Below are 56615 nucleotides of genomic sequence, written 5' to 3' on the forward strand. Positions count from 1 at the left end.
GCTCTCGTAGGAGCGGCTTTAGCCGCGAGAGGCATTCTCCCGGCTGAAGCCGGTCCTACGGTCGATTAGCGGGCAAGCCGCCCGCTCGCTCCAACGCTCAAGGCGTAGGCGTGGTTTCCGGCGTGGCTGGCGCGGTCTCAACAGGCGCTGGTTCGGCCTGGAAGGATTCAGAGGCTGCGGGTGCAGGCATCGGCTGACTGGTTTCCACAGCGGGCGCTGCGACTGGCTCAGCCTTTGGTGCTTCTTCAGCAGCCTTGGTTTCAGCAGGCTTGACGTCGGCAGGCTTGGGCTCGGTAAGCGCAGCAGGTTTGGCGACTGGCTCAGGCACGCCAAGGTCGGTCTTTGGCTTTTCCTTGATATGCGCGGCTTTCTTCGCTTCTGGCGGCAGGAAGTTTTCCACCAGGATAAAGAAGCGGTCGTAAAACTTGTCCGACGCCACGGTCTCGCTGGCGACCTTGACCATCGAGTCGTCCGTCGAGCCGATCGGCATCGACACCGAACCCAGCACGCCGACACCCACGCTCGCGGAGTTGTTGGTCTTTTTCAGCGCGTAGCGGTCCTGCAAGGCATTGGCAAACATGGTCGAGCTGTTTTCGGTGCCATCAGCGGCGCAGACCACATTGAAGCTGATCTCCATATGGGTTTCGCCGGTTTGCTGGAAGCTTTTGTGCCCGCTGATCATCTTCGGGTCACTGCTGGTGATGATATAGCCCTGACTGAGCAAGGCACGGCGCGCCGCTTCACAGGAGGCGGAGTCAGTCACGGGGTAGGCTCTGGAAAAAGTCCCCGCATCATCAAAGTTTTCATGCTCATACACGGCGGTCTTCTTTGCCGAACAGCCTGCGGCGGCCAGCAGGGCAAATGCCCAGCACGCGGTACGAAAGCTAAATAATTTTGGCATCAAGAATCCTGGAGGAGATAACGGTCAGCAGTACTGCAGACTTGGAAAACATCGGCAAGTCTGCAACAAGGCAGGCGCGGGATCAACGCACAGATTGAAAGGATCTTGTTACAACCGGCAAAGCGGCAAAATGATCACTGTCCCACGCAGGTGCGGGGGCAAACCGTTGAGCCAGAAAGTCGAGCATGGCGCGCAACGCTGACGACATGTGTTTACGCGAGGCATACACCGCGAAAATGCTCAACTCCATCGGTTGGTAATCCGTCAGCAGCGCGACCAGCTGACCTTGCCTGATGAGCGGCGCTGCCAGATAAGTCGGCAACAACGCCACTCCCGCGTCGCACAGCGCAGCCTGCATTGTGGTGATCGAATCATTGCTGCTGAGATTGCCCTTCACCGCGACGCTCTGTGGCACGCCCTTGCGGGTAAAGTGCCACAGACTGCTGCTGTGATAGGAATGGGTCAGGCAGTTATGCAGTGTCAGGTCTTCGATCACCCTGGGTGCTGAATGCATCCTCAGGTAATCCGGTGAGGCACAAACCACCGAACGGCAGGTGGTCAAGCGCCGTGCAATCAGATTGGGGTCCAACTCGTTAGTGATACGAATCGCCAGATCGATGCGCTCATCGACCAGATTGACCGTGCGGTCGAGCAGCACCATGTCGACGCGGACCTGTGAGTAGCGGCCGACAAACTCAGTTATCGCGTGCATAAGCTGAGCCTGCCCAAACGAGGTACTGGCAGTAATGCGCAGCAGTCCTTTGGGCTCAACCTCCGGCGTCGCGACTACGGCGCGCATATCCTCAGCCAGATCAAGCATGCGCCTGCACAGGGGCAATACCTCGGTTCCTGCCGCCGTCAGGTTCAAACGGCGGGTCGTACGATGCATCAGGCGCGCGCCCGTCCAGTCCTCAAGCTCGGCGAGGAATCTGGAAATCACTGGCCTGGACAAACCAAGCTTGTCTGCGGCGGCCGTCTGGCTGCCACAGTCGACGACGGTCACAAAAGCCTGCATCGCCAACAATTTGTCCATGATTCGACCGTTTTTAGAAACAAATCTGCCGCCAATCTAGCGTTTTTCGATCGATAAATCTCAACTAATGTGCCGACTCCCAACCAGACAATATGGAACTCGACATGCTACCGCTCCCCGCACGACGGCTTTTGGCCACTTTCGCCCTGCTCGGGCTCGCAGGCTCCGCTCTGGCGGCACAGCCGTTGAAACTGGACATTTACAACCCGGGTGATGAGGCCATCTTTCCGGTCTCCTCGGTGCTGGTGACTGGCGAGAAGGACGCCATTCTGATCGATGCTCAATTTGCCAAACCCCAGGCTGAGCAGATCGTCGAAACAATCCGCAAGAGCGGCAAGAATCTGACCACCATTTACATCAGTCATGGCGACCCGGACTTCTATTTTGGCTTGCAAACCTTCACCGAGGCCTTCCCCAACGCCAGGGTCGTGGCCAGCGCCCAGACCGTAGCCCATATCAAGGAAACCAAGGATGCCAAGCTCGCCTACTGGGGACCAAAACTTGGTGCTGGCGCGCCCGACAAGGTCATTGTTCCTGAAGTGCTTCAGGGCAACGAACTGAAGCTTGAAGGCCAGAAACTGCAAATCATCGGCCTGGACGGTCCACAGCCGGATCGCACGTTCGTGTGGATCCCCTCAATCAAGGCCGTGATGGGTGGCGTGGTGCTGTCCAACAATATTCACGTATGGATGGCGGACACCCAAAGCGCAAAATCCCATCAGGATTGGCTGGCGACGCTGGCGGCGATCGAAAAACTGCAGCCTGCGACCATTGTGCCCGGTCATTTCCTGCCGGGTGAGCTGAAGCCGAATCAATCGCCCGACTTTACCGCGCGCTATATCAAAACCTTCGACGCCGAAACGACCAAGGCCAAAGACTCCGTCGCACTGATTGAAGCGATGAAAGCGCACTACCCAAAGCTGGCGGATGAATCGTCACTGGTACTGAGCGCGAAAGTGGCCAAGGGTGAGATGAAGTGGTAGAGCGTTTTGACATGCCTGAGATGGACTAGTAGGCGCGAGGCTTGCCCGCGAATCAGACGCTACGGTGACCCAACTCTACCGAAATCAGGCAAAAAAAAGCGACCCGTTAAGGTCGCTTTCTTTTTTCGCTTCAAGGAGTTCAAGGGCCTCGAAGCTATGTATGGCGCAGCGGACGGGACTCGAACCCGCGACCCCCGGCGTGACAGGCCGGTATTCTAACCGACTGAACTACCGCTGCGTATCGCTCGGACTTGCATCCGTTTGAACCTGTTGAAACAGATTTTCGAGAATCTGTTTCGTTGTAACCCTGATTGATCAGCCTTGAGGCTTTTCAATCGCAGACCGGGCTGACCCGATCCGTAAAATATGGCGCAGCGGACGGGACTCGAACCCGCGACCCCCGGCGTGACAGGCCGGTATTCTAACCGACTGAACTACCGCTGCTTGTCGGTGGACTTGCGTCCGGTGCTGCTATCAAACCTTGTAGCTTGAAACTCACGAAGTGGTGGGTGATGACGGGATCGAACCGCCGACCCGCTGCTTGTAAGGCAGCTGCTCTCCCAGCTGAGCTAATCACCCTTTGCTTCGTTGAGGCCGCGAAATTTACGCACCTAACGAACCTAAGTCAATAGCCTGCTTGAAGTTTTTTTCAGAGACGGCTTTTAGCGACAACTTCCCAGCTACGAGCCAGACGAAGAAAAGGCGCAATTTCTCGCGCCTTTGCCAACTCTGCACAGATCACAACGCCATCAGCGCCTGACCGGTAGCCTCGCGAATAAATTCGCTCCTACAGCTTCACTCCACATAAACCATTTTGCGGGTCATGCCGCCGTCGACCACGAACTCCTGCCCGGTAATGAAACCGGCATTGCGCGACAGCAGCCAGGCCACCATTGCAGCCACGTCCTCTACATTGCCTACCCTGCCCGCCGGATGCTGCGCATGATCGGCCTCAGAGAGCGGCTCAGCGCGGCGCACGGAGGGGTCGCGAACGTCGATCCAGCCGGGGCTTACCGCATTGACCCTGATTTCCGGGCCCAGACTGATCGCCAGGGCGTGAGTCAACGCCAGCAAACCGCCCTTGCTGGCCGCGTAAGCTTCCGTATCGGGTTCTGATTGACGAGCGCGCGTCGAGGTCAGGTTGACGATGCTGCCGCAGTGAGCACGCAGGTACGGCGCGCAGTGCTTGGCCAGCAGCATCGGACCATTGAGGTTGACGGCCAGCACACGATTCCAGTGGGCAAGGCTCAGGCTTTCGAGAGTGGTGTTGCGTGGATCGGCCACCGCAGCGTTGCAGACCAGTGCGTCCAGACGCCCGAAGCGTCCGATTACCTCGGCGACGCCCGCCGCAACCTGTTCTTCGCTGGCCACATCCATGCCAACGAACAATGCGTTCTCGCCGAGCGCTTCGGTCACCCGTAACCCACGGGCGCGATCAACGTCGGCGAGCACGACCTGCCAGCCCTCGGTAATCAGCCAGGCAGCGATGCCCAGACCGATCCCGCGTGCCGCACCGGTAACCAAGGCCACCCGACCATTGCTGGCGCTGGCGGCCTCCATCACCCAATCGCTCACAATGCCGCCAGACCACGCGCCAGATCGGCTTTGAGGTCGGCAACATCTTCCAGCCCGACCGCAACGCGAATCAGGCTGTCACGAATACCCGCCGCTTCCCGCTCCTGCGGCGCCAGACGTCCGTGAGACGTGGTGCTCGGGTGGGTGATGGTGGTTTTGCTGTCACCCAGGTTGGCCGTGATGGAGATCAGGCGAGTGGCATCGATGAAACGCCACGCGCCATCTTTGCCACCTTTGACTTCAAAACTGACCACGGCACCAAAGCCTTTCTGCTGGCGTTGAGCCAGAGCATGCTGCGGATGGCTCTTGAGACCGGCGTAGTGCACCTTCTCGATGCCGTCCTGCTGCTCCAGCCACTCGGCCAGTTCAAGGGCACTGGCGCAATGAGCGCGCATGCGCAGGTTCAAGGTTTCAAGGCCCTTGAGGAAAATCCAGGCATTGAAGGGGCTCAGGGTCGGCCCGGCGGTGCGCAGGAAACCTACGACTTCCTTCATCTGCTCGCTGCGTCCGGCAACCACGCCGCCCATGCAACGACCCTGGCCGTCGATGAACTTGGTGGCCGAATGCACCACCACGTCGGCACCCAGCAGCAACGGTTGTTGCAGCGCCGGGGTACAGAAGCAGTTATCCACCACCAGCATCGCGCCCTTGGCGTGGGCGATTTCGGCCAGGGCCGCGATATCCACCAATTCAGCCAGTGGATTGGACGGCGACTCGACGAACAGCAATTTGGTGTTGGACTTGATGGCCGCATCCCAGCCCGCCAGCTCGGCCAGCGGCACGTAGTCGACTTCGACGCCAAAGCGTTTGAAGTACTTCTCGAACAGGCTGATGGTCGAACCGAACACACTGCGCGATACCAGTACATGGTCGCCCGCGCTGCACAGACTCATGACAGTGGCCAGAATGGCCGCCATGCCCGTCGCCGTCGCTACCGCCTGCTCTGCGCCTTCCAGCGCGGCGATGCGCTCTTCGAAGGAGCGCACGGTCGGGTTGGTGTAGCGCGAGTAAACGTTGCCCGGCACCTCACCGGCGAAACGCGCGGCCGCGTCGGCGGCCGTGCGGAACACGTAACTGGAGGTGAAGAACATCGGATCGCCGTGCTCGCCTTCCGGCGTGCGGTGTTGGCCTGCCCGTACGGCGAGGGTATCGAAACCCACGCCTTCAAGATCGCTGTCCAGCCGACCGGCATCCCATTCCTGAGTCATGCCGCGCCCTCCCTGATGATTAGTTGTTGTACAGATCGATAATCGCGCTCACGGCCTGGGTCTTGACCTTGGAGGCGTCATTGCGCGCCTGCTCGATCTTGTTCAGGTAATGCTCGTCGATGTCACCGGTCACGTACTTGCCGTCGAATACCGAGCAATCGAAGTTGTCGATCTTGATCTTTTTGCTGCCACTGACCGCTTCGATCAGGTCACTCAAGTCCTGATAGATCAACCAGTCGGCACCGATCAGATCAGCGACGTCCTGAGTGGTGCGATTGTGGGCGATCAGCTCGTGAGCGCTCGGCATGTCGATGCCATAGACGTTCGGATAGCGAACCGCCGGAGCCGCCGAGCAGAAGTAAACGTTCTTGGCGCCCGCTTCGCGTGCCATCTGGATGATCTGCTTGCAGGTGGTGCCACGCACGATGGAGTCATCCACCAGCATCACGTTCTTGCCGCGAAATTCCAGCTCGATGGCGTTGAGCTTCTGGCGTACGGATTTTTTCCGCGCGGCCTGGCCGGGCATGATAAACGTGCGGCCGATATAACGGTTCTTGACGAAGCCTTCGCGGAACTTGACGCCCAGGTGATTGGCCAGCTCAAGAGCGGCGGTACGGCTGGTGTCAGGAATCGGGATAACCACGTCGATGTCGTGATCCGGACGCTCGCGCAGGATCTTGTCGGCCAGCTTCTCGCCCATGCGCAGACGCGCCTTGTAGACCGAGATGCCGTCGATGATCGAGTCCGGACGCGCCAGATAGACGTGTTCGAAGATGCACGGCGCATATTTCGGGTTGGCAGCACATTGACGAGTATGCAGCTTGCCGTCTTCGGTGATGTAAACCGCTTCGCCCGGCGCCAGGTCACGAATCAGCGTGAAGCCCAGAACGTCCAGGGAAACGCTTTCCGAGGCGATCATGTACTCGACGCCTTCGTCGGTATGACGCTGGCCGAACACGATCGGGCGAATGGCGTCCGGGTCACGGAAACCAACGATGCCGTAACCGGTGATCATCGCGACGACGGCATAGCCGCCACGGCAACGATTGTGCACGTCGGCCACGGCCGCGAAGACGTCTTCTTCGGTGGGCTGCAACTTGCCGCGCCGGGCCAGCTCATGGGCGAAGACGTTGAGCAGCACTTCAGAATCGGAATTGGTGTTGACGTGGCGCAGGTCGGATTCGTAAATCTCCTTGGCCAGTTGCTCGACGTTGGTCAGGTTGCCGTTGTGGGCCAACGTGATGCCATACGGCGAGTTGACATAGAACGGCTGGGCCTCGGCTGAGGTCGAGCTGCCTGCTGTCGGGTAACGCACATGGCCAATGCCCATATGTCCGACCAGGCGCTGCATATGCCGCTGGTGGAATACGTCACGAACCAAACCATTGTCCTTGCGCAGGAATAACCGGCCATCGTGACTGGTTACGATACCGGCAGCGTCCTGGCCGCGGTGCTGGAGGACGGTTAGCGCGTCATACAGCGCCTGATTGACATTCGACTTACCAACGATACCGACGATGCCACACATGCGACACAACCCCTACTTAGTGGAACTGGATTTACCGAGCACTTCCTGCGGCATTGTAGGCGGCAGAAGGTGATCCTTGAACGGCAGATCAGCAGGTACGCTGATGCCGCTGGCGAGCCACTTGCTGGACATCCCGAGAATCAGGTTTTTCGACCAGTCAGCGACCATGAGAAATTGTGGCAACAATCTGGACTGCTGCCACCATTGATCCTGTTGCACCGGCCCCAGGCTCAACAGCCCGACCGCCACTACGACAAGCAAGCCCCCGCGCGCCGCGCCGAAGACCATGCCGAGAAAACGATCGGTCCCGGAAAGCCCGGTGACACGAATCAGTTCTCCGATGAGAAAGTTGATCATTGCGCCGACCAGCAAGGTGGCGACGAACAGAATAGTACAGGCTGCGATCACCCTGAACGAGGGTGTCTCGATATAACTGACCAGATACTGCGAAAGCCCCGCACCGAACATCCAGGCAACGACGCCTGCAATGATCCAGGTCACCAGCGACAGAGCCTCCTTGACGAAGCCGCGCTTGAGACTGATCAGAGCAGAAATGACGACAATCCCGAGGATCGCCCAGTCGACCGGGGTAAATGGCACGTTTGAGCCTGCGAACAGATAAGGCGGCGCATTTTAGCAGAGCGCCAGCCTGCCGGTAAGCGGGGATTACCGGCAGGCCTCACATTCGCTGAAAAAGCCTCAGCCGCGTTCGGGCTGGAAGCGTACGACAATGCCCTTCAGCTTCTGCTGCTTGTCGAGCTGATCGCGCAGACGATCGGCCTCGGCGCGCTCGATCAGCGGACCGACAAACACCCGATTCACGCCGTCGCCGCTGCGGATATACGCGTTATAGCCTTGGGTACGCAGGGTTTTCTGCAGGTTGTCGGCATTGGCCCGATTGGACAGGCTCGCCAGTTGCACCGACCAGCTGACCGACAGGCCATTGGCGTCGACGCCACTCGGCGTGGCCGGTTTGGTCGCGGCTTGGGCCGGGGCAGTCGCCGGAGCGGCTGGAGCCGGTGCAGCAGGCTTGGACGCTGGCTTGGCCACAGGTGCAGCAGGTGCAGGAGTGGGTTTTGCAGCGGGCGGCGCAGGCGCGATTGGCGTCGAGGGTGCCACGGCAATCTGGCCGATTTCGTCGTCGGCCGGTATCGGCTCCTGAGGCAATGCCTGAGGTTCAGGAACCGGAACCGGCTCGATCCGCACCTGAGGCGTAGGCGGTGTCTGCGGCGCAGCCGGCGCGTCGACCAGTACCCGATGCGACTCGTCCTGTTTGGTGAACAGCATTGGCAGGAAAATCACCGCCACGGCAATAAGCACCAGTGCGCCGACCATTCGCTGTTTGAATACGTTATCCAGCAGTGCCATTTGCAGCTTCCTCTTTGGCGTGCCGGGTCAACCATTCCAGGGCCTCGGCAACACAGTAAAAAGACCCGAACAGCAAAATTTCGTCATCGGCCGTGGCGTGCGTGCACTGAGCCTCCAGCGCCAACGCAACACTCTGATAGGACGTCACTTTTGCGCCAAGGTTCTGTAGTGCCGTCTGAAGATCCGACGCCGGGCGACTGCGCGAGGTTGGCAATGGCGCCACAGCCCACTCGGCGATACTTCCAACAAGCTCGGCCACAACGCCTTCGAGTTCCTTGTCGGCCAGCAAACCAAACACCGCAAGACGCTTGCCGACGACTGGACGCTGCGCCATGCGCCGGGCGAGAAACTGCGCAGCGTGGGGGTTATGGCCCACATCCAGTAGCAAGTGCAGGTGCTTGCCATGCCAGTTGAACGAACGCCGATCCAGGCGACCGATAATCCGCGTGCCAAGCAATGCCGAGCGAATCACCTCGGGTTGCCAGGCAATATCCAGCAACAAATAGGCCTGCAAGGCGAGCGCCGCGTTCTCCATGGGCAAATCGAGCAGCGGCAGGTCGCGCAATTCAACCAACTGCCCTGCCCCGTCACGACCCAGCCAGCTCCAGTTGTGGTCGGTGATCGACAGATCGAACTCCCGACCGCGCAACCACAGCGGGCAATTGAGTGCCGCAGCCTGCGCCAGCAAAGGCGCCGGAGGATCCAGATCGCCACAAAGCGCGGGACGACCTTCGCGGAAGATGCCCGCTTTTTCGAAAGCGACAGATTCACGGGTATCGCCCAGCCAGTCGGCGTGATCGATGCCGATGCTGGTCACCAGCGCCAGATCCGCATCGATCAGATTGACCGCATCCAGCCGGCCGCCAAGGCCGACTTCAAGCACCGCGACATCCAGCCCGGCCCGCTCGAACAGCCAGAAGGCGGCCAGGGTGCCCATCTCGAAATAAGTCAGCGTGACATCGCCACGCGCCGCTTCGACAGCGGCAAAGGCATCGCACAGTTCCACATCAGTGGCTTCAACGCCCTGCACCTGCACCCGCTCGTTGTAACGCAACAGGTGAGGTGAGCTGTAGACGCCGACTTTCAAACCCTGCGCCTGCAGCAATGCCGCGAGGAATGCGCAAGTCGAACCCTTGCCGTTGGTCCCGGTGACGGTAATCACCTTGGGCGCAGGACGGGTCAGACCCAATTGCCGGGCAACCTGTTGCGAACGCTCCAGCCCCATATCAATGGCCGAAGGGTGCAACTGCTCCAGATAGGCGAGCCAGTCGCCCAGCGATCCTGGGGTCATACGTTCGCCGGAATCGGTGGAACAACGATAGGTTCCAGAACCGGCGGTACGAATTTAGGGGTCGGCAGGTTCATGAATTGCGCGAGCAGATTGCCCAGGCGCGGACGCAGTTCCTGTCGGTGGATGATCAAGTCGATAGCGCCGTGATCAAGCAGGAACTCGCTGCGCTGGAAGCCTTCAGGCAGCTTCTCACGCACGGTCTGTTCGATGACGCGAGGACCGGCGAAACCGATCAGCGCCTTGGGTTCTGCAACGATCACATCACCCAGCATCGCCAGACTCGCGGAAACACCGCCGTAGACCGGATCAGTGAGTACCGAGATAAACGGCAGACCTTCTTCACGAAGACGGGCCAGCACGGCCGAAGTCTTGGCCATCTGCATCAGGGAAATCAGTGCTTCCTGCATGCGTGCGCCGCCGGAGGCCGCGAAGCAGATCATCGGGCAACGTTTTTCCAGCGCGTAGTTGGCGGCCTGTACGAAACGCTCGCCAACGATAGCCCCCATCGAACCACCCATGAAGGAGAATTCGAATGCGCAAGCGACCACGGGCATGCCCAGCAAGGAGCCGCTCATGGAAATCAGCGCATCCTTTTCACCAGTCTGCTTCTGCGCGCCGGTGAGACGATCCTTGTATTTCTTGCTGTCGCGAAACTTCAGGCGATCGACTGGCTCCAGATCAGCGCCGATTTCGGCACGGCCATCGGAATCCAGAAAGATGTTCAGACGTGCCCGGGCGCCAATACGCATGTGATGGTTGCACTTGGGGCAGACGTCCAGGGTCTTTTCCAGTTCCGGACGATAAAGCACCGCTTCGCAAGAAGGGCACTTATGCCAAAGACCTTCGGGAACCGAGCTCTTCTTGACCTCGGAACGCATGATCGAAGGGATCAGCTTGTCTACCAACCAGTTGCTCATGCTTTATTTCTCCAGTACCGGTGGCTCGAACGCAGACGAATCGACGTCTGCGCATGCCCTTAAATTCTTGGATGATCTGACAACCCGTCGCCAGCGGTCGGCAATTGGCCTGACCTGCATGACAACAACGTCGTCAATCGTGGAACTGCAACAGCTTCTGCGCGGCGTACCGACACCTGCGCAGTCTTGAATTCGACCAGTGCGCCAATCAGGCAGCCAGGTTCATGGACGGCGGACAACCCAAAGCCGTCACATCTATAGCCGCTGACTATCAAGCGCCATGCACCGCACTCATGAATGCGCGGATCTTGTCATGGTCCTTGATGCCTCCACTTTTTTCGACCCCGCCGCTGACATCCACTGCATACGGTCGGACCTGAGCGATGGCCTGCGCCACATTGGCGGAAGTCAGACCGCCGGCCAGAATGATCGGTTTACTCAGGCCGCTCGGGATCAACGCCCAGTCAAAGGTTTCACCGGTCCCGCCAGGAACGCCGGCTACATAGGTGTCCAGCAGAATACCGCTGGCGCCGGAATACGCACGGCAACTGGCGGCAATATCGTCGCCGGCCTGGACCCGCAAGGCCTTGATCCAGGGGCGATGATAGCCTTCACATTGCTCTGGCGTTTCGTCGCCATGAAACTGCAACAGATCCAGCGGCACGGCATCCAGCGTCTCGTTGAGTTCACAAGCGCTGGCATTGACGAAAAGCCCGACAGTACTGACAAACGGCGGCAGCGCGGCAATGATCGCTCGCGCCTGCTGCACGGTTACCGCGCGCGGGCTCCTGGCATAGAACACCAGCCCGATAGCATCAGCCCCGGCCTCAACAGCAGCCAAAGCGTCTTCTATGCGGGTAATGCCGCAGATCTTGCTGCGAACGGCTGACATGTAGAGAACCCCAAGCCTTTCTGTAAAGTTCGGGATGGTAGCAAATGCTTTTCCGGACGTCAGCCGTCAAGTTCCGAGAAGCCTGTCAGAAAGTGCGGTCCGACATAGCGTTCCGGCAATGGGAACTCGTCGCGATACTCAACCTGCACCAGATACAACCCGTAAGGGTGTGCCGTCACGCCGCCGGTCCTGCGCACCTTGCTCTCCAGGACATCCCGCGCCCACTCGACAGGACGTTCGCCGGTGCCGATCGTCATCAACACGCCTGCGATGTTGCGCACCATGTGATGCAGAAACGCATTGGCGCGCACATCGATGACAATCATCTTGCCGTGCCGCGAAACGCGCAGATGGTGCAGCTGTTTGATCGGAGACTTGGCCTGGCACTGCCCGGCACGAAATGCGCTGAAATCATGGGTACCCACCAGATACTGCGCGGCTTGCGCCATGCGCTCGGCATCCAGCGGGCGATGATTCCAGGTGATTTCCTGATTCAGATGGGCCGGACGAATCTGATCGTTATAAATGACGTAACGATAGCGCCGGGCGATTGCCTTGAAGCGCGCATGGAATTCAGCCGGCATCACCTTGGCCCACGTCACGCTGACGTCATGGGGCAGATTGATATTGGCACCCATGACCCAGGCCTTCATGGAACGCTCAGCCTGAGTATCGAAATGCACCACCTGGCCGCAGGCATGCACGCCCGCGTCAGTGCGCCCGGCGCACAACAGCGACACAGGGGAATCCGCGACTTTGGACAGCGCATTTTCCAGGGTTTCCTGAACCGTCAGCACACCGGACGCCTGACGCTGCCAGCCACAATAGCGAGAGCCTTTGTACTCGACACCCAGTGCGATTCGGGAAAAACCAGCGGCGGCCATTTCGAGAAGTGACAGCCTGTTGAATTACGAAATGGCGGCCATTATAAGGCCGCTGAAAAAAGACGCCATGCACCCTGCCCTGGAAATGCAAACGGCCGCATTAGCGGCCGTTGCAGTCAATCACAGAACCCTCAGACCAGACGACTCAGCATGTCCCTGGCTTCGGTTTTCTGACCGTCATCACCTTCAGTGACAACTTCATCGAGTATGTCCCGAGCGCCATCGCTGTCGCCCATCTCGATGTAGGCGCGAGCCAGATCGAGCTTGGTAGCCGCTTCATCGGTGCCTGACAGGAAGTCGAATTCCGGCTCGTCATCATCGAGTGCAGCGGCGTCTTCGGCTGTAAAGCTTGGCGCTTCGAACGGCGTGGCCATCGGCGGCTGCTCAAGTTTCTGCGACAGGCGCTCCAGCTCGGCATTCACATCCTCGATCTCGGAGGCAAACGCTTGAGTGGCCTGATCAGTCTCGATTTCGTCAGCCAGCGACAGATCGAAATCATCCGGCAGGTCCAGATCGTCGGCAGGCTGAGCGGGCGCTGATTCACCCAGATTCAACGGTGGCTCGTCGAGACTGAGCAGGAAATCATCCTCGGCACTCAGCGCAGGCTCGTCTTCGGCGCTATCCAGATCAAAATCAGCCAGATCGAAGTCAGCCAGATCGTCCGGTGCGCTCGCCGCCTTGGCTTCGCTTTGCTGTTTCAATACCGACTCGAAACTCAGCTCGTCATCGTCATTGATTGCTGGCAAAACAGGTGCATCCAGCTCCAGATCGTAATGATCGGTTGGATTGGTCACTTGTGCAGGCGAGGCCTCTTCAAGGTCGTCCAGACTCAAATCGAAATCGTGGTCGAACTCATCCGGCTCATCCGCTTGAGCAACCGGTTCCGGCGTTGGCGGCACAGGGGTTTCGGCGACAACGGCCGGTTCAGGCTCGGGCTCGGGCTCCGGTGTTTCGGGCTCGTCGAGCAACAATTCCTCGACGTACTTCGCATCCATTTCTGCAGCCACCGCAGCTGCAGTGGCTGTTGCCGCTGCCGCGACGACGGCAGCGGTGATCATGGCCGGGTAACGACTCTTGAGCTGCTCGACCTCAGCGTGATGCTTTCCCCCAGCCACCAATTTCCGCTCATGGATCGCAAACGCCTTGCTGTTACCTTGCTCGGCGTAGATTTCCATGAGTTTGAGACGAATATCGTCCCGGGCCGGGTCTTCCTTCAACGACTCTTCCAGCAGCTCGACAGCCTGATTCATACGCCCGTAAGCGATATGGATCTCGGCCTGAACCAGTGGATCGGCTGGACGCTCACGAGCAGGATCGACACTCGCACTGCCCATCGGCGCCATTTTCACGTTAGGCGCGGCAACCACCAGCCCGTCGAAACTGGCCTGCGGCACGTCCATATCCATGTCGGACACAAATTCAGATTCTTCAGCCAGCGCACGCGCCATGCGCCGGTGTTTCTCGGCCTCGGCCTTGGCATTGCGGCGGCGCGCCAGAAACAGCATCAACAGCAGCAGAAGCAGCACGACCGCGCCGCCGATCAAGCCGAGGACGATCGGGTTACCGAGCAGCTGTTTGAACGCCTGGTCGGAATCGGCGTCCTGCGCCGCGACCGGTTCAACGGCCAGCGGCTGCTCCGCAGGCGGTGCACTGACTTGAGCCGCGCCTGCTGGCAGGGCGTCTTCGGGAGCGATTTCGCCCGGCGGCTTGGCGGCGGCGCCAGGTGCTGCAACCAATGCGGCCGGCAAAGCCGGGTCGGCAGGCACCGGTGGAACCGTTGCACCTGCGGCCTGCATCTTGGCCAGTTGATCGCTCTTGAGCTGAATCAGGCGCTGCATCTTGTCCAGCTGACTCTGCAAGTCGCTCATGCGACTTTTCAGTTCAGCGTTGTCACGACGCGCGGTGTCCAGATTTTCCTCGGCCACCGCCAGCTTGTTACTCAAATCCTTGTCGCCTGCCGCCCCCTTGGCCGAAGAGCTGGAGCCTGCGGCGACCAGACTCAGGCTGTCACTTGGAGCCACTCTGGACGGCGCAGCACCGGCGCGATCACGGCGGGTCGCATCAACCTGACGGGTACCGGACGGCAAACGACGCCCCTGACGCCAGGCCTGATTCTGTTCGGCAACCTGGGCCACGGCTTGAGGCTGCGGCACGGTAGTGGTTTGCTGCGGATCAGGCAGGCGCAATACCTGGCCTTTTTTCAGGCGGTTGATATTGCCGCCGATGAACGCATCAGGGTTCAGCGCCTGAATGGCCAGCATGGTTTGCTGGACAGTGCCGCCATTGCGCACTTTCTCGGCAATTTCCCAGAGCGTGTCGTTATTGGTGGTCGTGTATTGCGCAGGCTTGGCCCCGGCAGCGGGCGTCGCCTGCGGAACCGGAGTCGGTGCAGGCGGCGCTACCTGAGGAGTCGCCGGTGCCTGGGCCGGCTGTGGCGCGGTCGTCGGCAATTGCGGCGCTGCTGCGGCAGCGGCTGCCGCTTCAGGGGAAAACTTTGGTGGGTCCAGCAACAGGCTGTATTCGCGCAACAGCCGACCATTGGGCCAGAGCACCTGCACGAGGAATTTCACAAAGGGCTCACGCACCGGCTTGCTGGAGGTAATGCGCAATACGCTTTTACCGTTGGCATTCAGTACCGGAGTGAACGTCAGATCGTTGAGAAACGCCTGTCGAGCGACGCCCGCCTGTGCGAAATCAGCAGTGGTTGCAAGACTCGGCACCACTTGGGCGGCGCTCAGGCCTTCGGCCTGTGACAATTCGATCTCGGCTACAAGGGGTTGATTCAGGGTCGACTTGACCGACAATTCCCCGAGTCCCAGCGCGTGCGCCATGCCTGATGACAACGCCGAAGCGGCAGCAATTGCCAAAACCAGTTTGCGAACCTGAACCATAGCCCATCCCTTGTTTAAAAACTCCCCGGCACCCGGGAAGGTAAAGCATGCATTGGGTGTCTAAGCAGACATCTCAGGAAATCAATGACACACACGCTAGAAAGATTCTTTAAATTGAGGCCAAGTATCTTTTACACATAGTCTTTTATCAACAATTGCGCGACCTGCACAGCGTTGAGCGCAGCGCCTTTGCGCACATTGTCAGACGTTATCCACAGATTCAGCTCACAAGGATCGTCAATTCCGCTGCGCACGCGTCCTACATAAACAACATCCTGGCCTACGGCATCTCCTACAGCCGTCGGATAATCCCCGGCTTCGACCAGTTCAATCCCCGACGCAGCTTCCAGTGCGGCATTGACCGCTTGCAGATCAACCGGCCGCGAGGTTTGCAGCGATACGGTAAAGCTGTCGCCAAAAAACACCGGCGCCTGCACGCATGTCGCCGAAACCTTGAGTAAAGGCAATGCCAGCAACTCGCGCAACTCCGCCACCAGGCGCACTTCAAGTGGCGCATGACCCTGGGCGTCCGGCGCGCCGACCTGGGCGAGCAGGTTGAAGGCCATCTGCCGGTCAAAAAAACGCGGCTCGATAGGACGAATATTCAGCAATTCGGTGGTTTGCCGCGCCAGTTCGGCAACGCCTTCGCGGCCCTGGCTGGAGACTGCCAGGCAGGCGGTGACGTTGACGCGCAGGATTTCCAGCACGTTGAGTAATGGCGCGAGGGTCAGCGCGATGGCCGTGCCGGAAGCACTCGGACTGGCAATCTGATAAGGCTTGCCCTGGGACTCAATCGACTGGGCGTTGATTTCCGGCACTACGCCGGGGGCGTCTGCAGCGGGCAAGCCGCCGGACAAATCGATCACCGAACAACCTGCGGCCAAGGCACGCGCGGCGTAACTGCGGGTAATCGCCGGGCCAGCGGCAAAGAACGCGACCTGCGCCTTGTTGAAATCGAACTCGTCGACCTCTTTGACCCGCACATTCTTGCCCCTGAACGGAACCGAATGCCCCGCCGACTCGATACTGGCCAGCAAGTGCAGCTGACCGACCGGGAAGTCGAGTTCTTCAAGAATCTGGACGATGGTTTCGCCGACAGTACCGGTGGCGCCGATCACGGCGATGTCAAAGGACTGGCTCATGCAAAAACCTCAGGAAAAACGCGGAGCGGCACTTTAACCGTCGCGCCGGGAGCAGGCAATTGATCGGACGTCATCCGAGGGATTCGTTATTCAGGGCTCAAGGCCGAGTGGAAAGAACAACCCGCCGCTCCAGACGCCCAGCCAGCGTCGCCCGTCGATATCCCGAGGCACGGCCAGCTCGACCAATTGATAGAAGACGTTGCGATGAATCAGGGCTTCGAGATTGACCCGCACATGAATGTAAGGCGCGGGCTCGTCGGTCGCGGGATCGATCAGCACCCGCAATGCATGCTCGGCACCGGCTTCGGTCACGTCGTCGACATTGGTGGTAAAGCGCAGCAGCTGATGCTCGCCCTCGCCTTCCACCTCCAGACTGACCGCCACGAATGGCGCGTCATCGACCTTGATGCGGACTTTTTCCACGGGCGTGATCAGGAAATAGTCGTCGCCGTCGCGGCGCATGATGGTGGAAAACAAGCGCACCATGGGTTTGCGACCGATTGGCGTGCCCAGGTAATACCAGGTGCCATCGCGGGCGATGCGCATGTCGATATCGCCGCAGAAATCCGGGTTCCATAAATGAACAGGCGGCAACCCTTTGGATTTGGGGATCTGCGCGAACAGATCATTGGCCTTGCCTGAATCACTCATGACTTTCTCCTTAGCGGCTTACGCCCAGCAGACTGCGAGCGTAATCCTCCAGAGGCGGGCCAAGCAAATCTTGTGGTTTGGTGTCGTGCAGTGTCAGCAATCCGCCACGGCTGCGAATTCGCGCACTGTCGATCAGATAGCGGGTACTGGTTTCGATCACCATCAACTGGATGACCCCGCTGTCGATGCCGAGCCGATCCAGCGCTTCCTGATCGGACCACTCGTCGGTGTTGCTGATTCGGTCATCGGCCTTGGCGAAGCGGGTATAAAGCAGGTAATGCGCACCGGCGGCGCGGGCTTCATTCATTGCCTCATCCAGCCCTAGCGGCGTACGAGCGCGACGAACCATGGGGAAATACTCGATGAAGCCGTTGAATGCCTCCTCGGCCACGACGTTGGGTCTTGGGTAGGCGCTGCCCGGCGGCGCAAACGCGCCTTGAGCAATATAGATGAAGGAGTCCGGCTGCAAGCGCCAGTTACTGATGCGTCGGGTTTCACTGTGATCCAGCAAACCGGCGTCACTGAATTGATCATGAGCGCCCTGGCCCAGATCGCTGACACTCATACAACCATTCAACGCCAACAGCGCCAGTAGCAAAACCAGGCTACGCATCACTTCCTCCCAGGTGCCGGTGACGGAAAACCGGCGAATGGTCGTCGGATGCAGCTTCCGCGCCATCATGGGCAAAGCAGGTCATTAATGCGTGCAGGTCCTGAAAAGGCTCAACCGCCAGTGGTGTCGGGGTTCAGATCAACAGTCGTCTCGGGATCGCGCTTGCGCTTGTTGCCCATGCGCACGCCGATGTCCATCAGGAACTGGAAAAAACCTTCCTGATCTTCGAGGACATTGCTCCAGAACGGCGAGTGGTACAGCGCCACCGCGCCATGGACCAATGCCCAGGCGGCGCAATAGTGGAAATAAGGCGGGACGTCTTCGAGCTTGCCTTCGTTGATTCGACCTTTGATCAGCAGCGTCAGGCGCTCGAAGTTCGAGGCGCGAATCTTGTGCAGCTCCTCGACCAGCTCCGGCACCTGATTGCCCTTGACGACTTTTTCCTCAAGCCGATCAAACAACCGGTAACGCTGGGGATCGCGCATGCGGAACTCGAAGTAGGCGCGCGACAGCGCTTCCTTGTCCTTGTCGACATCCGCCGAATGCAGCAGCTCGTTCAAATCGCGCTCATAGTCGAGCATCAGGCGCAGGTAAATCTCCGCCTTGGACTTGAAATGCTTGTAGATCGTGCCTTTGCCGATACCCACGGCATCAGCAATCATCTCGACCGTGACGCTGTCTTCACCTTGATCGAGGAACAGCTTGAGCGCGGTGTCGAGAATTTCTTGCTCGCGGCGTCGAAACTCACGGACCTTGCGGGGTTCTTTCTGCATAAGAAGGTCTGTAGGGGTCAAAATCGAAGCCCGGTATTATGCCTAACTTGCGCGAAATTGCACGGATCATCCGACCATGGCGTGGTTTTTTGAGCTAAATGGCCGAATCAGCGTTTTGCGCGACAAATGCGTCGCCGGGCGTGCCTGATGTGCGAAATGCGGACTCAGCAGCGGCCTGGCTATTCCAAATCTGTTTAAAAAATGATCAGAACTAACTGGACGCCCTGCAATCATGACCAATACTTAAGGCGTTGGCGTTGCATATCCCCCAAATGACACGCCAGTAAAGGTGCCGACGGATGGCGCACCTTTGTTTTACTCCTAATGGTCTTAACCCGGATTCACCCCCCAGAACCCGGGTTTTTTTTTGCCCGGGATTCAGGAGGAACATCCAGCGTCTAGCGCTTGAGGTGCGCCAACGGGAACAGGCGGGCGAAGTTGTCGGTAGTCATTTCGGCAAAGCGCTCGTAGGACTCGCCGCGCAGCATGGCGAGAAACTCAGCGACTTCGCGTACGTACTGGGGCAGGTTGGGTTTGCCCCGATAAGGAATCGGCGCCAGATAAGGTGAATCCGTTTCAACCAGCAGGCGATCTGCGGGAACCTGGCGCGCCACATCACGCAACGCATCGGCATTACGGAACGTGACAATGCCGGACAGGGAAATGTAAAAACCCAGGTCCAGCGCCGCCTTGGCCATCTCCCAATCCTCGGTGAAACAATGCAGCACACCGCCTTGGGGCAAGGCCGCTTCGCGCAACAGGTTCAGCGTATCGGCACGCGCACCACGGGTATGCACGATGACCGGTTTGCCGGTGACGTTGGCGGCCTGCAGATGCAAACGAAACGACGCCTGTTGCAGCTCGGCGGCTTCAGGCTCGTAGTGGTAATCCAGACCGGTTTCGCCAATGGCGATCACGCGCGGGTGATTCAATTCGCCCAGCAACCATTCCAGCGCAGGCGCTTCACCGGGTTTCAGGTCCAGCGGATGAATGCCGACCGAGCAATCCACGTCGTCATAGCGCTCCGCCAGGGCTTTGACTGCGCCCGCATTGTCAGCGCTGACGCCGATACAGAGAAAATGCCCAACCCCTCTGCCCCGCGCCGCTTCCAGCGCGGCATCGAGAGAGCCGGCATGTTCAGCGAGGTCCAGGCGATCAAGGTGGCAATGGGAATCTACAAGCATGGCAATGGTTATCTACATCGTGTGAGTTGGGCGGTCGGACTTCAAAGCACCGGCCAGATAAGTTTCGATCATGTTACGGGCAGCATTGTCGCCGTCATTGAATTGCACGCCGACTCCGGCAGCCCTGTTGCCCTGCGCGCCCTTCGGGGTAATCCAGGTGACTTTGCCAGCGACCGGAACCTTCTCCGGCTCGTCCATCAGGTTGAGCAGCATGAACACTTCATCGCCCAGCTTGTAGCTCTTGCTGGTCGGAATGAACAACCCGCCGTTCCTGATGAACGGCATGTAAGCGGCGTACAGCACGGACTTGTCCTTGATGGTCAGGGACAAAATACCGTTACGGGGACCGGAATTCAGCGGCAAACTCATCACAACTCCTCAGGATTCCAATGAATACAGCCTAACGTTGCAGCGGCAAGCCAGCCCACTGTACCAATAAAGCTTCGAGCAGCAGCACGCGGTTGAGATTGGCCTTGGACATGACCTTCTGGCGCTGGGCGAGAATCCAGTCCTGAATGTCGAGGACCTTGCCCTGATTTGATTTCTGCGCCATGTACTGCAGCACTTTGCGCATGTCCGCCAGACCGAGGCCTTCTTCGTCTTCGGTGAGCTGGTAGCGCAGGATCAGGTGCGACCAATCACAGAACCAGTCGAACAACAGCAACAACGGAATATCTTTCCAGCCTTCCGCCAGTTGCGTCGGCGATTGCTGCTGTTTAAGCAGTTTCTTCACCCCGTCGACCACCAGTGCACGCTGCTCGCGAACGCCCTGGGCCTGAAGACTGACAGCGGCCAACGGCGAACCTGCGGCGAGGACCAGCAATTCGTTACGCTCATCCTGCGTACAGCCGGGCAGCGCGTCGGCCAGCCACGCCAGACTCATGGCTTCGCTCGGCAGCGGGCAGGCCTGTTGCACACAACGGCTTCGCACCGTCGGCAACAATCGGCTGGGTTGATGGCTCACCAACAACAGCACGGTGTTGCCCGAAGGCTCTTCAAGACTTTTGAGCAGGGCGTTGGCGGCGTTGATATTCATCGACTCCACGGGCTCGATCAATACCACTTTGCGCCCGCCCATCTGCGCGGTTTGCACAACGAAGCTGACCAGATCGCGCACTTGATCGACCTTGATCGCCTTGTCGGCCTCTTCCGGCTCCAGCACGTAGTTATCCGGATGGCTGCCGGCAACCAGCAACAGGCAGGATTTACAGGTGCCGCACGCTTCCAGCCCCTCAAGACGCTGACACAACAAATTGGCCATCAACCGCTCGGCCAAGGCCCGCTTACCAATTCCGGCGGGGCCGTGCAGCAGGTAAGCGTGCGCGTGCTGAGGGCGTCCGGCCATTTGCTGCCAGAGCGCATCCTGCCAGGGGTAGGCCTCAGCCACGGTAACGCTCCAGCATTTCCGGGATCAACGCATCGAGGGACTGCTGGACTTGCGGCAGCGACAAGGCCGCATCAACCAGACGATAACGGTCCGGCTCGGCGCTCGCACGCTTCAGATAAGTACTGCGTACGGCATCGAAAAAAGTCCGTCCTTCCTGCTCGAATCGGTCGAGTCGACCTCGCGCAGTGGCGCGGGCCAGGCCGACTTCAACCGGCAAGTCGAAGATCAGGGTCAAGTCCGGGCGCAATTCACCCTGAACGAAGTTTTCCAGCGCGGCAATCCGCTGGTGGCTCAGGCCGCGGCCGCCGCCCTGATACGCGTAGGTCGCGTCGGTAAAACGATCACACAAAACAATCTCGCCACGGGCCAGCGCCGGGCGAATCACTTGCGCCAGATGTTGTGCCCGTGCGGCAAATACCAGCAGCAACTCGGTATCGGCATGCATCGACTCATCGCTGGGGGCCAGCAACAACTCGCGAATGCGTTCGGCCAAAGGCGTACCGCCAGGTTCCCGAGTCAGCAATACTTCAATACCTTCGGCGCGCAGTTTGGCGGCGAGGTATTCGCGGTTGGTGCTTTTCCCGGCGCCTTCCGGACCTTCCAGGGTAATAAACAGGCCAGTCACAGGCAGTCCTCGTTCATCTTCATTTCGGGCTTGGCTCGCTCTGGATGGCATCAGGCTGCGCAGCTGGCTCCGGGACGGGCGCGGTTTCGGGCGCCGTCGCCGCATCAGGGACGGGTGCCGCCGGATCGGTTTCCGGAGGGATGACTGGAACAACGGTCGGAGCAGCGGGCGCCGGGCTGGAGCGATAATCGGCACGCCGCTTGAGCTGGTACTCTCGAACGGCCGCGTTATGCGCGTCCAGATCCGCCGAGAACACGTGACTGCCATCGCCGCGTGCGACGAAATACAAACTGCTGCCTGAAACCGGATTCAACGCGGCATGGATAGCTTCACGACCCACCAGAGAAATCGGCGTCGGTGGCAGTCCGGCGATGACGTAAGTGTTGTAAGGCGTTGCTTCCTTGAGATGGGCACGGGTCAGCTTGCCGTTGTAGCGTTCGCCGAGGCCGTAGATAACCGTCGGATCGGTCTGCAGCAACATGCCCAGACGCAGGCGTCTGACAAACACTCCGGCAATCTGCCCACGCTCCTGGGGAACGCCAGTCTCTTTTTCCACCAGCGACGCCATGATCAAGGCTTGATACGGGTCAACGTAGGGAACATCCGCAGCGCGCTTGGCCCATTCTTCATCAAGCACTTCATCCAGACGGTTGTAAGCCTGCTTGAGCAGCTCGACGTCGCTCATGCCCCGCACATAGCGGTAGGTGTCCGGAAAGAAACGACCTTCAGGATAAACATCGGGATGCCCCAGCCTGGCCATCAGCTCGTTGTCGCTCAGACCTGTCAGGGTCTGCTCAAGCTTGGGCTGTTTAGCCAGAGCGGCACGCACCTGACGGAAATTCCAGCCTTCGACCAGGGTCAGGCTGTACTGAACCACTTCGCCACGCTGCCACAAGGTCAGCAACGATTGAGCGTCCATGCCGGGCGTCATCCGGTATTCGCCACTGTGCAGCGACTGTCCGGAGAGATTGAAGCGCCAGTAAAGCCGCAGCCAGAAAGCATCCTTGACCACGCCATCGGCTTCCAGACGATTGAGCACGCCCGTTGGCGTGGAGCCCGCCGGGACGTCCAGCAATTGTTCCTGGGTTACGTTCAATGGCTGATGCAGCGCTTCGTTCTGCTGCCAAAACGCAGCGCCCAGCGCCAGGCCTGCCAGCACTACACCTGTTTCCAGCAAGACCAATAATTTTCGAATCACTAAGCGATATCCAGAAGCGCGAGAACGGTGCGCTGCAGTTTACGGGTGAGCGGCCCAACCGGCCAGCTCAGCTGCATGAAGCCGCAAACGGGCCACACGCCATAGACACTGTTGCAGAGAAATACTTCGTCAGCCTGCTGCAAGTCAGACATTTGCAAGTCGCCGACTACTATCGGGATACCCAGCGCAGGCGCCTGTTCCAGCAATTCGGCACGCATCACCCCGGCGACGCCGCACCGCGCCAGATCGGCAGTGAGAAGAACCCCACCACTGATCAGGAACAGATTGCTGTAGACACCTTCGATGACGCGCCCGGATGTATCAAGCATCAATCCTTCGGCGTGGTCGCTGTCTTGCCATTCCGAGCGGGCGAGCACCTGCTCCAACCGGTTCAGATGTTTGAGCCCGGCCAGCAGCGGCTGTTCAGCCAGACGAGTCTGACACGCAAAAAGGCGTACGCCCTGCGCTGCATGAGCGCTAGGGTACAGCGGCGGCGGGCCGCCTTGCAGGATTCGTCGAGGTTGAGCATTCGGGGCGGGGGCGTAACCGCGCTGACTGTCGCCTCGGGTCATGATCAACTTCATCACGCCGTCGCCCAGCTGTGTGGCAAACGCCAGCAGCTCGCGGTGAACCAAATTCAGGTCGGCGGCGATACCCAGACGAGCACAGCCGCCTTCAAGACGTTGCAGGTGGCGCTCAATAAGCGATGGCCGTCCGTGCTTGACGGCGATGGTCTCAAACAGCCCATCGCCATACGCCAGGCCTCTGTCCTTGATGGACAGCAGATCGGCGGGACAGCCGTCGATCCAGCTGAGCATCACTCGTTGAACCGGCGGAACACCAGTGAGCCATTGGTCCCGCCAAACCCGAACGAGTTGGACAGCACCACGTTGATCGGCATGTTCTGCGCTTCATGGGGCACAAAATTCAGATCACAGCCTTCGCCCGGCTCATCAAGGTTGATGGTCGGCGGTGCGACCTGACCGTTGATGGCCAGAATACTGAAAATCGCTTCCACGGCGCCTGCCGCACCCAGCAAGTGGCCGGTCATGGACTTGGTAGAACTCACCGCCAGCTTGTAGGCATGATCGCCGAACACCGACTTGATCGCCCGCGCCTCAGCCAGGTCGCCGGCCAGCGTCGAGGTACCGTGCGCGTTGATGTACTGGACATCATCGGCATTGACCTTGGCGTCGCGCAGCGCATTGACGATGCAACGCGCCGCACCTGCGCCGTCATCCGGCGGCGAGGTCATGTGATACGCGTCGCCGCTCATGCCGAAGCCGATCAGCTCGGCATAGATCGTCGCCCCGCGCGCCTTGGCGTGTTCCAGTTCTTCAAGCACCAGCGCTCCGGAACCGTCAGACAGGACGAAACCGTCGCGGCCCTTGTCCCACGGACGGCTGGCACGCGTCGGATCGTCGTTGCGGGTCGACAGCGCACGGGACGCACCGAAGCCGCCCATGCCGAGGCCGCAGGCCGCCATTTCGGCGCCGCCGGCAATCATTACGTCAGCCTCGCCATAAGCGATGTTACGTGCGGCCATGCCGATGCAGTGCGTGCCGGTCGTACAGGCCGTCGCAATTGCATAGTTAGGCCCCTGTGCCCCCAGATGGATCGACAGGAAGCCGGAAATCATATTGATGATCGAGCCCGGCACAAAGAACGGGGAAATGCGTCCCGGCCCTTGCTCATGCAGCGACCGGCTGTTGTTTTCGATATTGGTCAGGCCGCCGATACCGGAACCCATGGCTACGCCAATGCGATCACGGTTGGCGTCGGTGACTTCAAGGCCGGAATTGCGCACAGCCTGAAAACTGGCCGCCAGACCATATTGAATGAAGAGATCCAACCGGCGGGCCTCTTTGGGCTGCAGATACTCTTCAACGTTGAATCCTTTGATCGAACCGCCAAAGCGGGTCGTGTAAGCCGAAAGGTCCGTGTGCTCGATCAGGCCAATGCCACTGCGGCCAGCCAGAATGCCTTGCCAACTGCTCGGCACATCCGTACCCAATGGCGACAGCATACCCATACCGGTGACCACGACGCGTCTACGCGACACAGGACTCTCCTTTTCTCTTATTGACGATACAGGGCATCGTTTTTAAAGAAAAAACCGCACGCCGGCAGGCAGTGCGGTTTTCCCATGACAGCAACGACGATTACAGCGTGTTACGCCTGGTGGGCAGTAACGTAATCGATAGCAGCTTGAACAGTAGTGATTTTCTCAGCTTCTTCGTCAGGGATTTCAGTCTCGAATTCCTCTTCCAGAGCCATCACCAGCTCAACGGTATCAAGGGAGTCAGCACCCAGGTCTTCAACGAAGGAAGCACTGTTGACAACTTCTTCCTCCTTGACGCCAAGTTGCTCGGTAACGATTTTCTTGACGCGCTCTTCGATGGTGCTCATACCTAGTTTTAACTCCTAGTGGACAAATTCAGGCAGCTGGCCGGTGGGTAAGTGTATAGAAGAGGTTTTGCGCATTTCAAGCTCAATGCTAACCCCGCTGACCTCACCGACCTGACGCCCATTAATAGATTGCAGCTTTATAACGGATTTTGGACACAACGTATGACATTATTTTACCGCAACCCGTTACATTTAACTCATGTACATGCCGCCATTCACGGGGATTGTAGCCCCGGTAACGTAGCCTGCACCTTCCGAAGCAAGAAAAGCGACCACGTGCGCGATCTCTTCAGCCTGCCCCAGACGACCCAGTGGAATCTGGGAAATCAGCGACTCACGCTGCGCTTCCGGTAGCTCACGCGTCATATCGGTATCGATAAAACCCGGTGCAACCGAGTTTACCGTCACCGCACGCGAACCCACTTCACGAGCCAGGGCCCGGCTGAAACCTTCCAGACCGGCCTTCGCGGCTGCATAGTTTACTTGGCCTGCGTTGCCCATGGCACCCACAACGGAACCAATACTGATAATTCGGCCCCAGCGAGCCTTGGTCATGCCCCGCAAAACGCCCTTGGACAAGCGGAACAGGCTGTTCAGGTTGGTGTCGACAACATCATGCCATTCGTCATCTTTCATGCGCATCATCAGGTTGTCACGGGTGATGCCCGCGTTATTGACGAGGATCAACGGCGCGCCAACACGCTCCTGAATCAATGCCAGGGTGGCGCTGACCGACTCGGAGTCCGTCACATTGAGCATCAGACCGAAGCCTTCGATGCCCTGCTCCTTGAACGTCGCGCTGATGCGCTCGGCACCGCTCTCGGAAGTCGCGGTCCCCACGACCACAGCACCATTGCGCCCCAATTCCAGGGCAATGGCTTGACCAATTCCACGACTGGCACCGGTAACCAGTGCAACTTTACCTTGCAGGCTCATGCAAGCTCTCCTTATCAGGCCAGTGCCGCGCGAGCGGCGGCAAAGGCGTCTGGGGTGTTGAGGTTGTGAGTCGTCACGCCGTCGGCGCAACGCTTGTTGAGGCCAGCCAGCACTTTACCCGGCCCGCATTCGATCAACTGGACAGCTCCGTTGGCGGCCAGCGCCTGAATCGATTCGACCCAACGGACCGGCTTGTAGAGCTGCTGCAACAGATCGGACTTCAGCGTATCGAGGTCGGACACAACAGCAGCGCTGACATTCTGCACCAGCGGAATCTGTGGAGCCTGCCAATCGATTGCTTCGACCGACTCGGCAAAGCGCTCGGCAGCCGGACGCATCAATTCGCAATGCGACGGCACGCTTACCGGCAACGGCAGGGCACGCTTGGCGCCACGCGCCTTGCACAGCTCCATGGCGCGTTGCACTGCAGCGGTCGAACCGGCAATGACAACCTGGCCTGGCGAGTTGAAATTCACCGCACTGACCACGTCGCCTTGCGCCGCTTCGGCACAGGCCGCCAACACGTCAGCGTCATCCAGGCCAAGAATCGCCGCCATGGCGCCCTGCCCCGCAGGAACCGCTTCCTGCATCAACTGGCCGCGACGCTCCACGAGTTTAACCGCATCGCCCAGCGACAGACTGCCGGCCGCAACCAGCGCACTGTACTCACCCAGGCTGTGCCCGGCGACGAAGGCGGGGCGAGCGCCGCCTTCGGCCAGCCAAAGGCGCCACAACGCAATGGAGGCGGTGAGGATAGCGGGCTGGGTTTTGTCGGTTTGATTGAGTTCGGTTTCCGGCCCTTGCTGGGTCAGCACCCAAAGGTCGTAGCCCAGCGCCTGAGACGCTTGTGCGAAAGTTTCCTGGATCAACGGGTATTGCGCAGCCAGCTCGGCAAGCATGCCCAGCGACTGTGAACCTTGACCCGGAAAGACGAATGCGAGGGATGCAGACATTTAACAAGCCTCTGAATTGTTGTCGCCGAAATTGACGCCCGGCCGTTTTGCCGTGCGCAAGAAGTCGAATATTAAAGACTGATCGTTTGGATGACTGCTCGGTCAGTAGCGTCACATTTTCGGGAATTGCGTCCCGACGGCATACTAAAGCAACTCCTCAAGACGTCCATGCAAGCGTTGCGGAAGATTTTCGTGAATCTCGATCAACGCCCGTTGAATCGCGCTTTGAAAGCCCTGAACACCGGCCGAACCGTGGCTTTTCACCACAATCCCCTGCAAACCGAGAAAACTGGCACCATTGTGCCTGGCCGGCGCCAGATCGGCCTGCATGCGTTTCATCAGCGGCAGCGCCAAGACACCAACGGCTTTGGTGACCAGGTTCTGACTGAACAAAGCCTGCACCCGCGCCGAAATCATCGTCGCCAGGCCTTCGCTGGACTTGAGCAGTATATTGCCGACAAAACCATCACAGACCACGACGTCAGCTTCACCGCGATACAGACCGTCACCTTCGATGAAACCGGAATAATTCAGCCCTGGAGCCGCCTGCAGCAGACTGGCCGCCAGCTTGACCTGCTGATTGCCCTTGATGTCTTCAGTGCCGACATTGAGCAGCGCCACTTTGGGGCGAGAAACTCCCAACGCTTCAGCGGCTACCGAACCCATCACGGCAAACTGATACAAATTCTCGGCGCTGCAATCGACATTCGCCCCCAGGTCCAGCAACTGACAATAGCCGCGCTGGGTCGGGATCGCTGCAACCATCGCCGGACGGTCGATGCCCGGCAAGGTTTTGAGCACGAAACGTGACAACGCCATCAGCGCACCCGTATTGCCAGCACTGACACAGGCCTGCGCCTGCCCATCGGCCACCAGACCTAAAGCCACGCGCATGGACGAGTCGGGCTTGCCACGCAGCGCCTGGGATGGACGTTCATCCATAGCGATGACTTCGGTAGCGTTGACAACGTGCAGGCGAGAGCGATCCACACCGGATTGGCGGGCAATGAGGGCTTCAATTAGGGAGGCTTGACCCACAAGGATCAGATGCAGCGAGGGCGTAGCAATCAGGCACGCGAGGCTTGCCTGAACAATGTTGCGGGGACCGAAGTCCCCGCCCATTGCGTCGATCGCGATGATCGGAGCGGACAAGAAATTACTCGTCAGCGCCCTTGTCGATCACTTTACGACCACGGTAAACACCTTCCGGCGAAACGTGGTGACGCAGGTGAATTTCACCCGTTGTCTTTTCTACCGACAGAGTGCTTGCCTCAAGAGCGTCGTGGGAACGACGCATGTCACGGGCAGAGCGGGATTTTTTGTTCTGCTGAACAGCCATAATTGATTAACTCCTAAACGTTTGGGTCACGCTTTAACTGCGCCAATACACTGAACGGGTTGGACCGCGTTACCTCGTCCACGCTCGGTTCGGGCTCATCGAGACCCGCCGGCTGCTGGCATTCTTCCGGATGATGAGCCGGCACAATGGGCAAGGCGAGCAGAAGCTCTTCCTCGATCAAAGCCAGCAGATCCAATGGATCTTCGCCCAGTTCCAGCACGTCATAACCTTTCGGTAACGACTGGGTATTCGCACCCTCCTTCATCACCGCGTAACTGCATTCGCTGTGAATCGGCAGGGTGACCAGCTCAAGACAACGCTGGCAAACCATCTTGACTTCGACGTCGATAGAACTGTGAATTACTACAGATCTACGTTCGTCACGCTCAAAAACGAATTTCGCCTGCACCGTACCGAGGTTATCGGAAAGCGGGTCGCAGAGTCTCTCCAAATCGGCCAGCAGCACTTCACCTTGAAGGGTAGTGCCACGATCAGCCAATTTGCGCGGGTCAACGTGAGGTGGAATCGGGTCATTCAACATAGGCGCAGCATTCTAGGGACGACCCCCAGGCATGTCAAAGGAAATTCAGGCCTGTTATCCGCCAGCAGACTGATTAGAATCACTTTTCACCCGATGGAGAACCCCATGTTGCCCTTGCTGCTTGCTTCCAGCTCACCTTATCGCCGGGAATTGCTGGCCCGATTGCGCCTGCCATTCGTCTGCAGCTCGCCTGAAATCGACGAGAGCCATCGAGCCGATGAAAGCGCTATCGAGCTGGTGCAAAGGCTGGCCGAGGAGAAAGCCAGGGCGCTGGCCAACGATTATCCGGATCACCTGATCATCGGTTCGGATCAGGTCGCGGTGCTCGACGGCAGGATCCTCGGCAAACCGCACACCTTCGAGCGCGCCCAGGCACAACTCTCGGCCGCCAGCGGCCGCAGCGTCACCTTTCTTACCGGCCTGGCGCTGTTCAATAGCGCCACCGGGCACTGTCAGGTCGATCACGTGCCGTTTACCGTGCATATGCGCGTGCTGGACCCGGCAAGCATCGAACGCTACCTGCTCGCAGAGCAGCCCTACGACTGCGCTGGCAGCTTCAAGGCCGAAGGGTTGGGGGTGAGCCTGTTTCGCGCGACGGAAGGCAGCGACGCCACCAGCCTGATCGGCCTGCCGCTGATTCGACTGGTGGACATGCTTGGCGAAGAAGGCATCACCACACCCTGACACCACAAACAAGAAACCCGACCAATGGTCGGGCTCCTTTCTTTATATACAGCAGTTTTGTCAACGCAAGGCTGGTCCGTTAAACCCCGCCCACATGGCGATCTGCTGAGCGACACTGGCGCCGAGCTTTTTCGAGAAACGATCCAGCGGCGACTCTTTGACGGTGTAGTCCACCATCTCTTTCTCGCCGATCACATCACGGGCGACGTAACTGGCGCTGCCCAGGCCATCGATCAAACCCAACGGCAAAGCCTGCTCACCGGTCCAGACCAGACCCGAGAACAGCTCAGGATGCTCTTTATCCTTGAGACGGTCGCCACGGCCGAGCTTGACGCTGGCGATGAACTGCTTGTGCGTGGTGTCGAGCACGCCTTGCCAGAACGCCGTCTCATCAGCTTTTTGCGGCTGGAACGGATCAAGAAAGGCCTTGTGCTCGCCGGAAGTATAGGTACGGCGATCGACGCCCAGTTTGTCCATGATGCCGACAAAACCGAAACCCGCCGCCGTAACACCAATAGAACCCACCAGACTGGCCTTGTCGGCATAGATCTGGTCAGCGGCACTGGCGATGTAGTAAGCGCCGGAAGCGCCCAGATCGGTAATGACGGCGTACACCTTGATTGCAGGCTTCTGGGCACGCAGGCGACGTATTTCGTCGGCGATATAGCCGGATTGCACCGGGCTGCCGCCCGGGCTGTTAATCCTCAGGATCACACCCTTGGTCTTCGTGTCATCAAAGGCCGCACGCAGGGCGCCAACAATGTTATCGGCACTCGCCGGTTCGTTGTCGGCAATCATGCCCTGCACTTCGATCAGCGCAGTATGGTTCTCGCTGCGCGACGCGCCTTTGTCAAAACTCAACAGCGGCGTGAACAGGAACAACGCCGTCATCAGGTATAAAAACGTCAGGGATTTGAAAAAGATCCCCCAGCGCCGCGAGCGTCGCTGCTCCTGAACGCCCGCCAGCAATGTTTTTTCCAGCAACTTCCAGCTCTTGGCGTCAGCCTTGCTGTCAGCGACTTCATCTGCATCTCTGGAGACTGGAGCTTTCCATTCGTCCGACATTCTCAATCACCCCAACAACGAAGATTCAGCACTGCGCGCACCCAACCAGGTGCGCAATTCGGGAAAACTATCGATGGCCAGACGCGGCTCGTATTCAAGCAACGAGGACAGCGACTGTGCGCCGTACCCCACCGCGACCGAATCCATGCCAGCGTTACGCGCCATCAACAAATCAAAAGATGCATCACCCACCATCAGCGCTCGCTCGGGCGCCACACCGCAATGCTCGAGGATTTCGTTAAGCATCAGCGGATCCGGCTTGCTGGCGGACTCGTCGGCAGCGCGGGTAATGTCGAAAAAATCCAGCCAGTCGTGCGCCTTGAGCACCCGATCCAGCCCGCGCCGCGCCTTGCCGGTGGCCACCGCCAACTGATAACCCTCTGCGCGAAACCCTTCGATCACTTCCCGCACTCCAGCAAATAACGGCGAAGGGACCGTATTATCCAGAGCCATATAACTGTCGGCATAGCGCTGGCGAAAGTCGATCAGATCGTTCGCGCTGATGTCCGGATAAAGCGTGCGAATGGCTTCCGGCAAACCCAGGCCGATGATGCCCTTGATCGCAAAGTCATCACGCACCTCACGGTCGCTCAAGGTCGCCGCAACCTGCATTGCCTCGACAATGCGACCGATGGAATCGGCCAGGGTGCCGTCCCAATCGAAAATCAGCAGCTCATAGTTTGACGGCTTGAAATCAGGGCGCACTCAATCGCTCCACGGTCTTGGCCCACATGTCATCCACCGGGGCCTGCAGCTTCAACTCGCCACCATCGGGCAGCGGTACGGTCAACATATAGGCATGCAGGAACAGACGCTTGCCGCCCAGATCACGAATTTCGCGACTGAAATCTTCGTCGCCGTACTTGGTGTCGCCAGCGATGGCGTGCCCGGCATGCAAGGTATGCACGCGAATCTGGTGCGTGCGACCGGTCACCGGCTTGGCCTCGACCATGGTGGCGAAGTCACCGAAGCGCCGCAGCACCTTGAAGATCGTCAGCGCTTCCTTGCCTTCGTCATTGACCTCGACCATCCGCTCGCCGGAGCGCAGGTTGCTCTTGAGCAATGGCGCATTGACGCGCTTCTGTGCGGTGTCCCAATGCCCGCGAACCAGCGCCATGTAACGCTTGTCGACGCCATCGCCGCGCAGGGCTTCGTGCAGGTGACGCAGCATGCTGCGTTTCTTGGCGATCATCAGCAGACCGGAAGTGTCACGGTCGAGACGATGCACCAGCTCCAGCTCCTTGGCGTCCGGGCGCATCTGACGGAAGGCTTCGATCACACCGAAGTTCAGGCCGCTGCCGCCATGCACAGCGATACCGGCCGGCTTGTTCAGCACGATCAGCGCCTTGTCTTCGAAGACAATGGCCGCCTCAAGGCGCTGCAACAGGCCTTGGGCCACGGGCACGGGCGCGTCACGCTCAGGCACGCGCACCGGTGGAACGCGAATGATGTCGCCTGCCTGCAACTTGTACTCGGGCTTGATTCGACCCTTGTTCACTCGCACTTCGCCTTTGCGCAAAATGCGGTAGATCAAGGTCTTAGGCACGCCTTTGAGGAAAGTGACAAGAAAATTATCGATACGTTGACCGGCATATTCCGGCGCAACCTCTACCAGCTGGACGCTGGGGGTTGGAGGGGTGATGTTCGTCATGCCGCAAATCATAACAATTTTTTATGGATTTGAAGCACTTAATGATTGCTGCTATAGTCGCGAACGCCGCCAAAAGCGGCCTGGACAGCGGACAAACGGTCTAACCACCGGCCCTGCCCAACGCAATTCACGAGGACGCGAGGCCGTCCTACGGGGCTTTCGGTGACAACGAACAGGCTGTAGATGTAACAAGCGCAGGTGACATGAGGCCTGAAACATGCCAGATCGCAGAGTTATCACTCGCCTTCAGAGCTAAAAATTCACGGCCAGTTCACAAAGTGCAGTCATCTTCAGACATTTCGTGCGAATACTTCGGAAATAACGCCTCAAGCCATGATGCGCGGCCCTCCTGAAGAAGGTCGCGGTAAATGCCAACCCGTTGCGGATTCAGCGCGCGGCAGCACCCGAATTATCAGGGATACGTGTAGGGTGGAGACGCACAACCATCGGACTGTGTAGCACTAGGCTTATTCAAGACGCTTCATCTCGTCCGCTACCGATGGTCGATTCCTCCTCCTGACAAAGCTTTTGCTGACAGGGTGGCTTTATGTCACCCCAGCAAGCAGGAAACGTCGTCGCGACGCCGGCCCCTCTGGCCGGTTCCCCGCTAGACACTGGAGTGTCCAACCACTCTTGACGTGCCCTGACACCGACCGTGAGAAGTCGTGTGTGCCGAACGCCGTTTCCGGCAGCCCGGAAACCGACGGTACTACATGAAAAGAATGCTGATTAACGCAACTCAACCCGAAGAGTTGCGTGTTGCACTGGTAGATGGCCAACGCCTCTATGACCTGGACATCGAGTCGGGTGCGCGCGAGCAGAAGAAAGCCAACATCTATAAAGGCCGAATCACTCGCATCGAACCAAGCCTGGAGGCTGCCTTTGTCGATTTCGGCTCTGAGCGCCATGGCTTCCTGCCCCTCAAGGAAATCTCCCGCGAGTACTTCAAAAAGGCTCCTGAAGGCCGCGTCAACATCAAGGACGTCCTGAGCGAAGGCCAGGAAGTCATCGTTCAGGTCGAGAAAGAAGAACGTGGCAACAAAGGCGCAGCCTTGACCACCTTCATCAGCCTCGCCGGTCGTTATCTGGTTCTGATGCCTAACAACCCACGTGCCGGCGGTATTTCCCGTCGCATCGAAGGTGAAGAGCGCAACGAACTGCGTGAAGCACTCAACGGCCTGATCGCTCCGGCCGACATGGGTCTGATCGTGCGCACTGCCGGCCTGGGCCGCAGCAGCGAAGAAATGCAGTGGGACCTCGATTACCTGCTGCAACTCTGGACCGCCATCAAGGAAGCCTCCCTGGATCGCTCCGCGCCTTTCCTGATCTATCAGGAAAGCAACGTGATCATCCGCGCCATCCGCGACTATCTGCGTCAGGACATCGGCGAAGTGCTGATCGACAGCGTCGAAGCCCAGGAAGAAGCCCTGACGTTCATCCGTCAGGTGATGCCTCAGTACGCCAGCAAGATCAAGCTTTACGAAGACAGCGTTCCGCTGTTCAACCGTTTCCAGATCGAAAGCCAGATCGAGACCGCCTTCCAGCGCGTCGTTGAACTGCCTTCCGGCGGTTCCATCGTTATCGACCCGACCGAAGCCCTGGTGTCCATCGACATCAACTCGGCCCGCGCCACCAAAGGCAGCGATATCGAAGAAACCGCGCTGCAGACCAACCTTGAAGCTGCTGAAGAAATCGCCCGTCAATTGCGCCTGCGCGATATCGGCGGCCTGATCGTCATCGACTTCATCGACATGACACCGGCCAAGAACCAGCGCGCCGTGGAAGAAAAAGTCCGCGAAAGCCTGGAAGCCGACCGCGCCCGCGTTCAGGTTGGCCGCATCTCGCGCTTTGGCCTGCTGGAAATGTCCCGTCAGCGCCTGCGCCCTTCCCTGGGTGAAAGCAGCGGCATCGTCTGCCCGCGTTGCAACGGCACCGGCATCATTCGTGACGTTGAATCGCTGTCGCTGGCAATTCTGCGCCTGATTGAAGAAGAAGCCCTGAAGGACCGCACCGCCGAAGTCCGCGCCCAGGTGCCGATCCCGGTTGCTGCGTTCCTGCTCAACGAAAAACGCAACTCGATCACCAAGATCGAACTGCGCACCCGCGCCCGCATCATCATCCTGCCGAACGATCATCTCGAAACGCCACACTTCGAAGTGCAGCGTCTGCGTGATGACAGCCCGGAAGCGCACACCAATCAGTCCAGCTACGAAATCGCTGCTGCGGCTGCCGAAGTGGAAGAAGTCGCGCCGCCAGCCGCTGCGACCCGCACCCTGGTTCGCCAGGAAGCCGCAGTCAAGACCGCGCCGCCACGTGCCAACGCACCGGTTCCGGTTGAAGCTGCTGCTCCCGCGCCTGCTCCGGTGGTTCATGAACCAAGCCTGTTCAAAGGCCTGGTGAAATCCCTGGTGAGCCTGTTCGCCGCCAAGGAAGAGCCTGCGGCACCGGTCGTCGTTGAGAAACCTGCGGCTGCCGAGCGTCCAGCTCGCAACGAGGAACGCCGTAACGGTCGTCAACAGAGCCGTGGCCGCACCAATCGCCGCGACGAAGAGCGCAAGCCCCGCGAAGAACGCGCCCCGCGTGAAGAGCGCGCAGAACGCGCTCCTCGCGAAGAGCGTGCGCCACGTGAAGAGCGTGCACCCCGCGAGCCGCGTGAAGTTCGTGACGAGACCACCACTGCCGCAGCCCCACGCGAAGAGCGTCCGGCCCGCGCGCCACGTGAAGAACGCGCACCGCGTGCTCCCCGTGAAGACCGCAAGTCCCGCGAAGACCGTCCGGTCCGCGAACTGCGTGAGCCACTGGATGCTGCCCCGGCAGTCAACCTGGCCCGCGAAGAGCGTCCTGAACGCGCTCCACGTGAAGAACGCCAGCCGCGCCAGCCTCGTGAAGAACGCCAACCACGTGCCGAACAGGCCGTAGCGGCGGTCAGCGAAGACGAAGTGTTGCTCAACGAAGAGCTGATCGCCGACGATAATCAGGACGGCGCCGAAGGCGATCGCCCTCGTCGTCGCTCACGTGGTCAGCGTCGTCGCAGCAACCGTCGCGAGCGTCAACGTGATGCCAACGGCAATGTGATCGAAGGTTCCGAAGGTGCTGAAGGTGCCGAAGAAGACGCCGAGCAAGCCAGCAGCACTGATGTCGCCGCAGGACTGGCAGTTACAGCCGCTGTCGCCAGCACTGTGATCAGCGCTCCGGCCGAAGCTCAGGCCAATCGTCAGGCAGAACGAGCGACGGCAGCCGTCGAAGCGTCGGATTCGTCCTTCGCCCAATCGACCGAGGTGCAAACCCCATCGATCCAGACGCCAGCGTTCGAAGCACCGGAAGCCGAAGCCGAGAAAAGCGAAGTTGCCGAAACCGCAGCTTTTGCACTCGAAGCACCGGCCATCGAAGCTCCAATCGCCGAACAAGCGCCTAAAGCCGAGCCAGCGCCGGATGTAGAAGCACAGCCTGCGTTCGAAGCTCCAGTCGAAGCGCCAGCAATGGCCGCCCAGAGCGAGCTGTTCGACGCACCGCACGCCGAGCGCGTCGTACCGTTCAAGCCAACGCCAGAGCCAACCGCTCAGGCGCCACTGGCAGAAGAAGCAGCTCCATCCCGTGACGAGGCCTCGGTTACAGAACCGGCGGTCACTGAGTCGGCTGAACTGCCAACGCCTGCACCTGTGGTTGCCGAAGCGCCTGCGTCTTACGCAGCGCCGGAAATCGTTGCCACGCCACCTGCCGCAGAAGCTGCAGTGGCTGTCACCGAAGTCGAGGCCGAAGCTGAACCCCAGGCCCCGGCCGCTCCGGTAAGCAGCACTGGCCGTGCGCCAAACGACCCACGTGAAGTGCGTCGTCGCAAGCGTGAAGCTGAACGTCTGCAGAAAGAAGCTGAAGAAGCTGCCGCCAACGCTCCAGTCGTGACTGAAGCAGCCCCGGTTGTATCCGAAGCCGAGCCGACTCAACCTTCACCGGTTGTCGACGACAACCTGCAACCGGTTGAAGAAGTCGTGCAGCAACACCCGAAAACGCTGGAAGAAAACAACGAGCCTAAACCACTCGTCTAAGCGCTTCGCTTAACCAGCGTTGAATAAAAAGCCCCACCTGTGAAAGCAGGCGGGGCTTTTTTATGGCCTTTTTTTGCAACCATTTATGGCTTGAAAATCAGGGCCTGCGGCACGTCCACGTCCCACAGCACGCCAGGATCATCCACTTCAACAAGCTGGACTCGCGAGGTTTTGAACAGCCGCTTGGCGCCTTGATCGCCAGCCAGAGTCATCAGTGCAGGGCTTAGTGTTCGCCCAAAGCCAACCGGATGACCGCGCTCACCTTGATGAACGGGCACGCTGATGCAGTCGTCCTGCAGGGCATCAATCACTTTGCTTAACGTGTCCGGCAGGATAAACGGCATATCACCCAGAACCACCAACCAGCCACGACAGTCAGGCGCAGTCGCGACTGCGGCAGCAATGCTGTCGCCCATACCGGGTGAATCCAGCAACACCACCTCACTGCCGTATTGCACGCCAAGCCGGGAGATTTCCGGGCAATCCGGGCGAGTTATCAACAGGCATTTATCCACCACACCATTCAGCCCGATCAGGACCTGTTCCAGCACCGGGCGCACAACTCCGTCCAGCCCCAGGCACGGCGCCAACAGCTTGTGCTGGTTAGCACCGGCCGCCGCCCGATAACGACTACCCTGCCCTGCGGCCAACACAATGGCGCAGACATGGTTGCTCAATGGGCGGTCTCGGCCAGAAGCGGTTTTTTCTGTTGCAGGGCTATGCCGTTCTTGATGGAGACGATTTCAGCCATCAACGACAGCGCGATCTCAGCCGGGGTATGGCTACCGATATGCAAGCCGATCGGGCCGTGCAAGCGGGCGATGGCCGTTTCGCTCAAACCCAGCAGCGCGAGGTTTTCCCGACGCTTCTGACTGTTCACCCGCGAGCCCAGCGCCCCGACGTAAAACGCCGGCGAGTTCAACGCTGTGAGCAACGCCATGTCATCCAGGCGTGGATCATGGGTCAACGCGACCACGGCGGTGCGTTCATCGGTCTCGATGGCCAGCACCGCGTCGTCAGGCATGCCCGGCACAAAACGGGCCGAATGATCTTCCCAGCCGAAGGAGAACTCAGTGCGCGGGTCGCAGATCAGGACGTCGAAATCCAGCAAACGGGCCATTTCCGCCACATAGCGGGACAGTTGCCCGGCGCCGATCAACAGCAAACGCCAGCGCGGGCCGTAAATGGTGCGCAAGGTCTCGCCATCAAAGCTCACCACATCGTCGCGTTGCGCACTGTGCAGGCTGACTTCGCCGGTGTGCAGATTCAGCTCACGGGCGACGATTTGATGGTCTTCGCAGCGCTGCAAGAGTTCTGCGACCCATTGTTCATTGCCGACCCATTCTTGCGTCAGGCGCAGAGTGCCACCGCAAGGCAGGCCAAAACGGGCCGCTTCGTCCAGGGTGACACCATAAGTGATCAGTTCGATGCCCTGCCCGTCACGCTGCAAGCGGCCGTCCTGCAAGCGAGCAATCAGGTCATCCTCAATACAACCGCCAGAAACCGAGCCGATGACCACACCGTCTTCGCGCAATGCGAGCATCGCGCCGGGTGGTCTGGGCGCGCTGCCCCAGGTCTGAACCACGCTATACAACACCACGCGCTGCCCTGCTCGACGCCATTCCAGCACGCTGCGCAGGACATTCAAGTCGACGCTATCCATCGGGTTGATCCTCATTGAAGGCATTCAGCCCAGAGGCATGAATCTGTAGAAGGGAGTCAGTAAAGATTAGGTTCCATTTCCAGCGTCACATCGAAGCGCTCGACGATGTCGGCCTGGATACGCCGCGCCAGAGCCAACAGTTGTGCGCCGGTTGCCCGACCATAATTGACCAGCACCAGCGACTGCAAGCGATGCACACCGGCATCACCTTCTCGGTAGCCTTTCCACCCGGCTTGCTCGATCAGCCAGCCAGCGGCAAGTTTCACTTGCCCGTCAGCCTGTGGATAACTCACAAGTCCTGGATAACTGACTTTGAGGCGCGCCGCCAGTTCAGCGCCAATCAGCGGATTCTTGAAGAAGCTGCCTGCGTTTCCCAGTTCGGCGGGATCAGGAAGCTTTTCACTGCGGATCGCGCAGATTGCCTGACTGACATCACGCGGGGTGGGCTGCTCGATACCGAGCGCGTCCAGACGCTGCCGCACCGGGCCGTAATCCAGATGCAGGCGCGCGACACGGCTGAGAACGAAACGTACGCGCAAGATCAACCAGCGTCCGGTTTCATGCTTGAACAGGCTGTCGCGATACCCGAAGGCGCATTCTTCCAGGGAGAATTCGCGCAGCTCGCCGGTCTGGCGATCAAGCGCGGTCAGGCCATGAAAGACGTCTTTGATCTCGACACCGTAAGCGCCGATGTTCTGCATCGGTGCAGCGCCGACCGTACCGGGAATCAGGCTCAGGTTTTCCAGGCCGCACAGGCCAAGTTCCAGGCAAGACCGCACAAACGGGTGCCACGGCTCGCCCGCTTCGGCCTCGACGACGGCCTCCAGGCAGTCTTCGCGAACAATGCGAATCCCACGGCTGGCCATGCGCAAGACCAACGCCTTGACGTCGCCGGTCAGCAACAGGTTGCTGCCGCCGCCGATAACCATCAACGGCAGCGAGTGCTCAGCGCAATAGGCCAGCGCCGCGCGCACATCGTCATCGTTATGGGCTTGGGCAAACAATTGCGCCCGCACATCGACGCCGAAAGTGTTGAACGGCTTGAGAGAAATGTCGGATTGCAGCTGCAACGTCAACCCTCCAGCAGGCGGCGGACACGTTCGAGGTCTTCAGCGGTGTCCACGCCGGCAGGCGGCGCTTCAACAGCGTCAGCCACGTGGATGCGCACGCCATGCCAAAGCGCCCGCAACTGCTCCAGGTTTTCGGTATCTTCGAGCCAGCACGGGCCCCAACTGACGAAATCCTGCAGAAACCCTGCACGGTAGGCGTAAATGCCGATGTGACGACGGAACGGAACACCCGCCGGCAGCTGATCGCGATCCCTGGCCAGTGCATCCCGCGCCCAAGGCAAAGGCGCACGACTGAAGGTCAGCGCCAGGCCGTTGATATCGGCAACCACCTTGACCACATTTGGATTGAACAGCGCCGCAACGTCGTCGATGGGCTCGGCCAGGGTCGACATGAGTGCTTCCGGATGCGCGGCCAGGTTGTCCGCGACCTGATCGATCACCGCAGGCGGGATCATCGGCTCGTCACCCTGAACGTTGACCACGATGGCGTCGGCTGCAAGCCCGAGCTGGGTGGCAACCTCGGCGAGACGGTCAGTGCCGGAGTTGTGGTCATCACGGGTCAGCAGCACCTCCGCGCCAAAGGCGCGACAGGCTTCAACGATACGCGGATCGTCGGTGGCAACTACCACCCGGGCGGCGCTGCTTTTGCGCGCTTGCTCCCAGACATGCTGGATCATCGGCTTGCCGGCGATCTCTTTCAGGGGCTTGCCGGGAAACCGGCTGGAGCCATAGCGGGCCGGGATGACAACCGTGAAAACCGCGGTCATTTATCCAGACGCTCGTCGGTCGTCAGGGTGCGTGCTTCGCTTTCCAGCATCACCGGAATGCCGTCGCGGATCGGATAGGCCAGGCCTGCGCCCTTGCTGATCAGTTCGGTTTTATCGGCGCTGAGCTTGAGCGGACCTTTGCAGATCGGGCAAGCGAGGATGTCGAGCAATTTGGTGTCCATAAGAAATCCTGAGCGAATCATGGCAAAAGACGTGATAACTGCGAGTCGAACCAAGTGACGAAAGCGGCCGAAGGCACTGCATCCACGGCCAGATACCACCAGTCATCCGCCGCGAAGGGCCGGCATTTCACGGCGTCCTTTTCGGTCATGACAACGGGCAGCGAAGGCGTGAACGTCAGCGCCTGCACGCTGTAGGCGGCGTGGTCGGCGAACGCGTGAGCGACAGGCCGCCAGTGTAGCCCTTCGAGGGTGCTGAAGAAACGTTGCGGATTACCGATCCCCGCCACAGCGTGAACGGCTTGCCCTGGCGGGAAAAAATCCACCGGCTGACGCTCGCCGCTGCGCAGATTGACCAGCGCGGCGGGCTTGAGCCCGAAGGCGTAACCGCCGTCACGATCAGCGCTGGCACCGTTGTAGAGCACCGCATCGACACTGTTCAGGCGCTCGACGGGTTCACGCAGCGGACCGGCAGGCAAACAGCGGCGATTGCCCAGGCCGCGGGCAGCGTCGATCAGCACCAGTTCCAGATCCCGGGCCAGGCGGTAATGCTGCAAGCCATCATCAGACAGAATCAGGTCGAGCGGCTCGCTGTCCAGCAAGGCCCGCACGGCACGGCTGCGATCAGGATCGATCATCAACGGCACGCCGGTGCGCTGCACAATCAAAAGAGGTTCATCGCCCGCCTGAGCGGCGCTTTGTTCGGCCGCCACGCGCCAGGGCAGGCTCGGCGGCGTAGCGCCGTAACCTCGGCTGACCACGCCAACGCGCAGGCCGCGGCTGCGGCAGTGCTCGATCATCCACAGGATCAGCGGCGTCTTGCCGGTGCCGCCGACCGTAATGTTGCCCACGACGATGACCGGAATCGGTGCCTTGTAGATTTCACCCTGCCCGGCCAGGAAGCGCGCGCGCTTGCCTTCAACGACACGGCGATACAGGCATTCCAGCGGGCGTAACAGCGCCAGAGCCGGATGCCCGGCATACCAGGCGGCAAGCAAGCGGTCGGAGAGTGCCATCAGTTAGCCGATGTGGCCTCGACGGTGGTCATGCGCAAGTGACTGAAACCCAGTTTGCCAGCAGCGTCCATGGCGGTGATCACCGATTGATGAGGGGTTTTGCCATCGGCGCTGATCGTCAGCGGCAAACTGGTATCGCCGGCCGACTCACGCTGCAAGGCGTCAATCAGCGTGGCCAGATCGTTTTTCGGCAGCAACTGGTTATTCAGGGAGAAAACCCCGTCGGCATTGATGGCGATGTCCAGATGCTTGCGATCGGCGTCGGTGTCCGGTGTGCCGGTGACTGCCTGCGGCAGATCAACCCGCAGCTGGGTTTCGCGCGTGAAGGTCGTGGTCACGATAAAAAACAGCAGCAGGATGAACACCACATCGATCAACGACACGAGGTTGATGTCGATGTTCTCCCTGACCTTGCGCCGACGAAATTTCACTTCTTGCGGCCCTCACCCCGGGCCTGAGCCTTGAGCTGGATACCCGGATCATTGACATCGACGTCACGGTCGCCCTGCACCACTTCCACCAGCTTGATGGCTTCCTGTTCCATCCCGACCACCAGTTCATCGACCCGGCTTTGCAGGAAACGATGAAAGAAAATCGCCGGAATAGCCACGATCAGCCCGGATGCGGTACAGATCAGCGCCTTGGAGATACCGCCCGCCAGCACTGCCGCATTGGCCGTGTTGCCGGTGGCATTGAACGAGCCGAAGATATCGATCATGCCCAGCACGGTACCCAGCAAACCCAGCAACGGCGCCATGGCGGCAATCGAACCCAGGGCGCTCAAGTAACGCTCCAGATCATGAATGACCCGTGCGGCAGCCTCTTCGATGCATTCCTTCATGATCTCGCGACCATGTCTGGAGTTGGCCAGGCCTGCGGCGAGGATTTCACCCAGCGGCGAATCGGCGCGCAGCTCCTTGAGCTTTTCGCTGTCGAGTTTCTTGTCCTGGATCCAGCGCCAGACCTGCCCCAGCAAATGCGGCGGCGTGATGCGGCTGGCACGCAAGGTCCAGAGACGCTCGATGATGATGCCGACCGCGGCGATGGAACTCAGAATGATCGGCAGCATCATCCAGCCACCTGATTTGACCAGTTCCCACACAGTGACGACCCCCAGAAAAAAGTGGCGCCACTCTAACATAGGCTCGCCAGCTGGCCGAAGCCTGTGATCAATATCCGTCGGATGAGTCACGCCAGAAACGCTGCAGGCCCCGTTCGACCCGGGGTTGACCGAAGGTGCCCAGTTGCAGACTGATAGCACCCAGCTCGGCGCTGTCATAGGTGCGAATGCCAAACCAGCGATAGCGTGACATGACCAGGGGATGGGGATGCCCGAACGCATTGTTGCGGCCCCGGGAGATCAAAACGCCCTGCGGGTCGACGCCCCGCAAAAACGGCTTGGAAGACGAGGTGCGACTCCCGTGATGCGGCGCTTGCAGCCAGTCAGCACGAACATCGAAGTCGCTGCGCAGCGCTGCTTGTTCAGCATCGGCGTCGATATCACCGGTCAGCAACAGCCGCTCGCCATTGGCTTCGACCATCAGCACGCAAGACGCCTGGTTGCCTTCTTTCGCCTGCTCCCAGCGCCAGGTCGTGAACGTCACACCGTCCCATTCCCAGGATTCACCAACCTCACACAGCTGCGCGTTGAGTTGCGGCGCGAGCCGTTCCAGTTCACCCCCGAGAACCCGGGCAACCGGCATGCCTTGCTGGATGGCCAGCGCGCCTCCAGCATGATCGGCGTCGGCATGGCTGAGCAGCATCAGGTCCAGCTTGCGCACCCCGACTTTACGCATGACCGGCAGCACGATGCGCTCGCCGATATCGAACTCGCCGAAGCGCGGGCCCGCGTCGTACAAAACAGTGTGTTCACGAGTACGCAGCAGAATCGCCAGGCCCTGGCCGACATCCAGTTGCACCACCTGCACTTGCCCGTAAGGCACGGATTTCAAGGGCGGGAACACGCACAACAACACCAGTGGCCAGCCCAGCGGCCGTAATGGCACACCGCTGGGCAGCAATAACAGCAGCGCACCCAACAGGCTCAGCGCCCAGACCCAGAACGGCATCGCGCCGGGGATCCAGACCGGCACCCCGTCGGCAACCCAGCCAAGGAACTGAAACAGCCCATTCAGTGCGCCACCGGCCAGCCACAACAAGCCTTCGCCAAGGACCGGAACCGGCAGCAACAAAGTCCCAAGCAGCGCAGGTGGCAACGCGACGAAGCTGACCCAGGGCACCGCAATCAAATTAGCCAACGGCCCGCTCAGGCTGATGGGCAGATTCAGCGCCAACAGAACTGGCAACAAACCCAGGGCGATCAACCACTGCGCCCGTGTCCAGCTGCGCAACCAGCTCCAGGCGCCCAATCGCCCACTGAAGATCAGCAGCAAAATTCCCACAGCCAGGAACGACAGCCAGAATCCCGGTTGCAAACTCGCTAGCGGCTCAACGATCAGAACCGCATTGAGGGACAACAGCAACGGCCAGATCACACCCAGATGGCGAAAGCGCAGACGCCAGAGCAGCACCATGCCGACCATGACGCAGGCCCGGCGCACCGGCACTTCAAACCCGGCGAGCAAGCCGTAGCTCAGGGCTGCGCTAAACGCCAGGCCACAAGCCCACGGCAACCAGGGCAAGGCCCGAGGCCATAAACCCCAGCGCGCCAGCCCGGCAATCAGCGCGTAGATCACACCCGCCAGCAAGCCAATGTGCTGGCCGGAAATCACCAATAAATGCACAGTTCCGGTGTTCTGCAGGATTTGCCAGTCCGCCGTGCTCAAGCCCGAACCATCGCCGAGCACCAGCGCCGCCAACCCGCCTTCGCGCCCTTGCGCATCCACCGCCAGCAATCGTTGCCGCAGCGCATCACGCCAGCCGTAACTGGCGGCCGACAGCCGTTGGCCGTCGACGACAGTGCCGGTCGCCCCGATCCGCTGGGCCAGCAACCAGGCTTCATAATCAAACGCGTGGGGATTGACCAACCCGCCGGGCTGCTTGAGTTTGACAGCCAGACGCCAGCGTTCGCCGCTGCGCACGGCCGGGCCGCCATACCAGGAAACACGAATGCGTTCAGGCAACCGGGCGCGGCGAGACTTGGCGTCTTCAAGCTCGAAACGAACCACACCCTCGGCAAGGCTGGGCAAGCCGACCACCTTGCCGTGCAGCCAGAGCGTCTGCCCATCGAGTCGTGGCGGCAATCGATCATTCAGCGCCCACTGTGCCGAGGTGCAGGCCCAGGTCAGGCCGAACAGGAAAAATGCCAGTGGATACGTGCGAAACGGCAGCAGCATCAATGCAATTACCGGCATCAACAGCAACAGCCAGGTCGGTGGCAACTGCGGCAGGAAACGCAACAGCAGCATCCCTAAAGCCAGCGCGAACATCCCTGTGCGCATACGTGTTCATCCCGATTACTGCAAAAGTCCTCTAACGGATTAGCTCAGGCGGTCGCGAGGCGTCGGGATCAATTGTCACAAGGTTTTGGGTGGCGGCGGTGAGTTGGCGATGGGGTTGGATCGGGAAGAGTACATATCCATTATTGGTGTGTGCTGGAATTACGGTTCCGCTCTTACAGCGGGTCACTTTTGGCAAACGCCCCAAAAGTAACCAAAAAGTCAGCCCCTCCATTGGGTCTTCGCTGAGCTCAGACTTCCCTCACTCCGGCATTACTCCGTGGGTCGCCGCAAAGGGCCATCCCTGGCCCAGTGCGGCTAACTCGGCATCCATGCCGAGTTCCCCACTGCGCAATACCTGCGTTCGGCCTGCTGGGAAAGGGGCCTGACCCGATCTCCGGACTCAATTCGACTTGATCTCTGAGTGCTCTATCTCTCGCAGGAGCTCCGTGGTTCTGTTGGAGCGAGCGGGCGGCGATCCGACTTGCCCGCGAAGACGCCTTCCCGGATAAATCCGGTCCCACAGGTTTCACACATGTTTTTCACACAAGCTCCTCACAGCAGACAAAAAAAACGCCAATCTCTCGATTGGCGTTTCTTGTTACATCACCGCATTACTGCGGCTTGCGGCGACCGAAGCCTGGGCGTTGGCCCGAGCCCGACGGCGGGCCACGGCGCTTGCCGGATGGCGCATCGTCGACCAGCGTGATGCCTGGACGCTTGTGCGCAGGTTTGGCTGGACGCTTGTTGACATCATTCGGACGCTCGGCCACTGGCGTGCCACGGCTGTTGTCGGTACGACCGTTGGCCGGACGCGGACTGCGCGGCGACGGTTTGCTCGGATCGTTACGCGAACCGGCAGGACGTTGGCCACGACCGGATTCGGAACGTGGACCGGACGGACGCTGGGTCGAATCACCCCGCACACGATCACGCTCGCTGCCGGTGACTTGTGGCTGACGCGGCGCGCGATCGGCGGTCGGAGCAGCGGCACCGGCAGCCGGACGCAAGGTGCGAACACGCTCGCCTTTGCCCAATGGACGCGAGGACTGGCGCTGCAAGCGCTCCATCTTGTCCTTGGTCTTGGCGTTCATTTGCGGCTGGGCAACCGGCTCAAGGCCAACTTCCTGGCTGAGCACGTCGACTTCGTACTGGCTCATTTCGCGCCAGCGACCCATCGGCAGGTCGGAGTTGAGGAACACCGGCCCGTAGCGCACGCGCTTCAGACGGCTGACCACCAGACCCTGGGATTCCCACAGCCGACGGACTTCGCGGTTGCGACCTTCCATCACCACGCAGTGATACCAATGGTTGAAGCCTTCGCCACCCGGCGCTTCCTTGATGTCGGTAAAACGCGCCGGACCATCTTCAAGGACTACACCGGCTTTCAGACGCGCCAGCATGTCGTCATCGACTTCGCCACGAACGCGCACTGCGTACTCGCGGTCCATCTCGAAGGACGGGTGCATCAAGCGGTTGGCCAGCTCACCATCGGTGGTGAACATCAGCAAACCGGTGGTGTTGATGTCCAGGCGACCGATATTGACCCAACGGCCTTCTTTTGGACGCGGCAGGCGATCGAACACCGTCGGGCGACCTTCAGGGTCGTCGCGGGTGCAGATTTCACCGTCCGGCTTGTTGTACATGATGACGCGGCGAACCGTTTCGGCTGCCTCTTCGCGCTTGATCACGCGACCATCTACAGTGATGGCGTCATGCATGTCGACGCGTTGACCGAGGGTCGCGTCCTTGCCATTGACCTTGATTCGGCCCTGGCTGATCCAGGCTTCGACGTCACGTCGCGAACCTACACCAATACGCGCCAGAACCTTCTGCAGTTTTTCACCTGCGGGTCCGATTTCCTGGCTGTCCTGCTTGTCTTTGATACTCATCTGGGCACCTCCCGGTGTGTCGATTCAGGGGACGCCGAGGACCGGCGTGACCTGCTGCTCCCGGCTGTGGATAGCCGCGAAGCGAAAATTCTAAAAAGCCTGTGGCGAGTATGAATCGCCAAAAGGTCGCGAATCATACGCTCAAGGCGCACGTTGCGCATCACAGGCTAGTCGAAATATTGCCGCTCACTTCTTTTTCCGCCGACCGGCGCCCTTCAGTTTGCTCAACCGAATGGCTGCCTCGGCCAACACAACGCGCCGCTCGCCTTTCTCCATCTTCTTCCAGCTCTTGATTTCTTTCTTGCTGCGGCCACACCCGATGCAAATCTCGTCGTCGAATTTGCAGAGGCTGATGCAGGGGTTTTTGCTGCTCATGGAGTGCCCCCGAAATAAGGTTAATGGGAGATCCCGTTCCGTAGGACCGGCTTTAGCCGGGAGGAGGTCCGGGAATTCCAGCAGCTACGTCGTCAGATCTGTCGCTCTCCCGGCTGAAGCCGGTCCTACGGATGCCAGCGGTTTGTCAGGCACCCGGATTCTTGTCGTCTTCCGGGTCGTCTGCCAATTCAGACTCTGTATCAGGCTCATTGATCAATAAATCGTCGAAGTCGATTTTCAGGCCCTGCTCCATGGAATCGAGCTCCACCAGCAGGCTGCGGAAGCTGGTTTCGTCACGTGGCGGCTCGGGTTCTGCGTCGGGGTCGAGGCTGGCGTCAGCCAAGGCCTGCAAGTGCGCAGGCACCGGGGCGTCTTCGAAATCGAGGATCGGATCGGGTTCCAGCTCGCGCAGATCGGCCAGCGGCGGTAAATCGTCGAGGTTTTTCAGGTTGAAGTGGTCGAGAAAACCCTTGGTGGTGGCGAACATCGCAGGTTTTCCGGGCACATCGCGGTAACCCACGACCCGGATCCACTCGCGCTCCAGCAAGGTCTTGACGATATGGCTGTTGACCGCCACGCCCCGCACATCTTCGATTTCGCCACGGGTGATCGGCTGGCGATAGGCAATCAGCGCCATGGTTTCCAGCATGGCTCGGGAATAGCGTTGCGGGCGTTCTTCCCACAGGCGGCCGACCCAGGGCGAAAATTTCTCGCGGATCTGCAAGCGATAACCGGAGGCAACTTCCTTGAGCTCGAAAGCCCGGCCATCGCAGGACTTGCGCAGCAATTCCAGGGCTTTCCTGAACACCGGTGGCTCGGGGCGCTCGCCTTCTTCGAACAACTCAAAGAGGCGTTCCAGCGATTGCGGCTTGCCCGAGGCCAATAGAAAAGCTTCGAGCAGCGGTGCCAGCTCGCGGGGTTCGTTGAGGTTCATTGATCTGCTCTTATTCGGCTCGCGCCCGGACATGGATCGCCGCGAAGGGCTCGTTCTGCACCAATTCCACCAAGGATTCCTTGACCAGCTCAAGCACCGCCATGAACGTCACGACCACGCCGAGCCGCCCTTCTTCGGCAGTGAACAGCTCGGCAAACGGCACAAAACCGCCGCCTTTGAGTCGTTCCAGCACGTCGCTCATGCGCTCGCGGGTGGACAACGCTTCACGGCTGACCTGATGGCTTTCAAACATATCGCCCCGGCGCAGCACTTCGGCCATGGACATCAATAGCTCGTCGAGACTGACATCCGGCAACAGCTTGCGCGCCCTGGCTTCCGGCGCGTCCAGCCGGGGCACGCTGACATCGCGGCCGACCCGGGTCAGCCGGTCGATGCCTTCGGCGGCGGCCTTGAAGCGTTCGTACTCTTGCAGACGACGAATCAGCTCCGCGCGGGGGTCGTCCTCTTCCTCCTCAATGGCCGCCGAGCGCGGCAAAAGCATGCGCGACTTGATCTCGGCGAGCATGGCGGCCATCACCAGATACTCAGCGGCCAATTCCAGGCGCACGGTTTTCATCAGCTCGACGTAGCCCATGTATTGCTTGGTGATCTCGGCCACCGGGATATCGAGGATATCGATGTTCTGTTTGCGGATCAGATAGAGCAGCAGGTCCAGCGGGCCTTCGAAGGCTTCGAGAAAGACCTCAAGGGCATCCGGCGGGATATACAGGTCCACCGGCATCTGCATGACCGCCTGGCCATAGACCATGGCGAATGGCAGTTCCTGCTGCGCGCCGGCCTGGCTGTCCACCGTTTCCGCCACGGTCATTACGCTTCCACACCGAACGGCGTTGGATCGCCACAGCCGACGCGGATCACCTGCGGCTCGCCGTCAGCCAGATTGATCACCGTTGAAGCAGAAATCCCGCCGATGCCGCCATCGATGATCAGGTCCACCTGGCGCTCCAGGAGCTGACGCATTTCGTAGGGATCGCTCAGCGGCACGCTGTCCCCCGGCATGATCAGGCTGACGCTCATCAGCGGTTCGCCCAGTTCCTCCAGCAGCGCCTGCGCGATGGGATGACCCGGCACGCGCAGACCGATGGTGCGGCGCTTGGGGTGCAGCACCAATCTCGGCACTTCCCGGGTGGCGTTGAGAATGAACGTGTAGGGCCCCGGCGTATGCGCCTTGAGCGCGCGAAACGCGCCGGTATCAACCTTGGCGAACAGCCCGAGCTGCGACAGGTCGCAACACATCAGGGTGAAGTTGTGCTTGTCGTCCAGCTGACGCAGGCGGCGGATTCGCTCGATGGCGCTTTTGTCGCCGATCTGACAACCCAGTGCATAGGAGGAATCAGTGGGATAGACCACCAGCCCGCCAGCCTTGATGATTTCTGCGGCCTGTTTGATCAGGCGCGGCTGCGGGTTTTCCGGGTGCACCTGGAAAAATTGACTCACGGTATCTTCCTGTTCAGACGGCGGCAGTAGGCTGGTCATGTTTGAATCGACACCAAAGTGGCGGCAGGTCTTCGGGCAACGGTCGGTAAATACCGATCTCGGACCAGGCGCCAGGAGCGTGGAAGTCACTGCCGGCACTCACCAGCAGACCGAATTCACGAGCCAGGATGGCCAATGTCCCGACCTGCTCGGCAGGCTGCAGACCGTTGACCACCTCTATGGCATGGCCGCCAGCCTGCAAAAACTCGGCGACCAGTTTACGACGTTTGCTGCGGGTGAAATCGTAGTGCGCAGGGTGCGCAAGGCTGACCCAGGCTCCAGAAGCGCGCAGCATCGCGACGGTATCTTCCAGCGTGGGCCAATGCAGCTTGACGTCGCCGAGCTTGCCGGCACCCAGCCATTTGCGGAACGCTTCGGCGCGATCCTTGACGAAACCTTCACGCACCATGAAGTCGGCAAAGTGCGGACGGGCCGGTGCATTTCCGCTGTCGCCCAGCTCCTGCTGGATCGCTCGGGCACCTTCCAGCGCTCCGGCCATACCTTTGATCGCCAATTTGCGACTTATTTCTTCGGCACGCAGCCAGCGTCCGGTGTGCAAACGGGCAATTGCCTCGACCAGAAGCGGCGCATTGACGTCGAAACCATAGCCCAGAATGTGGATGGTCGCCCCGCCCCAGGTGCAGGATAATTCGACGCCGTTGACCAGCTGCATACCCAGCGCATGCGCCGCAGTCCGGGCTTCTTCGAGGCCTTCGAGGGTGTCGTGATCGGTCAGGGACAAGACGCGCACGCCATTTTCATAAGCACGCGCAACCAGGTCCGCAGGTGCCATGGCGCCATCGGAAGCAGTGCTGTGGCAGTGCAGGTCAACATTCATAAGGTGGCGCTTTCGCTGTCATTGATGTTTGTTATTATGCCGCCACATCCTGCTTCTGGCTGCCATTGTGAAACAATTCATCGACTTCATCCCGCTGTTGCTGTTTTTCATCGTTTATAAAATCGAGCCTCGCGCCGTCGACATCCTGGGGAACAGCGTCACGGTGGGTGGCATATTCAGTGCGACCGCCATGCTGATCATCAGTTCGGTAGTGGTCTACGGCTTTCTGTTCTTCAAGCAAGGCAAGCTGGAAAAAAGCCAGTGGCTGACGTTGGTCGCCTGCCTGGTGTTCGGTAGCCTGACGCTGGCGTTCCACAGTGAAACCTTCCTGAAATGGAAAGCTCCGGTGGTGAACTGGCTGTTCGCCCTGGCGTTTGCCGGCAGCCATTTTATCGGCGACCGCCCGTTGATCCAGCGCATCATGGGCCATGCCCTGACCTTGCCGCAGGCCATCTGGACCAAGCTGAACATCGCCTGGATCATCTTCTTCCTGTTCTGCGGCGCGGCCAACCTGTACGTGGCGTTTACCTATCAGGAATTCTGGGTCGATTTCAAAGTCTTCGGCAGCCTGGGCATGACGCTGTTGTTCCTGGTCGGCCAGGGCCTGTTCCTTGCCCGCCACATGCATGATCCCGAAACACCTCCACCTTCAACAAAAACCGAGGACTGACATGCTCTATGCCATCGTAGCCACAGACGTCGAAAACTCCCTGGAAAAACGCCTGAGCGTTCGCCCCGCCCACCTGGAGCGCTTGAACGCGCTCAAGGATGAGGGTCGCCTGATCCTGGCTGGCCCGCATCCGGCGGTGGACAGCAACGATCCGGGCGCGGCCGGTTTCACCGGCAGCCTGATCGTTGCCGAGTTTGACTCACTCAGCGCGGCCAAGGCCTGGGCCGAGGCTGACCCATTCGTGGCAGCCGGTGTCTACGCTCACGTGGTGGTCAAGCCGTTCAAGCACGTCCTGCCCTGATAGCCCGTCGTCCAATGCTGCGATTGTTGCTCGACCTGAGCAACAATCGCACAATCCCCGCTCGTCATTAATCATTCTCATCGCCCTGCCGACAACCTTCTGAATATCTAAAAACACTGCTTGAAACAGGGGTTCAGATGCGTTCAGGTTCGCGATGTCTGTTAGTGATGGTATTGGCCATGGGCGCGACATTCGCCCAGGCCGAGGAAACAAGTGGCGTCGCCACGCATGTCCAGCCGGAGCCGGCAGCGCAGAGCCAGGTCAATGACCTGCAACTGCGTTTGCGCGACAGCGAACGGCAGCGTGAAGAACTGATCAAACAACTGCAAAATACCAGCGCCGAACGCGAAAGCGCGCAACTGAGTCGTCTTCGCCAGGAGAACCAAAAGCTCAAGTTGCAGCTCAAAGAGTCACAATCCGTCGAGCCCCAACGCTACCTGACGGAGCAACAACAATGGTTCGTCGCGGGGGGCGGCGTTGCGATGATCGCCCTTTTGTGCGGTATTTTTGCCAGCGGTTGGCGTAGACAGCGCCGACAGTGGCTAAATTGAGTGAGACATGAGCGAGCTGCTACTTATAGATGACGATCAGGAGCTGTGTGAGCTTCTGAGCAGTTGGTTGAGTCAGGAAGGCTTTGTAGTGCGCGCCTGCCACGACGGCAACAGCGCCCGGCGCGCCCTTGCCGAATCGGCGCCTGCTGCGGTGGTTCTGGACGTGATGCTGCCCGATGGCAGCGGCCTGGAACTGCTCAAGCAACTGCGCAACGACCACCCGGACCTGCCGGTGCTGATGCTCTCGGCACGCGGCGAACCCCTGGACCGCATTCTCGGCCTGGAACTGGGTGCCGACGATTACCTGGCCAAACCCTGTGATCCTCGGGAGCTGACCGCACGCCTGCGTGCGGTGCTGCGGCGTAGTCATCCCACTGCGGTGTCGACTCAGCTGGAATTGGGTGACCTGTGCTTCAGCCCGATGCGCGGCGTGGTAATCATCGACGAGAAAGAGTTGACGCTCACTGTCTCGGAAAGCCGTTTGCTGGAAGCCCTGCTGCGCCAACCCGGCGAGCCGCTGGACAAGCAGGAACTGGCGCAACTGGCGCTGGGCCGCAAGCTGACACTCTATGACCGCAGCCTGGACATGCACGTCAGCAACCTGCGCAAGAAAATCGGCCCCCACCCGGACGGTCGCCCGCGCATCATGGCCCTGCGCAGTCGCGGGTATTATTACGCCGTCTAGTGACGCAGTCGTAGGAGCGGATTTATCCGCGAGGTGCCGGGGCGGCGCGGAATCACTGCAAGAACGACCGCCGCCCTCCCGGCTAAAGCCGGTCCTGCGCAAAACCTCTTTACCGAAGCTTTACGCTAGCCTGACCGCCCTTGACCTTGATCTCCCTAAACTGGGCTCAACCGGCAACGAGCCGGATTCGAGACAAGGAGATACACCATGCGCAAGACTCTAATCGCTTTGATGTTTGCCGCTGCTCTGCCTACCGTCGCCATGGCGATGCCACCGGCTGATGGCCCTGGTCGGGACGGTGTTGGCCACGAAGGTCCACGCATGGGCATGATGCATCATGATCGCGGTCCTTTCGACAAGCTGGACCTGAGCAGAGAACAGCGTCAGCAGATCGGTAAATTGATGGGCGCACAAATGCACGACCGCAAGGAAGTCACTCAGAAGTACCTGGCCAAACTGCCAGCCGCTGACCAGAAAGCCATGAAGGACGAACTGGAGGCAAAACGCACCAAGACCCAGGCCGACATCCGCGCATTGCTCAAGCCGGATCAGCAGAAGGAATTCGACGAAATGCAGAAAGAACGTGCGCAACACAGGGCTGATCGCGCAGAGTTCGAAGCCTGGAAAGCGCAAAAGGCTCAGAAAGCCCAGTAATCCATCGATTCACCTGAACCCGACACTCCCCAAGCGTGTCGGGTTTTCTCTATTTGGGGGTTTCACGTGCGTTCATTGTTCTGGCGAATCCTGGCCAGTTTCTGGCTGGCCATTGCCCTGGTTGCAGGCCTGTCGATTCTGCTGGGCCACATGCTCAATCAGGATGCGTGGATCCTCAGTCGTCATCCCGGCCTGAACAAGTTGCCGCAGACCTGGACCGAGCTGTACGAAAGTCAGGGCGAAGACGCCGCGCAGGATTACCTGCAAAATCTCAAGCGCAAGTACCACATCGACGTTCAAGTCCTCAATGAAAGCGGCGACCCGGTGGTACGCGGGACGTTCTCGCCCCGTGCAGCCGCACTTGAAGCTCGCCAGGGTGACGACTCGCGTCAATTGCCGTGGCGGCGCCTGACGTCGGAATACACCAGTGAGAAGACCGGCGAAAACTATCTGCTGATCTATCGCATTCCGCATCCGGAACTGGACGCCTGGCATCGAGACAGCCTGATGTGGCCGCTTAGCGCGCTGGGCATCGCGCTCGTCGTGCTGACCTTGTTCAGCCTGCTGGTGACGCTGTCGATCACCCGTCCGCTCAGCCGCTTGCGCGGTGCGGTTCATGATCTGGGGCAGACCACGTATCAACAGAACAGCCTGGCGCAGCTGGCCAATCGTCGGGACGAGTTCGGTGTTCTGGCGAACGACTTCAACCGCATGGGCGCGCGCCTGCAAAGCCTCATCAGCAGTCAGCGTCAGTTATTGCGCGACGTATCCCATGAATTGCGCTCGCCACTGGCCCGGCTACGTATCGCCCTGGCACTGGCCGAGCGCGCGGAACCGGCCGAGCGTGACAAGCTGTGGCCACGCTTGAGCCGCGAATGTGATCGCCTGGAAGCCTTGATCAGCGAAATTCTTGCCTTGGCGCGTCTGGATGCAGATTTTGGCAGCGCCGAACCCGTGGATCTGAACCACTTGTTGTTACGCCTGAAGAACGACGCGACGCTCGACGGTGGCGATCAGCAGATTCAGGTAAGCGTGCAGGAGGATCTGCAACTGCAAGGCTGGCCGGACATGCTGGAGCGGGCCCTTGACAACTTGCTGCGTAACGCGTTGCGCTTCAACCCGACCGGTGAGCCCATCGAAATGCAGGCCTTGCGTGTGGGTGACCGGTTGCAGCTGAGCGTGCGCGATCATGGGCCGGGCGTGGCCGATGAACATCTGCTGCAACTGGGTGAACCTTTCTACCGGGCTCCCGGCCAGACCGCGCCGGGGCATGGCCTGGGCCTGGCCATCGCCAAACGCGCCGCCCAGCGCCACGGTGGCGATCTGGTGCTGGGCAATCATCCGCAAGGCGGGTTCATTGCCACGCTGGATCTGCCGGTGGAGTTGGTGGTGGTGGGTTGACCCAATGTTCAAACCCGTTGGAGGCTTGCCCGCGAAGAACGGTAACTCGGTGGATCTGACCCACCGAGGCGTCCGGTTCGCGGGCAAGCCTTGCTCCAACGATCCATCTATCGGTCTATATCGTGTTCAACCCTGCCACTCGCTGACAAAATCCACCAGATCAACCTTGCCCGCAACGCGCGGCGGGTTTTGTGGTGTGCCCAGGTACAGGAAGGCGATGACTTGCTCATCGGCGGCCAGACCCAAGCCCTTGGCGACAATCGGCGAATAGGAAAGCTCACCGGTACGCCAGACCGCACCAACACCCAGCGCATACGCGGCCAGCAGCACGCTATGGGCTGCGCAACCGGCAGTGATCAATTGCTCCTGTTTCGGCACCTTGAAGTGATCGGTCAAACGCGCGATCACCACCACGACCAGAGGTGCCCGCAACGGGCCCAGGCGCGCCTTGTCCAGCGCCTGGGGCGTGGCGTCTGCGCCACTTTTGCGCAGTGCTTGAGCCAACAGATCGCCCATGCGTTCACGGGCCGGACCTTCGACGGTGAGAAACCGAAACGGCCGTAACTGTCCATGATCGGGCGCGCGCATCGCCGCGTTGAAGAGGATTTCACGCTGCGCAGCATCCGGCGCGGGGTCGAGCAACCGTGGAACGGAAACACGGTTGAGCAAAACGTCGAGCGCCTCCATGGGCTACCTCCTTGAAAAATGAATGAGCATTCTAGACTCAGATAACGAACCCTGGCGGCGATTACTTACAAGCATTGACTGACGCGCCCCGGTTTACTTGCCGTGGGCCGCAGGTAGAATGGCGCCTCTCCCCACTTTAGTCAGAGCGACTGCATGGCGTTGCCGACCCTTCGTATCATCGGTTTCATAATCGGCATCTTCCTGATCACTCTGGCTATCGCCATGATCGTGCCCATGGTGACGCTGGTCATCTTCGACCGCATCGAAGACCTGCGCTCCTTCCTCTGGGCCAGCCTGCTGACGTTCATTGCCGGCCTTGCGCTGGTGATTCCCGGTCGTCCGGAACATGTACACCTGCGGCCCAGGGACATGTACCTGCTCACGGTTTCCAGCTGGATCGTGGTGTGTGTCTTTGCCGCGCTGCCGTTTCTGCTGACGCAACATATCAGCTACACCGACTCGTTTTTCGAAAGCATGTCCGGGATCACCGCCACCGGTTCCACGGTCCTCAGCGGCCTGGACACCATGTCACCGGGGATTCTGATCTGGCGCTCGATGCTGCACTGGCTCGGCGGGATCGGCTTCATCGGCATGGCGGTGGCGATTCTGCCACTGCTGCGTATCGGTGGCATGCGCCTGTTCCAGACCGAATCCTCGGACCGCTCGGAAAAGGTCATGCCTCGCTCGCACATGGTTGCCAAGTTCATCGTGCTGGCCTATGTCGGCTTCACCACGCTGGGCAGCATTGCCTTCTGGCTGGCGGGCATGAGCCTGTTCGACGCGATCAACCATGCCATGTCGGCGATTTCCACCGGCGGCTTCTCAACCTCGGACCTGTCCCTGGCCAAATGGCACCAGCCAGCGGTGCATTGGGTGGCTATCGTGGTGATGATCCTCGGCAGCCTGCCCTTCACCCTGTATGTCGCAACACTGCGCGGCAACCGTGGCGCGTTGTTCCGGGATGAGCAGGTGCGTGGGATGTTGGGGTTGCTGCTGATAACCTGGCTGGTGATGACCGCCTGGTACTGGGCGACAACTGACTTGCCCTGGTATGAGGCGTTGCGCCATGTGGCGTTGAACGTCACGTCGGTGGTGACCACGACGGGTTTTGCCCTTGGGGATTACAGCCTGTGGGGCAATTTCGCCCTGATGTTTTTCTTTTATCTGGGCTTCATCGGCGGCTGTTCCGGCTCGACGGCGGGTGGCGTGAAGATTTTCCGCTTCCAGGTCGCCTATATTCTGCTCAAGGCCAACTTGCACCAGTTGATCCATCCACGGGCGGTCATCAAACAAAAGTACAACGGCCACCGTCTCGACGACGAAATCGTGCGTTCGATCCTGACCTTCTCGTTCTTCTTTACCATCACCATCT

Annotated in this window: 58 protein-coding genes and 3 tRNA genes (1 of these 61 running past the window's edge); 10 read left to right on the plus strand and 51 right to left on the minus strand. The window is 59.8% G+C overall.

Going from position 1 to position 56615, the window contains the following annotated elements; genetic code table 11:
* Positions 1-97 precede the first annotated feature (97 nt).
* Both CFII64_RS08375 and CFII64_RS08380 read right to left on the minus strand, forming a co-directional pair.
* Positions 98-901: a DUF2242 domain-containing protein gene (locus tag CFII64_RS08375; RefSeq protein WP_020290357.1), complete on the minus strand. Its 804-nt coding sequence runs from the start codon at positions 899-901 to the stop codon at positions 98-100.
* 82 nt (positions 902-983) lie between these two features.
* A complete protein-coding gene (locus CFII64_RS08380; protein WP_020290358.1) occupies positions 984-1934 on the minus strand; it encodes a LysR family transcriptional regulator in 951 nt (316 codons plus the stop codon).
* Between the two features lie 104 nt (positions 1935-2038).
* On the opposite strand from CFII64_RS08380, the gene CFII64_RS08385 reads away from it, so the two are divergent.
* Positions 2039-2917, plus strand: a complete 879-nt coding sequence (locus CFII64_RS08385) for an MBL fold metallo-hydrolase (RefSeq protein ID WP_020290359.1) — start codon at positions 2039-2041, stop codon at positions 2915-2917.
* Positions 2918-3078: 161 nt separating this feature from the next.
* On the opposite strand, the gene CFII64_RS08390 is transcribed toward CFII64_RS08385, so the two are convergent.
* From CFII64_RS08390 to CFII64_RS08535, 30 genes are all read right to left on the minus strand, one after another.
* A tRNA-Asp gene (locus tag CFII64_RS08390) sits at positions 3079-3155 on the minus strand.
* Positions 3156-3284: 129 nt separating this feature from the next.
* Positions 3285-3361, minus strand: a tRNA-Asp gene (locus CFII64_RS08395).
* Between the two features lie 59 nt (positions 3362-3420).
* Positions 3421-3496, minus strand: a tRNA-Val gene (locus CFII64_RS08400).
* A gap of 216 nt (positions 3497-3712) precedes the next feature.
* Positions 3713-4477, minus strand: a complete 765-nt coding sequence (locus tag CFII64_RS08405) for an SDR family oxidoreductase (RefSeq protein WP_044901254.1) — start codon at positions 4475-4477, stop codon at positions 3713-3715.
* An 11-nt stretch (positions 4478-4488) separates the two neighbouring features.
* Positions 4489-5700 (minus strand): O-succinylhomoserine sulfhydrylase, encoded by a 1212-nt coding sequence (locus tag CFII64_RS08410; protein WP_020290361.1) that lies wholly within the window; start codon positions 5698-5700, stop codon positions 4489-4491.
* Positions 5701-5719: 19 nt separating this feature from the next.
* Positions 5720-7228: an amidophosphoribosyltransferase gene (gene purF / locus CFII64_RS08415; protein WP_020290362.1), complete on the minus strand. Its 1509-nt coding sequence runs from the start codon at positions 7226-7228 to the stop codon at positions 5720-5722.
* 12 nt (positions 7229-7240) lie between these two features.
* Complete coding sequence (locus tag CFII64_RS08420; protein WP_020290363.1) at positions 7241-7828, minus strand: CvpA family protein; 588 nt, start codon at positions 7826-7828, stop codon at positions 7241-7243.
* Positions 7829-7927: 99 nt separating this feature from the next.
* Positions 7928-8596: an SPOR domain-containing protein gene (locus tag CFII64_RS08425; RefSeq protein ID WP_020290364.1), complete on the minus strand. Its 669-nt coding sequence runs from the start codon at positions 8594-8596 to the stop codon at positions 7928-7930.
* Positions 8580-9887 (minus strand): bifunctional tetrahydrofolate synthase/dihydrofolate synthase, encoded by a 1308-nt coding sequence (gene folC, locus CFII64_RS08430; RefSeq protein WP_020290365.1) that lies wholly within the window; start codon positions 9885-9887, stop codon positions 8580-8582. The genes CFII64_RS08425 and folC overlap by 17 nt, the downstream gene beginning before the upstream one ends.
* Positions 9884-10804: an acetyl-CoA carboxylase, carboxyltransferase subunit beta gene (gene accD / locus CFII64_RS08435; RefSeq protein WP_020290366.1), complete on the minus strand. Its 921-nt coding sequence runs from the start codon at positions 10802-10804 to the stop codon at positions 9884-9886. The genes folC and accD overlap by 4 nt, the downstream gene beginning before the upstream one ends.
* Positions 10805-11075: 271 nt before the next feature.
* Positions 11076-11696 (minus strand): phosphoribosylanthranilate isomerase, encoded by a 621-nt coding sequence (locus CFII64_RS08440; protein WP_020290367.1) that lies wholly within the window; start codon positions 11694-11696, stop codon positions 11076-11078.
* A 59-nt stretch (positions 11697-11755) separates the two neighbouring features.
* Entirely contained in the window at positions 11756-12580 is an 825-nt protein-coding gene (gene truA / locus CFII64_RS08445; protein WP_020290368.1) for a tRNA pseudouridine(38-40) synthase TruA, read from the minus strand.
* A gap of 131 nt (positions 12581-12711) precedes the next feature.
* A complete protein-coding gene (locus tag CFII64_RS08450; protein WP_020290369.1) occupies positions 12712-15471 on the minus strand; it encodes a FimV/HubP family polar landmark protein in 2760 nt (919 codons plus the stop codon).
* A 131-nt stretch (positions 15472-15602) separates the two neighbouring features.
* Positions 15603-16613, minus strand: coding sequence for an aspartate-semialdehyde dehydrogenase (locus CFII64_RS08455; protein ID WP_020290370.1), 1011 nt, complete (start codon positions 16611-16613; stop codon positions 15603-15605).
* A 90-nt stretch (positions 16614-16703) separates the two neighbouring features.
* The gene (locus CFII64_RS08460) at positions 16704-17264 is read right to left on the minus strand and encodes a DUF1285 domain-containing protein (RefSeq protein ID WP_020290371.1); all 561 of its coding nucleotides are present in this window, start codon (positions 17262-17264) and stop codon (positions 16704-16706) included.
* A gap of 10 nt (positions 17265-17274) precedes the next feature.
* Positions 17275-17877: a DUF4823 domain-containing protein gene (locus CFII64_RS08465; protein ID WP_020290372.1), complete on the minus strand. Its 603-nt coding sequence runs from the start codon at positions 17875-17877 to the stop codon at positions 17275-17277.
* Positions 17878-17987: 110 nt separating this feature from the next.
* Positions 17988-18650: a TetR/AcrR family transcriptional regulator gene (locus tag CFII64_RS08470; protein ID WP_020290373.1), complete on the minus strand. Its 663-nt coding sequence runs from the start codon at positions 18648-18650 to the stop codon at positions 17988-17990.
* 398 nt (positions 18651-19048) lie between these two features.
* Positions 19049-19834 (minus strand): TatD family hydrolase, encoded by a 786-nt coding sequence (locus CFII64_RS08475; protein ID WP_020290374.1) that lies wholly within the window; start codon positions 19832-19834, stop codon positions 19049-19051.
* A 12-nt stretch (positions 19835-19846) separates the two neighbouring features.
* A complete protein-coding gene (locus tag CFII64_RS08480) occupies positions 19847-20203 on the minus strand; it encodes a PilZ domain-containing protein (protein WP_020290375.1) in 357 nt (118 codons plus the stop codon).
* Between the two features lie 31 nt (positions 20204-20234).
* Positions 20235-21221 (minus strand): DNA polymerase III subunit delta', encoded by a 987-nt coding sequence (locus CFII64_RS08485; RefSeq protein ID WP_020290376.1) that lies wholly within the window; start codon positions 21219-21221, stop codon positions 20235-20237.
* Entirely contained in the window at positions 21214-21846 is a 633-nt protein-coding gene (gene tmk / locus CFII64_RS08490; RefSeq protein WP_020290377.1) for a dTMP kinase, read from the minus strand. Before tmk ends, CFII64_RS08485 begins: the two co-directional genes overlap by 8 nt.
* Before the next feature lie 19 nt (positions 21847-21865).
* Positions 21866-23044, minus strand: a complete 1179-nt coding sequence (gene mltG, locus CFII64_RS08495) for an endolytic transglycosylase MltG (RefSeq protein WP_020290378.1) — start codon at positions 23042-23044, stop codon at positions 21866-21868.
* Entirely contained in the window at positions 23044-23862 is an 819-nt protein-coding gene (gene pabC, locus CFII64_RS08500; RefSeq protein WP_020290379.1) for an aminodeoxychorismate lyase, read from the minus strand. Before pabC ends, mltG begins: the two co-directional genes overlap by 1 nt.
* On the minus strand, positions 23862-25106 hold the full coding sequence (fabF, locus tag CFII64_RS08505; RefSeq protein ID WP_020290380.1) for a beta-ketoacyl-ACP synthase II: 1245 nt from the start codon (positions 25104-25106) through the stop codon (positions 23862-23864). Before fabF ends, pabC begins: the two co-directional genes overlap by 1 nt.
* Positions 25107-25216: 110 nt before the next feature.
* The gene (acpP, locus tag CFII64_RS08510) at positions 25217-25453 is read right to left on the minus strand and encodes an acyl carrier protein (RefSeq protein WP_020290381.1); all 237 of its coding nucleotides are present in this window, start codon (positions 25451-25453) and stop codon (positions 25217-25219) included.
* A gap of 192 nt (positions 25454-25645) precedes the next feature.
* On the minus strand, positions 25646-26389 hold the full coding sequence (gene fabG / locus CFII64_RS08515) for a 3-oxoacyl-ACP reductase FabG (RefSeq protein ID WP_020290382.1): 744 nt from the start codon (positions 26387-26389) through the stop codon (positions 25646-25648).
* A gap of 14 nt (positions 26390-26403) precedes the next feature.
* On the minus strand, positions 26404-27342 hold the full coding sequence (gene fabD, locus CFII64_RS08520) for an ACP S-malonyltransferase (RefSeq protein ID WP_020290383.1): 939 nt from the start codon (positions 27340-27342) through the stop codon (positions 26404-26406).
* A 144-nt stretch (positions 27343-27486) separates the two neighbouring features.
* The gene (gene plsX / locus CFII64_RS08525) at positions 27487-28494 is read right to left on the minus strand and encodes a phosphate acyltransferase PlsX (protein ID WP_020290384.1); all 1008 of its coding nucleotides are present in this window, start codon (positions 28492-28494) and stop codon (positions 27487-27489) included.
* Positions 28495-28498: 4 nt separating this feature from the next.
* A complete protein-coding gene (gene rpmF, locus CFII64_RS08530) occupies positions 28499-28681 on the minus strand; it encodes a 50S ribosomal protein L32 (RefSeq protein WP_002552688.1) in 183 nt (60 codons plus the stop codon).
* A gap of 13 nt (positions 28682-28694) precedes the next feature.
* Complete coding sequence (locus CFII64_RS08535) at positions 28695-29222, minus strand: YceD family protein (protein ID WP_020290385.1); 528 nt, start codon at positions 29220-29222, stop codon at positions 28695-28697.
* A 105-nt stretch (positions 29223-29327) separates the two neighbouring features.
* On the opposite strand from CFII64_RS08535, the gene CFII64_RS08540 reads away from it, so the two are divergent.
* Positions 29328-29906, plus strand: a complete 579-nt coding sequence (locus CFII64_RS08540) for a nucleoside triphosphate pyrophosphatase (protein ID WP_020290386.1) — start codon at positions 29328-29330, stop codon at positions 29904-29906.
* Between the two features lie 60 nt (positions 29907-29966).
* On the opposite strand, the gene CFII64_RS08545 is transcribed toward CFII64_RS08540, so the two are convergent.
* Genes CFII64_RS08545 through rluC form a run of 3 tightly spaced genes read right to left on the minus strand, consistent with a single transcriptional unit; the run spans position 29967 to position 32622 of the window.
* Positions 29967-30971 (minus strand): S49 family peptidase, encoded by a 1005-nt coding sequence (locus CFII64_RS08545; protein ID WP_020290387.1) that lies wholly within the window; start codon positions 30969-30971, stop codon positions 29967-29969.
* A gap of 6 nt (positions 30972-30977) precedes the next feature.
* A complete protein-coding gene (locus CFII64_RS08550; RefSeq protein ID WP_020290388.1) occupies positions 30978-31676 on the minus strand; it encodes an HAD-IA family hydrolase in 699 nt (232 codons plus the stop codon).
* Complete coding sequence (gene rluC, locus CFII64_RS08555) at positions 31666-32622, minus strand: 23S rRNA pseudouridine(955/2504/2580) synthase RluC (RefSeq protein ID WP_020290389.1); 957 nt, start codon at positions 32620-32622, stop codon at positions 31666-31668. Before rluC ends, CFII64_RS08550 begins: the two co-directional genes overlap by 11 nt.
* Positions 32623-33344: 722 nt before the next feature.
* Between rluC and rne the strand changes: the two genes are divergently transcribed.
* Positions 33345-36665: a ribonuclease E gene (rne, locus tag CFII64_RS08560; protein WP_020290390.1), complete on the plus strand. Its 3321-nt coding sequence runs from the start codon at positions 33345-33347 to the stop codon at positions 36663-36665.
* Positions 36666-36748: 83 nt separating this feature from the next.
* Here rne and CFII64_RS08565 read toward each other — a convergent pair whose 3' ends face one another.
* The 15 genes from CFII64_RS08565 to CFII64_RS08635 form a co-directional block, all read right to left on the minus strand.
* Positions 36749-37342 (minus strand): NTP transferase domain-containing protein, encoded by a 594-nt coding sequence (locus CFII64_RS08565; protein WP_020290391.1) that lies wholly within the window; start codon positions 37340-37342, stop codon positions 36749-36751.
* On the minus strand, positions 37339-38328 hold the full coding sequence (locus CFII64_RS08570; RefSeq protein ID WP_020290392.1) for an XdhC family protein: 990 nt from the start codon (positions 38326-38328) through the stop codon (positions 37339-37341). Before CFII64_RS08570 ends, CFII64_RS08565 begins: the two co-directional genes overlap by 4 nt.
* A gap of 56 nt (positions 38329-38384) precedes the next feature.
* Entirely contained in the window at positions 38385-39404 is a 1020-nt protein-coding gene (gene murB, locus CFII64_RS08575; RefSeq protein WP_020290393.1) for a UDP-N-acetylmuramate dehydrogenase, read from the minus strand.
* Positions 39401-40165, minus strand: a complete 765-nt coding sequence (kdsB, locus tag CFII64_RS08580) for a 3-deoxy-manno-octulosonate cytidylyltransferase (RefSeq protein WP_020290394.1) — start codon at positions 40163-40165, stop codon at positions 39401-39403. Before kdsB ends, murB begins: the two co-directional genes overlap by 4 nt.
* Positions 40162-40347 (minus strand): Trm112 family protein, encoded by a 186-nt coding sequence (locus tag CFII64_RS08585; RefSeq protein WP_003174668.1) that lies wholly within the window; start codon positions 40345-40347, stop codon positions 40162-40164. Before CFII64_RS08585 ends, kdsB begins: the two co-directional genes overlap by 4 nt.
* Positions 40348-40364: 17 nt before the next feature.
* Positions 40365-41360, minus strand: a complete 996-nt coding sequence (gene lpxK, locus CFII64_RS08590; RefSeq protein WP_020290395.1) for a tetraacyldisaccharide 4'-kinase — start codon at positions 41358-41360, stop codon at positions 40365-40367.
* A complete protein-coding gene (locus CFII64_RS08595; RefSeq protein WP_020290396.1) occupies positions 41360-41791 on the minus strand; it encodes a biopolymer transporter ExbD in 432 nt (143 codons plus the stop codon). The genes lpxK and CFII64_RS08595 overlap by 1 nt, the downstream gene beginning before the upstream one ends.
* A complete protein-coding gene (locus CFII64_RS08600; RefSeq protein WP_044901255.1) occupies positions 41788-42462 on the minus strand; it encodes a MotA/TolQ/ExbB proton channel family protein in 675 nt (224 codons plus the stop codon). The genes CFII64_RS08595 and CFII64_RS08600 overlap by 4 nt, the downstream gene beginning before the upstream one ends.
* A 67-nt stretch (positions 42463-42529) precedes the next feature.
* The gene (locus CFII64_RS08605) at positions 42530-44761 is read right to left on the minus strand and encodes a DNA internalization-related competence protein ComEC/Rec2 (RefSeq protein ID WP_020290398.1); all 2232 of its coding nucleotides are present in this window, start codon (positions 44759-44761) and stop codon (positions 42530-42532) included.
* 611 nt (positions 44762-45372) lie between these two features.
* Positions 45373-46650, minus strand: a complete 1278-nt coding sequence (gene rluB, locus CFII64_RS08610) for a 23S rRNA pseudouridine(2605) synthase RluB (RefSeq protein WP_020290399.1) — start codon at positions 46648-46650, stop codon at positions 45373-45375.
* A gap of 186 nt (positions 46651-46836) precedes the next feature.
* On the minus strand, positions 46837-47025 hold the full coding sequence (locus tag CFII64_RS08615) for a DUF1289 domain-containing protein (protein WP_020290400.1): 189 nt from the start codon (positions 47023-47025) through the stop codon (positions 46837-46839).
* A 145-nt stretch (positions 47026-47170) separates the two neighbouring features.
* The gene (gene scpB, locus CFII64_RS08620) at positions 47171-47959 is read right to left on the minus strand and encodes an SMC-Scp complex subunit ScpB (protein WP_020290401.1); all 789 of its coding nucleotides are present in this window, start codon (positions 47957-47959) and stop codon (positions 47171-47173) included.
* Positions 47960-47969: 10 nt separating this feature from the next.
* The gene (locus tag CFII64_RS08625; protein ID WP_170826322.1) at positions 47970-48728 is read right to left on the minus strand and encodes a ScpA family protein; all 759 of its coding nucleotides are present in this window, start codon (positions 48726-48728) and stop codon (positions 47970-47972) included.
* 59 nt (positions 48729-48787) lie between these two features.
* On the minus strand, positions 48788-49417 hold the full coding sequence (locus tag CFII64_RS08630) for an L-threonylcarbamoyladenylate synthase (protein ID WP_020290403.1): 630 nt from the start codon (positions 49415-49417) through the stop codon (positions 48788-48790).
* Positions 49418-49430: 13 nt separating this feature from the next.
* Positions 49431-50294, minus strand: a complete 864-nt coding sequence (locus tag CFII64_RS08635; RefSeq protein WP_020290404.1) for a PHP domain-containing protein — start codon at positions 50292-50294, stop codon at positions 49431-49433.
* A gap of 67 nt (positions 50295-50361) precedes the next feature.
* Between CFII64_RS08635 and CFII64_RS08640 the strand changes: the two genes are divergently transcribed.
* The 6 genes from CFII64_RS08640 (at position 50362) to CFII64_RS08665 (ending at position 54556) form a co-directional block, all read left to right on the plus strand.
* Positions 50362-50964 (plus strand): septation protein A, encoded by a 603-nt coding sequence (locus CFII64_RS08640; RefSeq protein ID WP_020290405.1) that lies wholly within the window; start codon positions 50362-50364, stop codon positions 50962-50964.
* A gap of 1 nt (position 50965) precedes the next feature.
* Entirely contained in the window at positions 50966-51265 is a 300-nt protein-coding gene (locus CFII64_RS08645) for a YciI family protein (protein WP_020290406.1), read from the plus strand.
* A gap of 137 nt (positions 51266-51402) precedes the next feature.
* A complete protein-coding gene (locus CFII64_RS08650; RefSeq protein ID WP_044901251.1) occupies positions 51403-51816 on the plus strand; it encodes a translation initiation factor 2 in 414 nt (137 codons plus the stop codon).
* 7 nt (positions 51817-51823) lie between these two features.
* A complete protein-coding gene (locus CFII64_RS08655; protein ID WP_020290408.1) occupies positions 51824-52501 on the plus strand; it encodes a response regulator transcription factor in 678 nt (225 codons plus the stop codon).
* Between the two features lie 207 nt (positions 52502-52708).
* A complete protein-coding gene (locus CFII64_RS08660) occupies positions 52709-53155 on the plus strand; it encodes a Spy/CpxP family protein refolding chaperone (protein ID WP_020290409.1) in 447 nt (148 codons plus the stop codon).
* A 66-nt stretch (positions 53156-53221) separates the two neighbouring features.
* A complete protein-coding gene (locus tag CFII64_RS08665; RefSeq protein WP_020290410.1) occupies positions 53222-54556 on the plus strand; it encodes a HAMP domain-containing sensor histidine kinase in 1335 nt (444 codons plus the stop codon).
* A 126-nt stretch (positions 54557-54682) separates the two neighbouring features.
* On the opposite strand, the gene CFII64_RS08670 is transcribed toward CFII64_RS08665, so the two are convergent.
* On the minus strand, positions 54683-55243 hold the full coding sequence (locus CFII64_RS08670) for a nitroreductase family protein (RefSeq protein WP_020290411.1): 561 nt from the start codon (positions 55241-55243) through the stop codon (positions 54683-54685).
* Positions 55244-55396: 153 nt separating this feature from the next.
* Here CFII64_RS08670 and CFII64_RS08675 point away from each other — a divergent pair, with 153 nt between their 5' ends.
* Positions 55397-56615, plus strand: partial view of a TrkH family potassium uptake protein gene (locus CFII64_RS08675; RefSeq protein ID WP_020290412.1) — the 5' portion only. 236 nt of this gene lie beyond the right edge of the window; only the first 1219 of its 1455 coding nucleotides appear in the window; its start codon is at positions 55397-55399; its stop codon lies beyond the right edge, outside the window.

Origin of the sequence: Pseudomonas sp. CFII64 (assembly GCF_000416235.1) — a bacterium.
In the GTDB taxonomy this organism is placed as follows: domain Bacteria; phylum Pseudomonadota; class Gammaproteobacteria; order Pseudomonadales; family Pseudomonadaceae; genus Aquipseudomonas.

Excerpts from the sequence above, each read along its gene's own strand:
- CFII64_RS08375 (WP_020290357.1), bottom strand. The coding sequence starts at position 901 with ATGCCAAAATTATTTAGCTTTCGTACCGCGTGCTGGGCATTTGCCCTG.
- CFII64_RS08380 (WP_020290358.1), bottom strand. The coding sequence starts at position 1,934 with ATGGACAAATTGTTGGCGATGCAGGCTTTTGTGACCGTCGTCGACTGT.
- CFII64_RS08385 (WP_020290359.1), top strand. The coding sequence starts at position 2,039 with ATGCTACCGCTCCCCGCACGACGGCTTTTGGCCACTTTCGCCCTGCTC.
- CFII64_RS08405 (WP_044901254.1), bottom strand. The coding sequence starts at position 4,477 with ATGGAGGCCGCCAGCGCCAGCAATGGTCGGGTGGCCTTGGTTACCGGT.
- CFII64_RS08410 (WP_020290361.1), bottom strand. The coding sequence starts at position 5,700 with ATGACTCAGGAATGGGATGCCGGTCGGCTGGACAGCGATCTTGAAGGC.
- purF (WP_020290362.1), bottom strand. The coding sequence starts at position 7,228 with ATGTGTGGCATCGTCGGTATCGTTGGTAAGTCGAATGTCAATCAGGCG.
- CFII64_RS08425 (WP_020290364.1), bottom strand. The coding sequence starts at position 8,596 with ATGGCACTGCTGGATAACGTATTCAAACAGCGAATGGTCGGCGCACTG.
- folC (WP_020290365.1), bottom strand. The coding sequence starts at position 9,887 with ATGACCCCAGGATCGCTGGGCGACTGGCTCGCCTATCTGGAGCAGTTG.
- accD (WP_020290366.1), bottom strand. The coding sequence starts at position 10,804 with ATGAGCAACTGGTTGGTAGACAAGCTGATCCCTTCGATCATGCGTTCC.
- CFII64_RS08440 (WP_020290367.1), bottom strand. The coding sequence starts at position 11,696 with ATGTCAGCCGTTCGCAGCAAGATCTGCGGCATTACCCGCATAGAAGAC.
- truA (WP_020290368.1), bottom strand. The coding sequence starts at position 12,580 with ATGGCCGCCGCTGGTTTTTCCCGAATCGCACTGGGTGTCGAGTACAAA.
- CFII64_RS08450 (WP_020290369.1), bottom strand. The coding sequence starts at position 15,471 with ATGGTTCAGGTTCGCAAACTGGTTTTGGCAATTGCTGCCGCTTCGGCG.
- CFII64_RS08455 (WP_020290370.1), bottom strand. The coding sequence starts at position 16,613 with ATGAGCCAGTCCTTTGACATCGCCGTGATCGGCGCCACCGGTACTGTC.
- CFII64_RS08460 (WP_020290371.1), bottom strand. The coding sequence starts at position 17,264 with ATGAGTGATTCAGGCAAGGCCAATGATCTGTTCGCGCAGATCCCCAAA.
- CFII64_RS08465 (WP_020290372.1), bottom strand. The coding sequence starts at position 17,877 with ATGCGTAGCCTGGTTTTGCTACTGGCGCTGTTGGCGTTGAATGGTTGT.
- CFII64_RS08470 (WP_020290373.1), bottom strand. The coding sequence starts at position 18,650 with ATGCAGAAAGAACCCCGCAAGGTCCGTGAGTTTCGACGCCGCGAGCAA.
- CFII64_RS08475 (WP_020290374.1), bottom strand. The coding sequence starts at position 19,834 with ATGCTTGTAGATTCCCATTGCCACCTTGATCGCCTGGACCTCGCTGAA.
- CFII64_RS08480 (WP_020290375.1), bottom strand. The coding sequence starts at position 20,203 with ATGAGTTTGCCGCTGAATTCCGGTCCCCGTAACGGTATTTTGTCCCTG.
- pabC (WP_020290379.1), bottom strand. The coding sequence starts at position 23,862 with ATGCTCAGCTGGATCGACGGCTGTCCCGCCGATCTGCTGTCCATCAAG.
- acpP (WP_020290381.1), bottom strand. The coding sequence starts at position 25,453 with ATGAGCACCATCGAAGAGCGCGTCAAGAAAATCGTTACCGAGCAACTT.
- fabG (WP_020290382.1), bottom strand. The coding sequence starts at position 26,389 with ATGAGCCTGCAAGGTAAAGTTGCACTGGTTACCGGTGCCAGTCGTGGA.
- fabD (WP_020290383.1), bottom strand. The coding sequence starts at position 27,342 with ATGTCTGCATCCCTCGCATTCGTCTTTCCGGGTCAAGGTTCACAGTCG.
- rpmF (WP_002552688.1), bottom strand. The coding sequence starts at position 28,681 with ATGGCTGTTCAGCAGAACAAAAAATCCCGCTCTGCCCGTGACATGCGT.
- CFII64_RS08535 (WP_020290385.1), bottom strand. The coding sequence starts at position 29,222 with ATGTTGAATGACCCGATTCCACCTCACGTTGACCCGCGCAAATTGGCT.
- CFII64_RS08540 (WP_020290386.1), top strand. The coding sequence starts at position 29,328 with ATGTTGCCCTTGCTGCTTGCTTCCAGCTCACCTTATCGCCGGGAATTG.
- CFII64_RS08545 (WP_020290387.1), bottom strand. The coding sequence starts at position 30,971 with ATGTCGGACGAATGGAAAGCTCCAGTCTCCAGAGATGCAGATGAAGTC.
- rluC (WP_020290389.1), bottom strand. The coding sequence starts at position 32,622 with ATGACGAACATCACCCCTCCAACCCCCAGCGTCCAGCTGGTAGAGGTT.
- rne (WP_020290390.1), top strand. The coding sequence starts at position 33,345 with ATGCTGATTAACGCAACTCAACCCGAAGAGTTGCGTGTTGCACTGGTA.
- CFII64_RS08570 (WP_020290392.1), bottom strand. The coding sequence starts at position 38,328 with ATGGATAGCGTCGACTTGAATGTCCTGCGCAGCGTGCTGGAATGGCGT.
- kdsB (WP_020290394.1), bottom strand. The coding sequence starts at position 40,165 with ATGACCGCGGTTTTCACGGTTGTCATCCCGGCCCGCTATGGCTCCAGC.
- CFII64_RS08585 (WP_003174668.1), bottom strand. The coding sequence starts at position 40,347 with ATGGACACCAAATTGCTCGACATCCTCGCTTGCCCGATCTGCAAAGGT.
- lpxK (WP_020290395.1), bottom strand. The coding sequence starts at position 41,360 with ATGGCACTCTCCGACCGCTTGCTTGCCGCCTGGTATGCCGGGCATCCG.
- CFII64_RS08605 (WP_020290398.1), bottom strand. The coding sequence starts at position 44,761 with ATGCGCACAGGGATGTTCGCGCTGGCTTTAGGGATGCTGCTGTTGCGT.
- rluB (WP_020290399.1), bottom strand. The coding sequence starts at position 46,650 with ATGAGTATCAAAGACAAGCAGGACAGCCAGGAAATCGGACCCGCAGGT.
- CFII64_RS08615 (WP_020290400.1), bottom strand. The coding sequence starts at position 47,025 with ATGAGCAGCAAAAACCCCTGCATCAGCCTCTGCAAATTCGACGACGAG.
- scpB (WP_020290401.1), bottom strand. The coding sequence starts at position 47,959 with ATGAACCTCAACGAACCCCGCGAGCTGGCACCGCTGCTCGAAGCTTTT.
- CFII64_RS08625 (WP_170826322.1), bottom strand. The coding sequence starts at position 48,728 with ATGGTCTATGGCCAGGCGGTCATGCAGATGCCGGTGGACCTGTATATC.
- CFII64_RS08635 (WP_020290404.1), bottom strand. The coding sequence starts at position 50,294 with ATGAATGTTGACCTGCACTGCCACAGCACTGCTTCCGATGGCGCCATG.
- CFII64_RS08645 (WP_020290406.1), top strand. The coding sequence starts at position 50,966 with ATGCTCTATGCCATCGTAGCCACAGACGTCGAAAACTCCCTGGAAAAA.
- CFII64_RS08650 (WP_044901251.1), top strand. The coding sequence starts at position 51,403 with ATGCGTTCAGGTTCGCGATGTCTGTTAGTGATGGTATTGGCCATGGGC.
- CFII64_RS08655 (WP_020290408.1), top strand. The coding sequence starts at position 51,824 with ATGAGCGAGCTGCTACTTATAGATGACGATCAGGAGCTGTGTGAGCTT.
- CFII64_RS08660 (WP_020290409.1), top strand. The coding sequence starts at position 52,709 with ATGCGCAAGACTCTAATCGCTTTGATGTTTGCCGCTGCTCTGCCTACC.
- CFII64_RS08670 (WP_020290411.1), bottom strand. The coding sequence starts at position 55,243 with ATGGAGGCGCTCGACGTTTTGCTCAACCGTGTTTCCGTTCCACGGTTG.